General features: G+C 70.6%; 55 protein-coding genes (2 of these 55 only partly in view). 14 read left to right on the forward strand and 41 right to left on the reverse strand.

The features are described 5' to 3' along the window. On the reverse strand, positions 1–313 hold the beginning of the coding sequence (gene lipA, locus ACE3Q8_RS12215) for a lipoyl synthase (protein ID WP_374470543.1). Its footprint begins 650 nt before the window's first position; only the first 313 of its 963 coding nucleotides appear in the window; it begins with the start codon at positions 311–313; its stop codon lies beyond the left edge, outside the window. A gap of 144 nt (positions 314–457) precedes the next feature. Here lipA and ACE3Q8_RS12220 point away from each other — a divergent pair, with 144 nt between their 5' ends. Continuing rightward, entirely contained in the window at positions 458–2,014 is a 1,557-nt protein-coding gene (locus ACE3Q8_RS12220; protein WP_374470544.1) for an AMP-binding protein, read from the forward strand. A 125-nt stretch (positions 2,015–2,139) separates the two neighbouring features. Here the strand turns inward: ACE3Q8_RS12220 and lpdA are convergent, their stop codons facing one another. Genes lpdA through ACE3Q8_RS12260 form a run of 8 tightly spaced genes read right to left on the reverse strand, consistent with a single transcriptional unit; the run spans position 2,140 to position 9,106 of the window. Next, on the reverse strand, positions 2,140–3,546 hold the full coding sequence (gene lpdA, locus ACE3Q8_RS12225; protein WP_374470613.1) for a dihydrolipoyl dehydrogenase: 1,407 nt from the start codon (positions 3,544–3,546) through the stop codon (positions 2,140–2,142). Further along, on the reverse strand, positions 3,543–4,022 hold the full coding sequence (locus ACE3Q8_RS12230; protein ID WP_374470545.1) for a glutathione peroxidase: 480 nt from the start codon (positions 4,020–4,022) through the stop codon (positions 3,543–3,545). The genes lpdA and ACE3Q8_RS12230 overlap by 4 nt, the downstream gene beginning before the upstream one ends. 6 nt (positions 4,023–4,028) lie before the next feature. Continuing rightward, positions 4,029–5,390, reverse strand: coding sequence for a pyruvate dehydrogenase complex dihydrolipoamide acetyltransferase (locus tag ACE3Q8_RS12235; protein ID WP_374470546.1), 1,362 nt, complete (start codon positions 5,388–5,390; stop codon positions 4,029–4,031). Positions 5,391–5,398: 8 nt separating this feature from the next. Continuing rightward, entirely contained in the window at positions 5,399–5,833 is a 435-nt protein-coding gene (locus ACE3Q8_RS12240; RefSeq protein WP_374470547.1) for a GFA family protein, read from the reverse strand. Continuing rightward, complete coding sequence (locus tag ACE3Q8_RS12245; RefSeq protein WP_374470548.1) at positions 5,830–6,237, reverse strand: GFA family protein; 408 nt, start codon at positions 6,235–6,237, stop codon at positions 5,830–5,832. Before ACE3Q8_RS12245 ends, ACE3Q8_RS12240 begins: the two co-directional genes overlap by 4 nt. 34 nt (positions 6,238–6,271) lie before the next feature. Further along, positions 6,272–7,714: a pyruvate dehydrogenase complex E1 component subunit beta gene (locus ACE3Q8_RS12250; protein ID WP_374470549.1), complete on the reverse strand. Its 1,443-nt coding sequence runs from the start codon at positions 7,712–7,714 to the stop codon at positions 6,272–6,274. Further along, a complete protein-coding gene (pdhA, locus tag ACE3Q8_RS12255; RefSeq protein ID WP_374470550.1) occupies positions 7,711–8,754 on the reverse strand; it encodes a pyruvate dehydrogenase (acetyl-transferring) E1 component subunit alpha in 1,044 nt (347 codons plus the stop codon). Before pdhA ends, ACE3Q8_RS12250 begins: the two co-directional genes overlap by 4 nt. Positions 8,755–8,809: 55 nt before the next feature. After that, on the reverse strand, positions 8,810–9,106 hold the full coding sequence (locus ACE3Q8_RS12260; protein ID WP_374470551.1) for a septum formation initiator family protein: 297 nt from the start codon (positions 9,104–9,106) through the stop codon (positions 8,810–8,812). 246 nt (positions 9,107–9,352) lie between these two features. Between ACE3Q8_RS12260 and ACE3Q8_RS12265 the strand changes: the two genes are divergently transcribed. Further along, on the forward strand, positions 9,353–9,724 hold the full coding sequence (locus tag ACE3Q8_RS12265) for a hypothetical protein (protein ID WP_374470552.1): 372 nt from the start codon (positions 9,353–9,355) through the stop codon (positions 9,722–9,724). On the opposite strand, the gene ACE3Q8_RS12270 is transcribed toward ACE3Q8_RS12265, so the two are convergent. Together ACE3Q8_RS12270 and eno are read right to left on the reverse strand one after the other, a co-directional pair. After that, positions 9,725–10,600 (reverse strand): aminoglycoside phosphotransferase family protein, encoded by an 876-nt coding sequence (locus tag ACE3Q8_RS12270; RefSeq protein WP_374470553.1) that lies wholly within the window; start codon positions 10,598–10,600, stop codon positions 9,725–9,727. A 1-nt stretch (position 10,601) separates the two neighbouring features. Beyond that, positions 10,602–11,882 (reverse strand): phosphopyruvate hydratase, encoded by a 1,281-nt coding sequence (gene eno / locus ACE3Q8_RS12275; protein WP_374470554.1) that lies wholly within the window; start codon positions 11,880–11,882, stop codon positions 10,602–10,604. 114 nt (positions 11,883–11,996) lie between these two features. Here eno and ACE3Q8_RS12280 point away from each other — a divergent pair, with 114 nt between their 5' ends. Further along, on the forward strand, positions 11,997–12,767 hold the full coding sequence (locus tag ACE3Q8_RS12280; RefSeq protein ID WP_374470555.1) for an enoyl-CoA hydratase: 771 nt from the start codon (positions 11,997–11,999) through the stop codon (positions 12,765–12,767). 90 nt (positions 12,768–12,857) lie between these two features. Here ACE3Q8_RS12280 and rpmF read toward each other — a convergent pair whose 3' ends face one another. The 4 genes from rpmF to secG form a co-directional block, all read right to left on the reverse strand. Continuing rightward, positions 12,858–13,040: a 50S ribosomal protein L32 gene (gene rpmF / locus ACE3Q8_RS12285; RefSeq protein WP_374470556.1), complete on the reverse strand. Its 183-nt coding sequence runs from the start codon at positions 13,038–13,040 to the stop codon at positions 12,858–12,860. A 91-nt stretch (positions 13,041–13,131) separates the two neighbouring features. Continuing rightward, positions 13,132–13,467 (reverse strand): MmcQ/YjbR family DNA-binding protein, encoded by a 336-nt coding sequence (locus tag ACE3Q8_RS12290; RefSeq protein WP_374470557.1) that lies wholly within the window; start codon positions 13,465–13,467, stop codon positions 13,132–13,134. A 23-nt stretch (positions 13,468–13,490) separates the two neighbouring features. Next, positions 13,491–15,131, reverse strand: a complete 1,641-nt coding sequence (locus tag ACE3Q8_RS12295) for a CTP synthase (RefSeq protein ID WP_374470558.1) — start codon at positions 15,129–15,131, stop codon at positions 13,491–13,493. A gap of 62 nt (positions 15,132–15,193) precedes the next feature. Then, on the reverse strand, positions 15,194–15,649 hold the full coding sequence (secG, locus tag ACE3Q8_RS12300; protein ID WP_374470559.1) for a preprotein translocase subunit SecG: 456 nt from the start codon (positions 15,647–15,649) through the stop codon (positions 15,194–15,196). Between the two features lie 118 nt (positions 15,650–15,767). Between secG and ACE3Q8_RS12305 the strand changes: the two genes are divergently transcribed. Then, positions 15,768–16,307, forward strand: a complete 540-nt coding sequence (locus ACE3Q8_RS12305) for a GNAT family N-acetyltransferase (protein WP_374470560.1) — start codon at positions 15,768–15,770, stop codon at positions 16,305–16,307. Here the strand turns inward: ACE3Q8_RS12305 and ACE3Q8_RS12310 are convergent. Then, positions 16,304–17,011: an isoprenylcysteine carboxylmethyltransferase family protein gene (locus ACE3Q8_RS12310; protein ID WP_374470561.1), complete on the reverse strand. Its 708-nt coding sequence runs from the start codon at positions 17,009–17,011 to the stop codon at positions 16,304–16,306. The genes ACE3Q8_RS12305 and ACE3Q8_RS12310 overlap by 4 nt on opposite strands. 62 nt (positions 17,012–17,073) lie before the next feature. Continuing rightward, entirely contained in the window at positions 17,074–17,817 is a 744-nt protein-coding gene (gene tpiA, locus ACE3Q8_RS12315; RefSeq protein WP_374470562.1) for a triose-phosphate isomerase, read from the reverse strand. Positions 17,818–17,942: 125 nt separating this feature from the next. On the opposite strand from tpiA, the gene ACE3Q8_RS12320 reads away from it, so the two are divergent. The 3 genes from ACE3Q8_RS12320 (at position 17,943) to ACE3Q8_RS12330 (ending at position 22,092) form a co-directional block, all read left to right on the forward strand. Further along, the gene (locus ACE3Q8_RS12320) at positions 17,943–19,868 is read left to right on the forward strand and encodes a SurA N-terminal domain-containing protein (protein WP_374470563.1); all 1,926 of its coding nucleotides are present in this window, start codon (positions 17,943–17,945) and stop codon (positions 19,866–19,868) included. Beyond that, positions 19,865–21,397, forward strand: a complete 1,533-nt coding sequence (gene trpE, locus ACE3Q8_RS12325; protein ID WP_374470564.1) for an anthranilate synthase component I — start codon at positions 19,865–19,867, stop codon at positions 21,395–21,397. The genes ACE3Q8_RS12320 and trpE overlap by 4 nt, the downstream gene beginning before the upstream one ends. An 83-nt stretch (positions 21,398–21,480) precedes the next feature. Further along, entirely contained in the window at positions 21,481–22,092 is a 612-nt protein-coding gene (locus ACE3Q8_RS12330) for a hypothetical protein (RefSeq protein ID WP_374470565.1), read from the forward strand. Positions 22,093–22,224: 132 nt separating this feature from the next. Here ACE3Q8_RS12330 and ACE3Q8_RS12335 read toward each other — a convergent pair whose 3' ends face one another. Next, positions 22,225–22,410 carry a hypothetical protein gene (locus tag ACE3Q8_RS12335; RefSeq protein ID WP_374470566.1) on the reverse strand — a complete coding sequence of 62 codons (186 nt, stop codon included), beginning with the start codon at positions 22,408–22,410 and terminating at the stop codon, positions 22,225–22,227. A gap of 81 nt (positions 22,411–22,491) precedes the next feature. On the opposite strand from ACE3Q8_RS12335, the gene ACE3Q8_RS12340 reads away from it, so the two are divergent. From ACE3Q8_RS12340 to lexA, 4 genes are all read left to right on the forward strand, one after another. Next, positions 22,492–23,082 carry an aminodeoxychorismate/anthranilate synthase component II gene (locus ACE3Q8_RS12340; protein WP_374470567.1) on the forward strand — a complete coding sequence of 197 codons (591 nt, stop codon included), beginning with the start codon at positions 22,492–22,494 and terminating at the stop codon, positions 23,080–23,082. 11 nt (positions 23,083–23,093) lie between these two features. Further along, positions 23,094–24,113 (forward strand): anthranilate phosphoribosyltransferase, encoded by a 1,020-nt coding sequence (gene trpD, locus ACE3Q8_RS12345; protein WP_374470568.1) that lies wholly within the window; start codon positions 23,094–23,096, stop codon positions 24,111–24,113. Continuing rightward, entirely contained in the window at positions 24,110–24,901 is a 792-nt protein-coding gene (gene trpC, locus ACE3Q8_RS12350; RefSeq protein WP_374470569.1) for an indole-3-glycerol phosphate synthase TrpC, read from the forward strand. The genes trpD and trpC overlap by 4 nt, the downstream gene beginning before the upstream one ends. A 124-nt stretch (positions 24,902–25,025) precedes the next feature. Beyond that, positions 25,026–25,715: a transcriptional repressor LexA gene (gene lexA / locus ACE3Q8_RS12355; RefSeq protein WP_374470570.1), complete on the forward strand. Its 690-nt coding sequence runs from the start codon at positions 25,026–25,028 to the stop codon at positions 25,713–25,715. Here the strand turns inward: lexA and ACE3Q8_RS12360 are convergent. Then, complete coding sequence (locus ACE3Q8_RS12360; RefSeq protein WP_374470571.1) at positions 25,709–27,745, reverse strand: ComEC/Rec2 family competence protein; 2,037 nt, start codon at positions 27,743–27,745, stop codon at positions 25,709–25,711. The two genes, lexA and ACE3Q8_RS12360, sit on opposite strands and share 7 nt — an antisense overlap. A gap of 154 nt (positions 27,746–27,899) precedes the next feature. Between ACE3Q8_RS12360 and gltX the strand changes: the two genes are divergently transcribed. Together gltX and gltA are read left to right on the forward strand one after the other, a co-directional pair. Continuing rightward, entirely contained in the window at positions 27,900–29,306 is a 1,407-nt protein-coding gene (gltX, locus tag ACE3Q8_RS12365) for a glutamate--tRNA ligase (RefSeq protein WP_374470572.1), read from the forward strand. 57 nt (positions 29,307–29,363) lie between these two features. Then, positions 29,364–30,647, forward strand: coding sequence for a citrate synthase (gene gltA / locus ACE3Q8_RS12370; RefSeq protein ID WP_374470573.1), 1,284 nt, complete (start codon positions 29,364–29,366; stop codon positions 30,645–30,647). On the opposite strand, the gene lpxB is transcribed toward gltA, so the two are convergent. The 18 genes from lpxB to sidA form a co-directional block, all read right to left on the reverse strand. Further along, positions 30,644–31,819 (reverse strand): lipid-A-disaccharide synthase, encoded by a 1,176-nt coding sequence (gene lpxB / locus ACE3Q8_RS12375; RefSeq protein WP_374470574.1) that lies wholly within the window; start codon positions 31,817–31,819, stop codon positions 30,644–30,646. The two genes, gltA and lpxB, sit on opposite strands and share 4 nt — an antisense overlap. A 2-nt stretch (positions 31,820–31,821) precedes the next feature. Beyond that, positions 31,822–32,655 carry an LpxI family protein gene (locus ACE3Q8_RS12380; RefSeq protein WP_374470575.1) on the reverse strand — a complete coding sequence of 278 codons (834 nt, stop codon included), beginning with the start codon at positions 32,653–32,655 and terminating at the stop codon, positions 31,822–31,824. Next, positions 32,655–33,452: an acyl-ACP--UDP-N-acetylglucosamine O-acyltransferase gene (gene lpxA, locus ACE3Q8_RS12385; protein WP_374470576.1), complete on the reverse strand. Its 798-nt coding sequence runs from the start codon at positions 33,450–33,452 to the stop codon at positions 32,655–32,657. Before lpxA ends, ACE3Q8_RS12380 begins: the two co-directional genes overlap by 1 nt. Then, complete coding sequence (fabZ, locus tag ACE3Q8_RS12390; protein ID WP_374470577.1) at positions 33,449–33,922, reverse strand: 3-hydroxyacyl-ACP dehydratase FabZ; 474 nt, start codon at positions 33,920–33,922, stop codon at positions 33,449–33,451. The genes lpxA and fabZ overlap by 4 nt, the downstream gene beginning before the upstream one ends. Then, positions 33,912–34,937: a UDP-3-O-(3-hydroxymyristoyl)glucosamine N-acyltransferase gene (gene lpxD / locus ACE3Q8_RS12395; protein ID WP_374470578.1), complete on the reverse strand. Its 1,026-nt coding sequence runs from the start codon at positions 34,935–34,937 to the stop codon at positions 33,912–33,914. Before lpxD ends, fabZ begins: the two co-directional genes overlap by 11 nt. A gap of 40 nt (positions 34,938–34,977) precedes the next feature. Beyond that, positions 34,978–35,667, reverse strand: coding sequence for an OmpH family outer membrane protein (locus ACE3Q8_RS12400; protein WP_374470579.1), 690 nt, complete (start codon positions 35,665–35,667; stop codon positions 34,978–34,980). A 7-nt stretch (positions 35,668–35,674) separates the two neighbouring features. Further along, positions 35,675–38,080 carry an outer membrane protein assembly factor BamA gene (gene bamA, locus ACE3Q8_RS12405; protein WP_374470580.1) on the reverse strand — a complete coding sequence of 802 codons (2,406 nt, stop codon included), beginning with the start codon at positions 38,078–38,080 and terminating at the stop codon, positions 35,675–35,677. Positions 38,081–38,109: 29 nt separating this feature from the next. Beyond that, positions 38,110–39,321, reverse strand: coding sequence for an RIP metalloprotease (locus ACE3Q8_RS12410; protein ID WP_374470581.1), 1,212 nt, complete (start codon positions 39,319–39,321; stop codon positions 38,110–38,112). 10 nt (positions 39,322–39,331) lie between these two features. Continuing rightward, positions 39,332–40,528: a 1-deoxy-D-xylulose-5-phosphate reductoisomerase gene (locus ACE3Q8_RS12415; RefSeq protein WP_374470582.1), complete on the reverse strand. Its 1,197-nt coding sequence runs from the start codon at positions 40,526–40,528 to the stop codon at positions 39,332–39,334. Further along, positions 40,516–41,358 carry a phosphatidate cytidylyltransferase gene (locus ACE3Q8_RS12420; protein WP_374470583.1) on the reverse strand — a complete coding sequence of 281 codons (843 nt, stop codon included), beginning with the start codon at positions 41,356–41,358 and terminating at the stop codon, positions 40,516–40,518. Before ACE3Q8_RS12420 ends, ACE3Q8_RS12415 begins: the two co-directional genes overlap by 13 nt. After that, positions 41,336–42,109, reverse strand: a complete 774-nt coding sequence (gene uppS / locus ACE3Q8_RS12425; RefSeq protein ID WP_374470584.1) for a polyprenyl diphosphate synthase — start codon at positions 42,107–42,109, stop codon at positions 41,336–41,338. The genes ACE3Q8_RS12420 and uppS overlap by 23 nt, the downstream gene beginning before the upstream one ends. A 41-nt stretch (positions 42,110–42,150) precedes the next feature. After that, the gene (gene frr / locus ACE3Q8_RS12430) at positions 42,151–42,717 is read right to left on the reverse strand and encodes a ribosome recycling factor (RefSeq protein WP_374470585.1); all 567 of its coding nucleotides are present in this window, start codon (positions 42,715–42,717) and stop codon (positions 42,151–42,153) included. 42 nt (positions 42,718–42,759) lie between these two features. Further along, on the reverse strand, positions 42,760–43,479 hold the full coding sequence (gene pyrH, locus ACE3Q8_RS12435) for a UMP kinase (protein ID WP_374470586.1): 720 nt from the start codon (positions 43,477–43,479) through the stop codon (positions 42,760–42,762). An 89-nt stretch (positions 43,480–43,568) separates the two neighbouring features. Next, positions 43,569–44,507 carry a translation elongation factor Ts gene (gene tsf / locus ACE3Q8_RS12440; RefSeq protein WP_374470587.1) on the reverse strand — a complete coding sequence of 313 codons (939 nt, stop codon included), beginning with the start codon at positions 44,505–44,507 and terminating at the stop codon, positions 43,569–43,571. A 102-nt stretch (positions 44,508–44,609) separates the two neighbouring features. Beyond that, positions 44,610–45,431: a 30S ribosomal protein S2 gene (gene rpsB, locus ACE3Q8_RS12445; RefSeq protein ID WP_374470588.1), complete on the reverse strand. Its 822-nt coding sequence runs from the start codon at positions 45,429–45,431 to the stop codon at positions 44,610–44,612. Between the two features lie 188 nt (positions 45,432–45,619). Then, positions 45,620–45,916: a hypothetical protein gene (locus ACE3Q8_RS12450; RefSeq protein ID WP_374470589.1), complete on the reverse strand. Its 297-nt coding sequence runs from the start codon at positions 45,914–45,916 to the stop codon at positions 45,620–45,622. Positions 45,917–45,927: 11 nt separating this feature from the next. Next, positions 45,928–49,374: a DNA polymerase III subunit alpha gene (dnaE, locus tag ACE3Q8_RS12455; RefSeq protein ID WP_374470590.1), complete on the reverse strand. Its 3,447-nt coding sequence runs from the start codon at positions 49,372–49,374 to the stop codon at positions 45,928–45,930. A 31-nt stretch (positions 49,375–49,405) separates the two neighbouring features. Beyond that, positions 49,406–49,495 (reverse strand): cell division inhibitor SidA, encoded by a 90-nt coding sequence (sidA, locus tag ACE3Q8_RS12460; RefSeq protein ID WP_257818091.1) that lies wholly within the window; start codon positions 49,493–49,495, stop codon positions 49,406–49,408. A 125-nt stretch (positions 49,496–49,620) separates the two neighbouring features. Between sidA and ACE3Q8_RS12465 the strand changes: the two genes are divergently transcribed. Further along, positions 49,621–50,844 carry a hypothetical protein gene (locus ACE3Q8_RS12465; protein WP_374470591.1) on the forward strand — a complete coding sequence of 408 codons (1,224 nt, stop codon included), beginning with the start codon at positions 49,621–49,623 and terminating at the stop codon, positions 50,842–50,844. Positions 50,845–50,865: 21 nt separating this feature from the next. On the opposite strand, the gene ACE3Q8_RS12470 is transcribed toward ACE3Q8_RS12465, so the two are convergent. The 4 genes in view from ACE3Q8_RS12470 to proS are tightly spaced (at most 58 nt apart) and all read right to left on the reverse strand, a layout consistent with a single transcriptional unit that may run on beyond the window. Continuing rightward, complete coding sequence (locus ACE3Q8_RS12470; RefSeq protein ID WP_374470592.1) at positions 50,866–52,221, reverse strand: amidohydrolase family protein; 1,356 nt, start codon at positions 52,219–52,221, stop codon at positions 50,866–50,868. Between the two features lie 58 nt (positions 52,222–52,279). Further along, a complete protein-coding gene (locus tag ACE3Q8_RS12475; protein ID WP_374470593.1) occupies positions 52,280–52,963 on the reverse strand; it encodes an ABC transporter ATP-binding protein in 684 nt (227 codons plus the stop codon). After that, the gene (locus tag ACE3Q8_RS12480; protein ID WP_374470594.1) at positions 52,956–54,248 is read right to left on the reverse strand and encodes a lipoprotein-releasing ABC transporter permease subunit; all 1,293 of its coding nucleotides are present in this window, start codon (positions 54,246–54,248) and stop codon (positions 52,956–52,958) included. The genes ACE3Q8_RS12475 and ACE3Q8_RS12480 overlap by 8 nt, the downstream gene beginning before the upstream one ends. After that, positions 54,248–54,911: the 3' portion of a proline--tRNA ligase gene (gene proS / locus ACE3Q8_RS12485; protein WP_374470595.1), read on the reverse strand. The gene runs 656 nt beyond the window's last position; the window shows 664 of its 1,320 coding nt (coding positions 657–1,320); its start codon lies off the right edge, out of view; its stop codon occupies positions 54,248–54,250. The genes ACE3Q8_RS12480 and proS overlap by 1 nt, the downstream gene beginning before the upstream one ends.

Below are 54,911 nucleotides of genomic sequence, written 5' to 3' on the forward strand. Positions count from 1 at the left end.
TGGGATCCAGCGGGTTCGGCTTGCCGGTCGTGACGTTGCAGAAGGCGCACGCCCGGGTGCAGACCTCGCCCATGATCATCATGGTGGCGTGGTTCTTGGACCAGCACTCCCCGATGTTCGGGCAGGCCGCCTCCTCGCAGACGGTGACGAGGCCGTTGTCCTTCACGATCGAGCGCGTTGCGTTGTAGCCGGCCGAGCCCGGCGCGCGCACGCGCAGCCATTCCGGCTTTCGCAGGATCGGCGTCTCCGGACGGTTCTGCTTCTCGGGGTGACGCGGACGCTTGCCGTCCAGGGTGTCGATGACCACGGCCATAGACCCTAGATCGGCCGTTAGGGGCTCCGGATCAAGCGTGCGATGCGCCGCGGCGGAACTCACGGATTGTTGCCGACCTTTTCAGAGTCACGGCCCGGCTATAGTTTGCGCGCCAACGAGAACAGTTCGGGAGACGTACGCCCCTTGTCGCGTACCTTCGATGCCAACCGCATCCGCACCTCGCTTTTCGACGCCCTGATCGACGCGAGCCAGACCCACGGCGCCAAGAAGCCGATCCTGGAGGACCAGGAGCGGAACCCCCTCACCTACCGCGACCTGATCCGCGCCTCCTTTGCGCTCGGCCGCAAGCTCGCCGCCATGACCCGGTCGGGCGAGCGGGTCGGCGTCATGCTGCCGGCCAGCGCCGGCGGCGTGGTCACCTTCTTCGCCCTGCACGCCTTCGGCCGCACGCCGACCATGCTGAACTTCACGGCCGGCATCCGGAACCTGAAGGCGGCCTGCGAGCTGGCCGGCGTGAAGACCGTGCTGACCTCCCACCGTTTCGTGGAACAGGGGAAGCTGCACGACCTGATCGACGCCCTCGAGGGCCTGACCAAGGTCGTCTATCTGGAGGAGGTCCGCGAGACGATCGGGCTTCAGGACAAGCTGTTCGCCGCCGCGGCCGGCGCCCTGCCCCGGCAGTTCCGCGCCGCCACCCGGCCGGACGATCCCGGCGTGATCCTGTTCACCTCGGGCAGCTTCGGCGCGCCGCGCGGCGTGGTGCTCACCCAGGCCAACCTGGTCGCCAACTGCCACCAGATCGCCGCCCACATCGAGCTCGATCCCGACTGGGTGTTCTTCAACCCGCTGCCGATCTTCCACGTCTTCGGCCTGACCGGCGGGGTGCTGCTGCCGCTGCTTACCGGGATGAAGGCGTTCGAGTACCCCTCGCCCCTGCACACCAAGCAGATCCCGCCGCTGGTGAAGGACTCCAAGGCGGCGGTGCTGCTGGCCACGGACACCTTCATCAACCAGTACGCCCGCGCCGCCGAGCCGGGCGACCTGTCGGGGCTGAAGTTCGTGGTCTGCGGCGCCGAGAAGGTGCGCGAGGAGACCCACAACCTGATCACCGAGCGCTTCGGCCCCATCCCGCTGCTGGAGGGCTACGGGGCCACGGAGGCCTCGCCGGTGATCGCGGTGAACAAGCCCACCGACAACCGCCGCGGCACCGTCGGCGGCCTGCTGCCCGGCATCGAGACCAAGCTCGAGCCGGTGGAGGGCATCCCGGGCGGCGGCAAGCTCTACGTCCGCGGGCCCAACGTCATGGCCGGCTACCTGCAGCCCGGCGGCGGGATCGAGCCGCCGCACGGCGGCTGGCACGACACGGGGGACGTGGTCTCCGTCTCCGACGACAACTGGATCAAGATCCTCGGCCGGGTGAAGCGCTTCGCCAAGGTGGGCGGCGAGATGGTCTCGCTGACGGCCGCCGAGGACCTCGCCGCCGCTGTGTGGCCCGAGTGCCGGCACGCCGTCGTCGCCCTGCCCGACCCGAAGAAGGGCGAGCGCCTGATCCTGGTCACCGACAAGCGCGACGCCGAGTCCGCGCCCCTCCTGGCCCACGCCCAGACCGTCGGCGCGCCCGAGATCGCCGTGCCGCGCAAGATCATCCGCGTCCCGGAGATTCCCGTGCTGGGCACCGGCAAGACCGACTACGTCGCCCTCCAGCGTATCGTCGACGCCGAAATCCGCCGCGCGGCCTAGGTAGGTTCTTCGTTCCTCCCCCGTCGGGGCAGGGGCCCGAAGGGGCGGAGGGGGTCAGGACCGACGTCAGCGGCGGACCCCCTCACCCGCTTCGCGGGAGCTCCCCCGAAGGGGAGCGACGTCACTCAGATGTGCAGGACCTGGCCGAAGGCGTCGAGGGCCGACTCGTGCATGGCCTCGCTCATGGTCGGGTGCGGGTAGACCGTGGCGTGGAGCTCCGCCTCGGTCGCCTCCAGCGTCATGGCCAGCACATAGCCCTGGATCATCTCGGTGACCTCGGCGCCGATCATGTGCGCCCCGATCAGAGCGCCGGTCTTGGCGTCGAACACCGTCTTCACGAAGCCCTCGGTCTCGCCCGAGGCGATCGCCTTGCCGTTCACCCGGAACGGGAAGCGGCCGACCTTGACCTCCAGGCCCTGCTCCTTGGCCTGGGCCTCGGTCAGCCCCACCGAGGCGACCTGCGGGTTGGAGTAGGTGCAGCCCGGAATCGGCGAGGTCAGGTTGGAAGGCTTGAGGCCGGCGATGTGCTCGATGCAATGCACGCCCTCGTGGCTGGCCTTGTGGGCGAGCCAGGGCGGCCCGGCCACGTCGCCGATGGCATAGAGCCCCGGCACGCCCGTGCCGCCATGCTGGTCGGTGACCACGTGGGTCCGGTCCACCTTCACGCCCAGCGCCTCGATCCCCAGGTCCTCGACGTTGCCGACGATGCCGATGGCGACGATGGCCACGTCGCCCGTCAGGGTCTCGGGCTTGCCGCCCGCCTCGATGTCGATGGAGACGCCGGAGGCCGTCTTGGTCAGCTTCTTCACGCTGGCGCCGACGCGGAACTTGATGCCCCGCTTCTCGAACGCCTTGTGGGCGGCCTTGGAGACCTCCTCGTCCTCGACGGGCAGGATGCGCGGCAGGGCCTCGATCACCGTCACCTCCGAGCCCAGGGCTCGGAAGAAGCTGGCGAACTCGATGCCGATGGCGCCCGAGCCGATGACGATCAGGTTCTTGGGCGCGGCCTTCGGGACGAGCGCCTCGCGATAGGTCCACACGCGCTCGCCGTCCGGCTCCAGGCCGATGGCCGGGATGGTGCGGGCCCGCGCGCCGGTCGCCAGGATCACGTGCTTGGCCTGCACCGTGCGCGAGCCGCCGCCGTTCAGCGCCACCACCACCTTGGGCGCCGGATCGCCCTTCTCGAGCTTCGCCGTGCCGGCGATCACCTCGATCTTGTGCTTCTTCATCAGGAAGGCGACGCCCTGGTTGAGCTGGGCCGACACCTTCCGGGACCGCTGCACCACCTTGTCGAAATCGAAGCCGCGCTTCTCCACCGACAGGCCGTAGTCGGCCAGGTGGTCCAGGGTCTCGTAGACCTCGCCGGACTTCAGCAGCGCCTTGGTGGGGATGCAGCCCCAGTTCAGGCAGATCCCGCCAAGCTCCGCCCGCTCCACGATGGCGGTCTTCATGCCGAGCTGCGAGGCCCGGATCGCGGTCACGTAGCCGCCCGGGCCCGAGCCGATCACCACAACGTCGAAATCAGCCATCAGAGCAAAGCCTCGATCGCGCCTTCCAGCGCCTTCGGTTCAACGGTCGGCGCGAAGCGCCCGACGACCTGGCCGTCGCGGTCGACCAGGAACTTGGTGAAGTTCCACTTCACCGCCTCGGTGCCGAGCACGCCCTTCTTCGCCTTCTTGAGGTAGGCGTAGAGCGGGTGCGCCTTGGGCCCGTTCACGTCGATCTTCCGCATCATCGGGAAGTCCACGTCGTAGGTCAGGGCGCAGAAGCTGGCGATCTCCGCGGCGTCCCCGGGCTCCTGCTGGCCGAACTGGTTGCAGGGGAAGCCCAGGACCACCAGGCCGCGGTCGCGGTATCTCCGGTGCAGCGCCTCCAGCCCCTCGTACTGCCGCGTGAAGCCGCACTTGCTGGCGGTGTTCACGATCAGCACCACCTGGCCCTTGTAGGCCGAGAGCGGCGCGGGGCGGCCGTCGAGCGTCTCGGCCTCGAAGTCGTAGATGCTGGCCATGCCGCCTCAGACGATCATGGTGATCGGGTCTTCGATCAGCGCCTTGAAGGCCGCGAGCCAGCGGGCGCCGACCGCGCCGTCCACCACCCGGTGGTCGCAGGTCAACGTCACCGACATCACCGTGGCCACCGCGAGCTGGTCCCCGCGCACGACGGGCCGCTTCTCGCCCGCGCCCACCGACAGGATGCAGCCCTGCGGCTCGTTGATGATCGAGGCGAACGACTTGATGCCGAACATGCCGAGGTTGGAGACCGAGAAGGTGCCGCCCTGGAATTCCTCGGGCTTCAGCTTCTTGTTCCGCGCCCGCTCGGCCAGGTCCTTGGCCTCGGTGGCGATCTGCGCCAGCCCCTTCAGCTCGGCCTGGCGGATGATCGGGGTGATCAGGCCGCCGGGGATGGCCACCGCCATGGCCACGTCGGCGTGGTGGTGCATGGCGATGCCTTCCGGCGTGTAGGAGGCGTTGGCCTCCGGCACCCGCTTCAGCGCGATGGCCGCCGCCTTGATCACCAGGTCGTTGACGCTGACCTTCACGCCCTCCTTCTCGAGCAGGCCGTTGACCTTGGCCCGCGCGGCCAGCAGCGCGTCGATCTCCAGGTCGATGTTCAGCGGGAAGTGCGGCACGTCGCGGAAGCTGTCGGTCATCCGCCGGGCGACCGTCTTGCGCATGCCGTCGAGCGGCACGAGGTCGTAGCTGCCGGGCGCTATGCCCATCTGCTCCAGCGACTGGGCCTGCCTGGGCGCAGCCGCCGCGGCGGCCGCGGGGGCTGGCCCCTTGGCCTGCGGGGGCTGGGCGGCGGGCGCCTGGCCGGGCTTGGCGTTCTCCACGTCTGCCTTGACGATCCGGCCGTGCGGGCCCGAGCCCTGGATCGCGGCGAGATCCACGCCCTTCTGCTCGGCGATCCGGCGGGCCAGCGGCGAGGCGAAGATGCGCGGGCCCCGCGGCGCCTGGAAGGCGGCGGCCTTCTGCGGCTCGGGGGCGGCCGTCGGCGCGGCCTGGGCCGGCGCGCCCTTCTGCACCGGGTCGGTCTTCTGCTCGCGAGAGGCCCGCGCCGAGTCCGTCCCGGCGTCCGGGGCCGGCGCGGCGGCGGCCTTGGGGGCCTCGGCGGGGGCCGGTGCGGCGGTCTCGCCCTCGCCCGACAGCCGGGCGATCGGGGTGTTCACCTTCACGCCCTCGGCGCCCTCGGCGACAAGGATCTCCTCCACCACGCCTTCGTCGACGGCCTCCACCTCCATGGTGGCCTTGTCGGTCTCGATCTCGGCGATCACATCGCCGGAGCGGACCTGGTCGCCCTTCTTCACGTGCCACTTGGCGAGCGTGCCCTCCTCCATGGTGGGCGACAGGGCGGGCATGAGGACGTCGATGGGCATCGGCTCTCTCAGACGGTGGATTGGGCTTCGACGAGGACCGCGGGCGTCCAGCGGGCCGCGCGTCGCGCCGCCCGCTCGGCCGGAGCCTCGTCGTCATAGGTCATGGGCTCGGCGGTCCGGCCGGCGAAGCCGGCCAGGTCCACGCCCGGTGCGTTGATCACGGCCAGCAGGCCGTCCGCGCCGGGCGCGACGGCGCCGACGTAGACGCCGCACTCGGCGCAGAACAGGAAGTCGCTCCCCTCCTGGCCGAAGCGGTAGCGGCTCACCGACCCTGGCGCGGCCTCGATGTGGGCGTGGCCGGCGGGGTCGCTGACGTACTGGGCGTTGTGCCGCCGGCAGAAGGTGCAGGTGCAGGCCCGGAGCGGCAGCTCGGCGGCCGCGTGCGGGGTGTCCAGGATCACCCGGATCGACCCGCAGTGGCACTGTCCGGCGAGCTGGGTCATGCCGGCTCCTTCGACAAGTGCGAGAGCTCGTGGGCGTTGGCTTCCCAGTTCTGGCCGTCGAAGGCGGTCAGGTCGAGGTTCACGCCCTCCAGGCTGTCCAGGCAGCGCGCGTTGACGCTCCACCCGTCCGGGTTCGACCGCGGACGATAGAAGCTCTTCACCCCGCATTCGGCGCAGAACAGGTGCTTCGCCACGCGCGTGTTGAAGGTGTACTCGGCCAGCCGCTCGGCGCCCCGGGTGATCCGGAACCGGCTCTCCGGCACGATCACGTGCACGAAGCCCGTCTTGGCGCACATGGAGCAGTTGCAGGTCTGCGCCTCCACCACTTCCGGCAGGGCCACCTCGAACCGCACCCCGCCGCAGTGGCACCCCCCGGCCCGCCATTCGAACGGGGCGCGGCTCATCCCCGCCCCCCGCTCATCCGGGTCCGGCGAGCCGTCACTTGTAGCTGACGGCCTTGGCCGCCTTCACGATCCGCTCCACCGACGGCAGCGACAGCGCCTCCAGGTTGGCGGCGTAGGGCAGCGGCACGTCTTCCTGGCAGACCCGGGCCGGCGGGGCGTCGAGGTAGTCGAACGCTTCCTCCAGCACCCGCGCGCAGACCTCGGCGCCGACGCCCATGGGGCCCCAGCCCTCCTCGACGGTGACCAGGCGGTTGGTCTTCTTCACGCTCTCGACCACGGTGGGGATGTCCATCGGCCGGATGGTGCGCAGGTCCACGACCTCCGCCTCGATCCCTTCGGCGGCCAGCTCCTCGGCGGCCTTCAGCGCCAGGCCGACCATGCGGCTGTAGGCGACGATGGTGACGCCCGAGCCCTCGCGGCGGACCTTGGCCTTGCCGATCGGCACGACCCAGTCGATCCCCTCGGGCACGTCGAACTCCTGGCCGTAGAGCATCTCGTGCTCCAGGAAGACCACCGGGTTCGGGTCGCGGATGGCCGCCTTCAGCAGGCCCTTGGCGTCGGCCGCGTCATAGGGCGCGATCACCTTCAGGCCCGGCACGTGGCCGTACCAGGCGGCGTAGTCTTGGCTGTGCTGGGCCGCCACGCGCGCCGCCGCCCCGTTGGGCCCGCGGAACACGATGGAGGTCCGGAGCTGCCCGCCGGACATGTAGAGCGTCTTGGCCGCCGAGTTGATGATGTGGTCGATGGCCTGCATCGCGAAGTTGAAGGTCATGAACTCGACGATGGGCTTCAGGCCCGCCATCGCCGCGCCCACGCCCACGCCCGCGAAGCCGTATTCGGTGATCGGGGTGTCGATCACCCGGCGGTCGCCGAACTCCTGCAGCAGGTCGCGGGAGACCTTGTAGGCCCCCTGGTACTGCGCGACCTCCTCGCCCATCAGGAAGACGTTCGGGTCGCGGCGCATCTCCTCGGCCATGGCGTCGCGCAGGGCGTCGCGCACGGTGGTCTTCACCAGGTTCACGCCGGGCGGCAGCTCGGGATCCTTCAGCGGCTCGGCCGGGGTCACCGCCGCCGGGCCTTCGCCCTCGGGACGGCCCTTGGCCTCGGAGGGGCCCTTCTTCTCCTCGTCGCCGGAGGGCTCCTTCTGGAACGGCTTGTCCGACACCGTGTCCGTCTGGCTGGCGCCACCGGTGTCATTCGCCGAAGCGCCGGCGTTCGCGCCAGGTTGCGCGGCCCCGCCCTCGCCCGCCAGCCGGGCGATCGGCGTGTTCACCTTCACCTCTTCCGAGCCTTCCGGCACGAGGATGGCCTCGACCACGCCTTCGTCGACGGCTTCCACCTCCATGGTCGCCTTGTCGGTCTCGATCTCGGCGATCACGTCGCCCGAGCGGACGGTGTCGCCCACCTTCACGTGCCACTTGGCGAGGGTGCCCTCTTCCATCGTGGGCGACAGGGCCGGCATCAGGACGTCGGTCACGCGCGCGCCTCCGTATAGACGTCGGTGTAGAGTTCGGACGGTTCGGGCTCGGGCGAGGTGCGGGCGAACTCGGCGGCGTCGGCGACGATGCGCTTCACTTCGGCGTCGATCGCCTTCAGAGCCGCCTCGTCGGCGAAGCCCTGCTTCTCCAGCAGTTCCTCCACGTGGTCGATCGGGTCACGCGTCTTGCGGATCTCGTCGACCTCCTCGCGGGTCCGGTACTTGGCCGGGTCGCTCATGGAGTGGCCGCGGTAGCGGTAGGTCTTCATCTCCAGGATGTAAGGGCCTTCGCCGGACGCGGCGTGCTCACGGGCCTTGGCGGCCGCGGCGCGGACCGCCAGCACGTCCATGCCGTCGACCTCCTCGCCGGGGATCCGGAACGAGGCGCCGCGCTTGAAGAGGTGGGTCTCGGACGAGGAGCGCTCGATCGAGGTGCCCATGGCGTACTGATTGTTCTCGATCACATAGACCACGGGGAGCTTCCACAGCTCAGCCATGTTGAAGCTCTCGTAGACCTGGCCCTGGTTGGCGGCGCCGTCGCCGAAGTAGGTCCAGCTCACCTTGCCGTTGTCGCGGTAGCGGTTGGCGAGCGCCAGGCCGGTGCCGAGGCTCACCTGGGCGCCGACGATGCCGTGGCCGCCGTAGAAATCGGCCTCGGTCGAGAACATGTGCATGGAGCCGCCCTTGCCCTTGGACGAGCCGCCGGCCCGGCCGGTCAGCTCGGCCATGACCTCCCTCGGGTCCATGCCGCAGGCCAGCATGTGCCCGTGATCGCGGTAGCCGGTGATCACCGGATCGCCTGGCTGCTTCACCGCCTGCACGCCGACCGCGATGGCTTCCTGCCCGATGTAGAGGTGGCAGAACCCGCCGATCAGGCCCATGCCGTAGAGCTGACCCGCCCTCTCCTCGAAGCGGCGGATGAGCAGCATGTCGCGGTAAAACCCGAGCAGCTCTTCCTTCGTGGCCCCTACCCCGCCGTCCTGCGGATGGGAGCCATTGGCCTTTTGCCGGCCGGCCGCGCCAGCCTGCGCACGCGCCATGCGTCTCTCCGTGATCTCTGTCTGCGCCCTTTTTATCCGGACCGCCGAAGCAGCCCTAGGGCTTCATTCGGATCACATAGTCCCTTGGATCGGCGAAGCCTAGAAGGGAGCGCGCCCTTTCCTCCAGCAGATCGCGGGAAAGGCTGGTGTCGCGCATCAGCTGAGCGCGCATCTCCAGATCCTGCCGCTGGGCCCGCAGCTCGGCGAGCTCGCGGCTCTTCGCGACCAGGGCCGCGTCGCGCTTGTCCGACTGCAGCAGGCCGCCCTCGCCGGTGAAGGCGTGGAATCCGAAATAGAAGATCAGGAAGGCCAGGGCCGCGGTGGGCAGGTACGGGCGGAGGCGGGCGAACACGGCGAATCCCTAGGGCGGTGCGGAGCAGATTCGCGCACCATGCTTAATAGGCCGCTAACCATCGGCTCCGCCTTCGAGGCTCGTCATCCCGCGGCGCGGTCCGGGGATCGATGGCCGTGCGCTCGCCGACGGTGGCCGCCGGTGCGCCGCGCCCCTGCCGCAGCGCCGACGGACGCCCTCTTGATGGGGCGCAAGGCGCACGGCCGAGTGCGCCGCCACCCTCCACCGGCAACTGACGGAGCGTTCATGGACAGATCCCGCTTCATCGCCAGGGTCCTGGGCCCCGTCCTGTTCGTGGTCGCGGTGACCGAGGCGAAGAACCTCGACGTCTTTCACGCCGTGCCCCCGGCGCACGTCTTCCTGAACGGCATGATGCTGTTCGCGGCGGGCCTGGGTCTGATCGTGGCCCATGGCGGCTGGACGCGCGACTGGCGCAGCCTGGTCACCTTGTGCGGATGGGCCCTGCTGCTCGCCGGGCTCTTCCGGCTCTGGGCGCCCGCCGCGCCGCAGGCCGGTCCGGGACCGGCGACCTATGGCGGGCTCGCCCTCCTGGGCCTGCTCGGCGCGGTGATCGGGCTGTGCGGTTGGCTCGCTCCCCGTCGCGGATGGGGCTCCTGATCAGTCCGCCAGCACCTCGGCCAGCGCCCGGCGCCAGAGCGGCGTCTGCCGGTCGTTCACACCGGCCTGGCCGGTGACCACGATCAGCGCCTTCCAGAGGGTCCAGCCCTTGGCCCGCGCCCAGGTTTCCGGATCGGGGTCGAGGCGGGCGCGGAAGGCCGCGCGGGCCGGCGTGTCCAGGAAGGTCCACGCGATTCCGTAGTCGCAGGCCGGATCGCCGACGCTGAGCTGGCCGAAGTCGATCACCGCCGCGAGCCGCCCGCCCCGCACCAGCAGGTTCGAGGGCGCGAGGTCGCCGTGCACCCACACCGGCGGCTCCGCCCAGCGGCTCGCCAGCGCCGCGTCCCAGAGGGCCCGCGCCGCCCCGGCGTCGCCGTCGAACCGGGCGAGCGCCGCCTCCGTCTCCTCCGCATAGACCGCCAGGTCGCCGCCGCGGTGGAAGCTGTGTGCGCCGGCCGGCGGCCCGTCCGTAGCGTCCGCCGCCTGGAAGGCCCTCAGGAGGTCCGCCAGGTCCTCAGCGAAGGCGATGAGGTCGCCGGGCGGCGCCTGCTCCGCCGTCTCCCCCTGCAGCCAGCGGAACACCGACCAGGGATGTGGGTAGCCTTCGCCCGGCTCTCCCAGCCCCACCGGCTCGGGGATCGGCAGCGGGAGGTGCGGCGCGAGCCTCGGCAGCCAGCGCTGCTCCTTCTCCACCGCCGCGGCGTAGCGGCGCGCGCCCGGCATCCGGACGCCGAGTTCGTCGCCCAGGCGGAAGGTGCGGTTGTCCCAGCCGCCGGGCTCCACCGCGCGCACCGGCAGGTCCGCCCACTGTGGGAATTGCGTGGCGATGAGCCGCCGGACGAGGGCTTCGTCGATCCCCTCGCCCGGCCGGCTCACGTCAGCCGACCTTCAGCGCCTTCCGGCCGAGGTAGATGGCCTGGTCGCCCAGCTCCTCCTCGATGCGCAGCAGCTGGTTGTACTTGGCGGTCCGGTCGGAGCGGGCCAGCGAACCGGTCTTGATCTGACCGCAGTTGGTGGCGACCGCCAGGTCGGCGATGGTGGAGTCCTCGGTCTCGCCCGAGCGGTGGCTCATCACCGCCGTGTAGGAAGCCCGATGCGCCATGTCGACGGCGTCCAGCGTCTCCGACAGGGTGCCGATCTGGTTGACCTTCACCAGGATCGAGTTGGCGAGGCCCTTGTCGATGCCCTGCGACAGGCGCGCGGGATTGGTCACGAAAAGGTCGTCGCCCACCAGTTGCACCTGCTTGCCCAGCCGGTCGGTGAGCAGCTTCCAGCCCTCGAAATCGTCCTCGGCGCAGCCGTCCTCGATGGTGACGATCGGGAACTTCGAGACGAGGCCCGCCAGGTACTCGACCATGCCGGACGGATCGACCGTCTTGCCCTCGCCTTCCATGACGTAGCGGCCATCCTTGAAGAACTCGGTGGAGGCCACGTCCAGGCCGAGCACGAAGTCGTCGCCCACCTTGTAGCCCACGGCCTCGCCCGCCTTGACGATGAACGCCAGCGCGTCCTCGGCGCTCGACAGGTTCGGCGCGAAGCCGCCCTCGTCGCCGACGTTGGTGTTGTGGCCGGCGTCGTGCAGCGCCTTCTTCAGGCCGTGGAAGATCTCCGCGCCCATCCGCAGGCCCTCGGCGAAGGTGTCCGCGCCGGTGGGGAGGATCATGAACTCCTGGATGTCGATCGGATTGTCGGCGTGGGCGCCGCCGTTGATGATGTTCATCATCGGCACCGGCAGGACCCGGGCCGAGACCCCGCCGACGTACTTGTAGAGCGGCAGGGCCGAGCTGCTCGCCGCGGCCTTGGCCGTCGCCAGGCTCACCCCGAGGATCGCATTGGCGCCCAGCCGGCTCTTGTTCGGCGTGCCGTCCAGCTCGATCAGCGTGCGGTCGATCCGCCGCTGGTCCTCGGCGTCCATGCCGGCCAGGGCGTCGTAGATCTCGCCGTTGACGGCTTCCACCGCCTGGCGGACGCCCTTGCCGCCGTAGCGGCCCTTCTCGCCGTCGCGCTTCTCCACGGCCTCGTGCGCGCCGGTGGACGCACCGGACGGCACCGCCGCGCGGCCCATGGAGCCGTCCTCCAGAACCACGTCGACCTCGACCGTCGGGTTGCCGCGGCTGTCCAGGATCTCGCGGGCGTTGATGTCGACGATCTCGGTCATGGTGTCCTCAAGCTCAGGTTTCCGGGGGCGGGGCTGGCTTAGCCACCTTCCCGTGCGAGGGCAACTTGACTTCACCCTGGGTCGGCCTGCTCTGACCGGCTCAGGAGGACGCTCATGCTGCTCGTCGAAAAGGATGGCCCCGTCGCCGTCGTAACGCTCAACCGGCCCGAAGCGATGAACGCGCTGTCCAAGGCGCTGCGCTCGGCGCTGCGGCAGGCCATGGTGGAGCTGGACGGCGACGAGACGGTGAAGGTGATCGTGCTGACCGGGGCCGGCGAGCGGGCCTTCACCGCGGGCCTGGACCTGAAGGAGCTCGGGACCGATCCGCTGGGCATGGGCGCGGCCAACGCCACCGATCCCGCCGAGAACCCGGCCCGCGCCCTGTTGGCGACCCGCAAGCCGGTCATCGGGGCGATCAACGGCGTGGCGATCACCGGCGGCTTCGAGGTGGCGCTCGCCTGCGACGTGCTGCTGGCCTCGACCAACGCCCGCTTCGCCGACACCCACGCCCGCGTCGGCATCACCCCCGGCTGGGGCCTCTCGCAGAAGCTCTCGCGGGTGATCGGTCCCTACCGGGCGAAGGAGTTGTCGCTGACCGGGAACTTTCTGGACGCCCAGACCGCCTGCGAATGGGGCCTGGTGAACCGCGTGGTCCCGCCCGCCGAGCTGATGCCCGCGGCTCTGAAGCTCGCCCACGAGATGGCCAGCATCGAGACCGACATGCTGGTCACCTACAAGGCGATGATCGACGACGGCTACGAGCAGACCCTCGCCGATGGCCTCGCCCTCGAGCACGAGCGCTCGGTGGGACACAACGCCGGCGTCACGCCCGAGATGGTCGAGGCCCGCCGCGCCGCGGTCCAGGCCCGCGGCCGAGGGCAGTAGCGGGAGCCGCACCCGCGCCACACGAGCCGCGAATCAAAAACGCCGGCCTTTCGGCCGGCGTCCGATCAGAGCCAGGCTCTGCAGAAGCGCTTAGTCTTCCTTCGGCGCCAGGACCTGGCGGCCCTTGTACATGCCGGTCTTCAGGTCGACGTGGTGCGGGCGCTTCAGCTCGCCGGTTTCCTTGTCTTCGACGTAGGAATTCGGGCCCAGCGCGTGGTGCGAGCGCCGCATGTTGCGCCGGGACGGCGAGGTTTTTCGCTTGGGAACGGCCATGGGAGAGTCTCGCAGGCGTGGGAAATGGAAGCGGCGGCCGGTGAGGGCCGCCGACGTGAGCGCGGGCTTATGCATGAAACCGGCCCGGGTTTCAAGCGGGGCTTGAGCCCTTCACCAGCCGTTTCGGCGCGACGCTCGCCCAGGCCAGCCGCATCAGCCCCGGAAGGCGCTCGGGCGCGAGCTTCTCGTAGTCCACGAAGGTCGCGCCGTTCCGGCCCCAATGGCCCGGGACGGGCTGGATGGCGTCCCCGTCGGACAGGTTGTGCTGATCCTCCGGATCGAGCTTCAGCATGATCCGCGGCCGGTCGGCGTGGAGCGTGCAGAAGATCTTCTTCGCCACCCGGAACGAGGCCTTCTCGAAGTGCGGCTCCTCGTAGGCCTCCGGCTGGGCCAGCGCTTCGCGGCGGATGTCGTCGGCGGTCAGCATGGCCGTCCTCGCCCCATCGCCGGCTAGACCAGCCGGCTCCGCTCCTTGGCCGCGCCGATGAAGCTGGCGAACAGCGGGTGCGGGTCGAACGGCCGGCTCTTCAGCTCGGGGTGGTACTGCACGCCCACGAACCACGGGTGGTCCGAGCGCTCGCAGATCTCCGGCAGCACGCCGTCCGGCGACAGCCCGGTGAACTTCAGGCCGGTGTTCTCGATCCGCTCGCGGTAGCTGATGTTCACCTCGTAGCGGTGCCGGTGGCGCTCGGCGATGGTCTGCGAGCCGTAGATCTCCGCCACCTTCGAGCCGGGGGCCAGCACCGCGTCGTAGGCCCCGCAGCGCATGGTGCCGCCGAGTTCGCCGCCCGCCTGGCGGACTTCCTTCTCGTTGCCGCGCACCCACTCGGTCATCAGGCCGACGATCGGCTCCGATGTCGGGCCGAACTCCGTGGACGAGGCCTGCTTGATGCCGGCCAGGTTCCGGGCCGCCTCGATCATCGCCATCTGCATGCCGAAGCAGATGCCGAAGTACGGGATCTCGTGCTCGCGGGCGAACTTCACCGCCCGGATCATGCCTTCCGAGCCGCGCTCGCCGAAGGCGCCGGGCACCAGCACGCCGTGCACCCCGGTCAGCCGCTCGCCGATCAGGTCCTCGTCCTTCTCGAAGGCCTCGCCCTCGATCCAGTCGAACCTCACCCGCACGTTGTTGGCCACGCCGCCGTGGATCAGAGCCTCGACCAGCGACTTGTAGGCGTCCGTCAGCCCCGTGTACTTGCCGACGATGGCGATGTTCACCTCGCCGTCGGGGTGGCTCAGAGTGTGCGAGATCTGCTGCCAGCGGCTCAGGTCGGGGGCCGGCGCCGTGTCGCGGATGCCGAAGACGTCCAGCACCTCGGTGTCCAGCCCCTGGGCGTGGTAGTCCAGCGGCACGGCGTAGATGTTGGCGCTGTCCATCGCCTGGATGACCGCGCTCGGGCGCACGTTGCAGAACTGGGCGATCTTGCGCCGCTCGCCTTCCGGGATCGGCTGCTCGCAGCGGCAGAGCAGGATGTCCGGCTGGATGCCGATCGACCGCAGCTCCTTCACCGAGTGCTGGGTCGGCTTGGTCTTCATCTCGCCGGCCGTCTTGATGAACGGCAGCAGCGTCAGGTGAATGTAGCAGGCGTGGCCGCGCGGCAGCTCCTGGCCGAGCTGGCGGATCGCCTCGAAGAACGGCAGGCCCTCGATGTCGCCCACCGTGCCGCCCACCTCGATCAGAACGAAGTCGACGCCCTCGCCCGGGTCCGACAGGACGAAGTCCTTGATCTCCCCGGTGACGTGCGGGATCACCTGGACCGTGGCGCCGAGGTAGTCCCCGCGCCGCTCCTTCTCGATGATCGTCTTGTAGATCTGCCCGGTGGTGATGTTGTCCGCCCGGGTGGCGTTGACGCCCGTGAACCGCTCGTAGTGGCCGAGGTCGAGGTCGGTCTCAGCGCCGTCGTCGGTCACGAAGACCTCGCCGTGCTGGTAGGGCGACATCGTCCCCGGATCGACGTTCAGATACGGGTCGAGCTTGCGGAGGCGGACCTTGTAGCCACGTGCCTGGAGGAGCGCGCCGAGGGCGGCGGACGCGAGACCTTTACCAAGGGAAGAGACCACGCCGCCGGTGATGAAAATGTACCGGGCCATGGGCGTTCAGATTAGCCGTGATTCGCCTGGGCGACTCAGTCGGCCGTTCGATTCATCCACCGTTACTGTTGGGGCGCGGGCGCGGCGGGCTGGCCGGCGGCGGGGGCGGCCGGCTCGCCGGCGACGAAGGGGTTGCGGACGGTCGGCGCCGGCGCGGTGATCGGCGCGGGCTGGCCGGCGCTGGGCGCGCCGGGGGCCGGGGCGCCCGCCGGGGCGTTCTGGGCCGGCAGGTTCAGGCTGTCCGGGTCGATGGCGTTCACCTTCAGCCGGTCGACGACCGAAGAGGCGCCGCGCTCGCGGCCGGCGAGGATCGTCAGCAGCAGGGCGATGACGAAGAAGCTGATGCCGAGGATCCAGGTGGTGCGGGTCAGCAGGTCGCCCGCGCCGCGCGCCGTCATGAAGCCCGAGGGGCCGCCGCCCATGCCCAGCGCGCCGCCCTCGGAGCGCTGCAGCAGCACCACGCCCACGAGGGCCAGGCTGACGAGGATCTCGATGACCAGGAGGATGGTGAGCAGCATGCGAGCTTCTGAGCGTCCGGTGCGTCCGGGCGGTGACACCGCCCTGAAATGAAGGGCGCGCTCTATCACCGAGCTTACGCCAAGGCCATACCTAGGACGTCGCAGCCACGTGGCAAGAATGATTCTCGACCTGCAGCGCCTCCCGATCCTGGAGACCGAACGCCTTCGCCTCGAGCCGCTCAGCCCGGACGACGCCACGGACGTCTTCACCATCGTCGACGATCCCGAGGTGATGGCCGAGCTCGACTTCCCCGAGATCGACGATCCCGACCTGGTGGCCGAGGTGGTCCGCAGCCAGGTGGAGGCCATGCACGCCGGCCGCGCGGTGCACTGGGCCATGCGCCGCCTGGGCGACGGGGCCTTCGTCGGCGCCTGCGACCTGCGGGACATCGACCGCCGCCGCCGCCGGGCCGAGGTGGTCTTCATGCTGGGCCGCGGGGCCTGGGCGGAGGGCTTCGCCGCCGAGGCCCTGGGCGCCGTCACCGCCTATGCGGCGACCAGCGGCCTGCGCAAGCTCTCGGCCCGCACCCACCTGGGCAACCGCCGCTCCGAGGACCTGCTGCACGCCCTCGGCTTCAAGGAGGAAGGCCTGGTCCGCGGCCCGATCCTCAAGGACGGCGACCGCCGCGACTGCCGCCTCTTCGGCCTGACTCTCTAGATCACGAACGGGACCAGCCGGGCGCGGACCCGCCGGGCATAGTCCTCGTAGCCCGGCAGGTTGGACCGCAGCCACGCTTCCTCGATGTGCATCCGGGCCAGGGTGAAGCCGACCATCACCAGCACGCCGGCCAGAGCCGCCGTGCTCCCGAGCCACAGCGCCGCGCCCGCGAACGACAGCAGGTTGCCCGCATACAGCGGATGCCGGACGACGCCGTAGAGGCCGCTGTCGACCACACGCTGCCCGTCGGCGAGCTGGTCCTGCACGGTCGGCGCCGCGAACCGGTTCTGCGCCACCGCCAGCAGCGCCACCGCCGAGCCGACGGCCACCGCCGTCAGCCCGACGAGCCTCAGCGGCCATGCCGGCTCCGGCAGCAGGCGTAGCCAGAACACGTCCAGCGGGATGAACACCGCCCAGCCGGCCAGGTAGACCGCGTAGATGAGCGAGCCCACTGCATCGAGCCGCGGCTGCTTGCGGCCCTTCTCGGCGATCACGCCCTGCTGGCGGACGTCGAAGCTGGCCGGCCGGTAAACGGCGATCAGCACATAGCCGACCGCGGCCAGGCCGCCGTACGCCGCCAGGAACAGCCAGCCCGCCGGCCACCGCCAGCTCCCGCCCGGCGCGAGCCCGGCCGGCACGAGCAGCAGCCCCGCCAGGATCGCCACATAGATCACCGACGCCACGAGGCTCTTGATCACCCGCATCGCCGCCTCCCCTGAAGCCTGGCCTCAGGGAACGACGTTCTGAGCGGCCTGGCAACCGGCGCTCAGACGGCCCGCACGATGGCCAGGAAGTCGGCGGCCTTCAGCGAGGCCCCGCCCACCAGCGCCCCGCCCACCTCGTCGGCGTGCAGGATCTCGGCCGCGTTGCCCGGCTTCACCGAGCCGCCGTAGAGGATCGGCGCGGACTTGCCGTGCTCGCCGAACAGCTCGACCAGGGTCGCGCGGATCGCCCGGTGGACCTCCTCGATCTCGGGCGTGGTGGGCGTCAGCCCCGTGCCGATGGCCCACACCGGCTCGTAGGCCACGGAGAAGGTCTGGCCGGCCAGCTCGGCGGGCAGCGATCCCCTCACCTGCCCGGTCACCACCTCCAGCGCCCGGCCGGCCTTGCGCTGCTCCAGCGTCTCGCCGACGCAGACGATGGGCTCCAGCCCGGCCCGCAGCGCCGCGCGCGCCTTGTTGGCCACCACCTCGTCGGTCTCGCGATAGCCCTCGCGCCGCTCGGAGTGGCCGAGGATCACCAGCTTCGCGCCGGCGTCGGCCAGCATCTCCCCGGAGATGTCGCCGGTAAACGCGCCGGCGTCGTCCCAGTGCGCGTCCTGGCCGCCCACCAGCACCTTGCCGCCGGCCAGCGCCTGCGCCATCCGGTGGATCAGGATCGACGGCGGGCAGATCGCCACCCGCGCGGGGCAGTCGCCCACCCCCTCGGCGATCGCCTGCGCCTCGGCCAGCGAGGCGGAGGTTCCGTTCATCTTCCAGTTCCCGGCGATCAGGGGCGTCGGAGCGGTCATTTGGCCTCACTTTTGTCCACTGGCGCGGGCGGTTAAGCCAAGCCGCCGCCGCTGTCACCTGCTTGCGGGGACGAAGCGGCCTCCACTATACCCGCGACCAAGTCTGCGCCCGGGAAAGGGATTTGATGCTCGCCGCCATTCGCAACTTCGCGAAATCCTGGGTCGCCGCCGTCCTCATCGGCCTGCTGATCGTCAGCTTCGCCATCTTCGGCATCAACGACGTGTTCCGCGGCAACTTCCAGGACTCGGTGGTCCAGGCCGGCGACCGGCACGTCACCTCCGCCGACTTCCGCCGCGAGTTCGACGCCCAGCGCCGCCGCCTCGAGCAGCAGTCGGGCCAGCCGATCCCGCTGGACTTCGCCGTCGAGCGGGGGCTCGACCGCCAGGTCCTGCAGGTGGTCGCCGATCGCGAGGCCTTCGCGGCCCTGCTGGCCAAGATGAACCTCAAGCCGTCGGACAAGCTGGTGGTGGACGAGATCGCCAAGATCCCGGCCTTCTTCGACCCGGTCTCCGGCCGCTTCGACAAGACCGCCTACCAGCGCCAGCTCGCCCAGAACAACTTCACCGTCGAGCAGTTCGAGCAGATGGCGCGCGACGACATCGCCGCCCAGATGGCGCTCACCGGCATCGTCGCCGGGGCCCGGGCGCCGCGCGCCATGTCGGCGCTGAACGCCCTCTACGGCCTGGAGCAGCGCGACGTCGCCTACTTCAGCGTCACGCCGGCCATGATCGGCCAGGTCGCCGCCCCCACCGAGGCGCAGCTCCAGGCCTTCATGCGCGAGAACGCCCAGCAGCTCACCCGCCCCGAGTTCCGCGTGCTCACCGTCGTGCGCTTCACCCCGGCGCTGGCCGGCGCCCTGCCGCCGATCCCGGACGAGGAGCTGCGCAAGCGCTACGAGTTCCGCAAGGACACCTTCTCGACGCCCGAAACCCGAACCGTCGTCCAGGTCCCGGCCCGCGACCAGGCCACCGCCCAGCAGGTGGCCGCCCGCCTCCAGCGCGGCGAGGATCCGCAGGCCGTGGCCGGTTCGTTGAAGGTCGACGCGATCACCTACGACAACCGCCCAAAGACCGCGATCCCCGACCGCCAGGTGGCCGACACGGCGTTCCGCCTGCCGGCCGGCCAGGTCGCGCCGGTGCAGAGCAGCCTCGGCTGGCAGGTGGTGAAGGTGCTCTCCGTCACCCCGGGCCGCGAGGTCAGCCTCGAGGAGGCCCGGCCGGTGCTCGAGGCCGAGATCCGCAAGGACCAGGCGACCGAGAAGGTGCTGGCCCTGACCCAGGTCTACGAAGAGGCCCACACCGCCGGCGGCAACCTCGCCGAAGCCGCCCGTAAGGCCGGCGTGCCGACCATGACCGTGGGCCCCGTCTCCCAAGGCGGCCGCGACGAGCAGAACCAGCCCGTGGCCGGCCTGTCGCAGAAGCTGGTGGAGACCGCCTTCGGCCTGCCGTCCGGCGGCGAGAGCGACCTCGTCGAGGACGGCGACGGCCAGTACTTCGCCGTCCGCGTGGAGCGGATCATCCCGCCGGCCCTGCCGCCGCTCGATGCGGCGCTGCGCGCCGAGCTGACCCGCGTCTGGACCGGCCGCGAAACGCTGCGCCGGATGCAGGCCCGGGCCGACGAACTGGCCGCCCGCGTCCGCAAGGGCGAGGTGATCGACGCCGTGGCCGGCTCGGTGGGCGCCCGCGTCAGCCGTGTCGCCGGCCTCACCCGCCAGTCGGCCGCCCAGAACCAGCAGCTCTCGCAGGACGTCATGGGCCAGGCCTTCACCGTGAAGCCGGGCGAGGCCTTCACCGCCCGGGACGTGCAGTTCGCCATGGCGGTCGGCCGGCTCGAGGCCGTGCGGCCCGGCGACGCGGCGCTCGCCGCCCAGATCACCGAGTTCGCCCGCGACCAGATGAGCATGGGCCTGTTCCGCGAGCTGGAGGAATCCGCCCGCGCCGGCGCCCGCCGCGCCATGAAGGTCAAGGTCGACGAGGCCCGCGCCCGCACCGCGCTCGGCCTCGAGGCCCCCGAGGCGCCGGCCGGCAAGGCCGCGGGGAAGGCGAAGTGAAGGCGGAGCCCGAGTTCGCCGCCTTCCAGGCGCGCTACGACTCCGGCGCGCCCCAGCTCGTCTGGACCCGGCTGATCGACGACCTCGAGACGCCGGTCTCGGCCTATCTGAAGATCGGCCACGGCCGCCCTTACGCCTTCTTGTTCGAGAGCGTCGAGGGCGGCGCCTTCCGCGCTCGCTACTCGATCATCACCCTCAACCCCGACCTCGTCTGGCGCTGCCGCGGCGACCAGGCCGAGGTCGCCGAGGGCGAGGACATCGCCGCCGGCCGATTCACCGCCCAGCCGGGCGGCGCCCTCGACAGCCTGCGCGACCTGGTCGCCGCCTCCCGGATCGAGCTTCCGGCCGGCCTGCCGCCTCCGTCGGCCGGCGTGTTCGGCGCGATCGGCTACGACATGATCCGGCTGGTGGAACACCTGCCCGACGTTCCGCCCGACACGCTCGGCCTGCCGGACGGCGTGCTCACCCGCCCCTCGATCGTCGCCATCTTCGACGCCATCGCCCAGGAGATCCTGCTGGTGACGCCGGTGCGCCCGAACGGCGCCTCGGCCGAGCAGGCCTACGCCGCCGCCGAGCAGCGCCTGGCCGGTGTCATGGCCGACCTGCGCAAGCCCACGCCGCCCCTGACCGGCGACGGCGTGCCCGAGCCGGACCGCTTCACCACCCCGGTCAGCCGCGAGCGCTACCGGGAGTTCGTCGGCCGGGCCAAGGACTACATCCGCGCCGGCGACATCTTCCAGGTCGTCCCCAGCCACCGCTTCCGCAGCCCGTTCGACCGCGACCCGTTCGCCCTCTACCGCTCGCTGCGGCGCATGAATCCCTCGCCGTTCCTGTTCTATCTGAACTTCGGGGACTTCCAGCTCGCCGGCTCCAGCCCGGAGATCCTGGTCCGGTTGCGCGACGGGAAGATCACCATCCGCCCGATCGCCGGCACCCGTCCCCGCGGCGCGACGCCTGCCGAGGACGCCGCCCTCGAACAGGAGCTGGTCAACGATCCCAAGGAGCGCGCCGAGCACCTCATGCTGCTCGACCTCGGCCGCAACGACGTCGGCCGGGTCGCCATGCTGAAGCAGGCCGGCGCGAACGAGCCCCAGGCCCGGCCCCGCGGTCCCCGCGTGCGGGTCACCGACAGCTTCTTCGTCGAGCGCTACAGCCACGTCATGCACCTGGTGTCCAACGTCGAGGGCGACGCCCCCGAGGGTCTGGATCCGGTCGACGTGGTCATGGCCGCCCTGCCCGCCGGCACGCTCTCTGGCGCGCCCAAGGTCCGCGCCATGGAGATCATCGACGAGCTGGAGGTCGAGAAGCGCGGAATTGGTTACGCGGGTGGCGTTGGGTATTTCGGCGCCGACGGCTCGGTGGACACCTGCATCGTGCTCCGCACTGCGCTCTTCAAGGACGGGACGATGTACGTCCAGGCCGGCGGCGGCGTGGTCGCCGACTCCGACGCCGACGCCGAATACGACGAGACGCTCCACAAAGCCCGCGCGCTCCGCCGCGCCGCCGAGGAAAGCTGGCGCTTCGTCTGAGCGCCTCGTGGGAAAGGGGCGCACTTCAACAGATCCCACCCAAAAACTTGCCTTGCGGCGATTTTCATGTTCTCCTTTCGTTCATGTCGTCGCCCACACCCCTTCCGGAGGATCGGCACTCGGCCGTGCTGGCCGAGCTGGCGGCGATGAGCCTCACCCTGGCCCGCGACCTGCAGAACCGCGCTCTGGAGGCCGAGAGCGTCGCCGACGCCACCCGCCTCGCCGCAGCCTTCCAGCAGGTCTCCCGGGGGCTGCGCCAGACGCTCGCCCTCGAACTGAAGGTGATCCGCTACCGCGACGAGCTCGCCCGCGAAGCCGCCGCGGCCGATGAGGAGTGCGCCGCCGTCGAGCGGATGCTCGCGGAAAACCACGCCGAGGCGGTCCGCCGCCGAGGCGAGCAGATCCGCAGCCGGGTCAGCCACGCCATCTGGTTCGAGGAGGAGGACCTGTCCTCCGACGAGCTGCCCGAGGGCTTCGAGCCTCCCGAGGATCCGGAGGCCCTGGCCGAGGCGCTCGACCGCTGGGTGGAGGCGGCCATGCGACGCGGCGATTTCCTGCGTACCGATTACGTCGACCTCGTCTTCGAGGCCTGCGAAGCCATCGGCGCCGACGTTCGCGTGCTCTATGAGACCCGCGAGCCCACCCGCGCCGCGCCGGCGGCCCGGCCCCCGCCCGGCCCCGCCGACTCCAGCTAGGCCAAACGCCCCTCCTCTCACCCCGCGAAGCGGAGAGGGATGGGGCCAGCGGCGTCGGCGTTCATTCAGATCCACCGCCAGGCGGGCCGGCTCACCGGCCGCGCCTCGCGCGCCGTGCGCGCTTCGCGCCCCCTACTCCACCCCCTCGACGGAATGGCTCACGACCGGCGGGGCGAGGATCATGGCGGTGGCGAAGCTGAGCGCGGTGAACGCCGCGAGGGCCGCGGCGGCGACGACCGGCCAAAGGCGCTCCTTCCGCGCGGGCGGCGCGGTCAGCTTGCGGGCGCGCTTCAGGGCCTCGATATCCAGGGCGGACATGGCCGCGCAGGATCGACGGAGTCGCGCTTCCGGCCAATCGGCGCGCTTGGCGTCCGCGCCCTCAGACCGTAGAGAGTTCGCATGATCCTGGTGATCGATAACTACGACAGCTTCACCTACAACCTCGTCCACTACCTGAACGAGCTGGGGGCGGAGACGGTCGTCCACCGCAACGACGCGCTGAGCGTCGCCGAGGCCCTGGGGCTGAAGCCGCAGGGCGTGCTGCTGTCGCCGGGCCCCTGCACCCCGAACGAGGCCGGCATCTGCCTCGACATCCTGAAGGCCGCGCCGGACGACCTGCCGATCTTCGGCGTCTGCCTCGGGCACCAGGCCATCGGTCAGGCGTTCGGCGGCGAGGTGATCCGCGCCAAGGCGCTGATGCACGGCAAGACCAGCCAGATCCACCACACCGGCCAGGGCGTGTTCGCCGGCCTGAAGAACCCCTTCACCGCCACCCGCTACCACTCGCTCTCGGTGGAGCGGCAGGTGCTGCCGGACGTCCTCGAGGTCACCGCCTGGACCGAGGACGGCGAGATCATGGGCGTGCAGCACAGGACGCGGCCGATCCACGGCGTCCAGTTCCACCCCGAATCGATCGCCACCGAGTGCGGCCACGAGCTGCTCGCCAACTTCCTCGACATCGCCGGCGTGAAGCGCCTGGCCACCGCCTGATCGCCTGACGGATGTCCGACCTCTTCAAGCCGCTGCTGCAGCGCCTGGCCGACGGCGCGACCCTGTCCGATGAGGACGCGGACGACTTCTTCGCCGCCTGCCTGCGCGGCGAGCCGACGCCGGCGCAGGTCGGCGCGGCGCTCACCGCCATGCGGATGCGCGGTGAGACCATGGGCGAGATCGCCGCCTGCGCGCGCGCCATGCGCCGGGCCGCCATCCACATCGAGCCGGGCTTCCCGACCATCGACGTGTGCGGCACCGGCGGCGACGGCCTGCACACCCTCAACATCTCCACCGCTGCGGCCTTCGTGGCGGCGGGCGGCGGGCTGAAGGTCGCCAAGCACGGCAACCGCGCGCTCTCCTCCAAGTCCGGCGGGGCCGACGTCCTCTCGGAGCTGGGCGTGAACCTCGCCGCCCCGGCCGAGACCCACCTCAAGGCGCTGGAGGAGGCGAACATCTGCTTCCTGTTCGCCCCGGCCCACCACGGCGCCATGCGCCACGTCTCGCCGATCCGCACCGAGCTCGGCTTCCGGACCATCTTCAACCTGCTGGGCCCGCTGACCAACCCGGCCGGCGCAAAGCGGCAGGTGGTCGGCGTCTTCGCCGAGCGCTGGGTCTCGCCGCTCGCCCAGGTGCTGGGCGCGCTGGGCGCCGAACGGGCCTGGGTCGTCCACGGCGGCGGCATGGACGAGATGACCACCACGGGCGAGACCAGCGTGGCCGAGTACCGCGAGGGCCAGGTTCGCCTCTTCACCATCACGCCGGAGGCGGTGGGCCTGCCGCGCGCCGCGCTGGCCGACCTCACCGGCGGCACGCCGGCCGAGAACGCCCGTGCGCTTCGCGGCCTGCTGGCGGGCGAGACCGGTCCCTACCGCGACGTGGTGCTGCTGAACGCGGCCGCGGCCTTCCTGGTGGACGAGAAGGTCGAGACCCTGCGCCAGGGCGTCGAGTACGCCGCCCAGGTGGTGGACGACGGGCGCGCGCTCGGCGCCCTCGACCGGCTGGTCGAGATCACCAAGACCTACGCATGAGCGACATCCTCGACCGCATCGCCGCCTACAAGCGCGACGAGGTCGCCGCCCGCAAGGCCGAGCGCACCCTCGACATGGTGGAGGCAGCCGCCAGGGCCGCGCCGGCCCCGCGGGGCTTCAAGGCCGCCCTGAAGCGCGCCCACGGCCCCGGCCGCCTGGCCCTGATCGCCGAGATCAAGAGGGCCTCCCCCTCGAAGGGCCTGATCCGCGAGGACTTCGACCCGCCGGCGCTGGCCCGCGCCTACGAGGCCGGCGGCGCGGCCTGCCTGTCCGTCCTCACCGACGGCCCGAGCTTCCAGGGCGCCGACGCCTTCCTCGCCGCCGCGCGTCAGGCTTCCGCCCTGCCCTGCATCCGCAAGGAGTTCCTGGTCGATCCCTGGCAGGTGGCCGAAAGCCGGGCGCTCGAGGCCGACGCCATACTGGTGATCCTCGCCATGGTCGACGACGCGCTCGCCGCCGAGCTGATGGCCGAGGCGCGCCGGCTCGGCATGGACGTCCTGGTCGAGACCCACGACGAGGCCGAGATGGACCGCGCCGGCCGCCTCGGCGCCGACCTCGTGGGGGTCAACAACCGCGACCTGCGGACCTTCACCGTCGACCTCGCCATCACCGAGCGGCTCGCCGCCCGTGCGCCCGACGGCGCCCTGCTGGTCACCGAGAGCGGCATCTTCACCGCCGCCGACGCCGCCCGCCTGGAACGCTCCGGCGCCCGGGCCATGCTGGTCGGCGAGAGCCTGATGCGCCAGGCCGACGTCGCCGCCGCCACCCGCGCGCTGCTCGCCGCCTGAGTCGGCCCGGCGCCTGCTGGAAAAGCGCTGCAGTTTCAGCAGGCTGCGGGGTAACTTGACATTAACGAAGAACACCTAGAGAACATCGATCAGGTTTTCGCTTTGTTCTTCAAGGGCCGGCGCCATGCTCACCCGCAAGCAGCACGAACTGCTCATGTTCATCCACGAACGCATCAAGGAGACCGGCGTGTCTCCCTCGTTCGACGAGATGAAGGAGGCCCTGGACCTTGCGTCGAAGTCGGGCATCCACCGGCTGATCACGGCGCTCGAGGAGCGCGGCTTCCTCCGCCGCCTGCCCCACCGGGCCCGGGCGCTGGAGGTGGTGAAGCTGCCGCAGCAGGCGACGACGGCCGCCCCGCCCAAGGGCCGCGCGCCCTTCAAGCCGCAGCTCGTCGAGGCCGGCGCGGTCATGCCGACCGCCGCCAACGACACCCGCGAGCTGCCGATCCTCGGCAAGATCGCCGCCGGCACGCCCATCGAGGCGATCCAGCAGGAGCGTGACCGCCTGCCGGTGCCCGAGGCGATCCTCGGCGCGGGCGAGCACTTCGTCCTCGAGATCTCGGGTGACTCGATGATCAACGCCGGCATTCTCGACGGCGACTTCGTGGTCATCCGGCGCACCGACAGCGCCCAGTCCGGCGACATCGTCGTGGCGTTGGTGAACGGCGAGGAAGCCACCCTCAAGCGCCTCCGCAAGAAGGGCGCCTCCATCGCCCTGGAAGCCGCCAACCCGGCCTACGAGACCCGCATCTTCGGGCCCGACCAGGTGTCGGTGCAGGGCCGCCTCGTGGGCCTGATCCGCCGCTATCACTGACGGCGCGGGTCGGGTCCCCAGGTCCAGGGCCGGCGTCCGCGCAGGTCCTGCGCCCAGACGACCCGCCAGGAGCCGTCGGCCTGCCGGTAGAGTTCGGCCGCGCCGCCCTTCCGGAAGTCCTCGCCTGAGAGGACCAGCGACGCCCGGCAGGCCGCCGGGCGTTCGTCGTTGCGGATGACCAGCACCTCGGCGCTGGCGCACATCGCCTCGATGCGCCCCGGCTTCAGCGGCCGCTTCAGGTTCCAGGCGTTGGCCAGCCGGACCGGCCCATGGGCGCCCGGCAGGCAGCTCCAGCGGTCGCAGGCGTAGGCCTGGGCCGGCGCCGGCTCCGGCGTCAGCCCGCGCCGCCTCGCCCACAGCCCGGCGCCGAACAGCTTCGCGTCGGGCCGCAGCAGCAGGGCCGTCTGCCCCTGCCGCACCGCCGCCGTCGAGCCGTCCGCGGCGATCCAGGCGTCCGGCGCCACAGGCTTTGGGACCAGCAGCACGGCGAGCGCGAACGGCGCTCCCGCCCATCGGAGCGGCCCCTTCCACAGGCAGAGCCACAGGATCCCAAGGAACGCCGCCACCAGGGTCCAGGCCGCCCCGCTCGGGACCACGAGCTGAGCGTTGGGCGCCGCCGCCGCCGTGGCCGCCACCCGGTTCATCAGCTCGATGGCGAACCCCGCCGCCGCCAGCGGCGCGTCGCCCAGGCCGATTGGCGAGAGGGTGGCGCCGAGCGCCAGCGCCGGCATCATCAGGAAGGACGAGATCGGCGCCACCGCCAGGTTGGCCGCCAGTCCCCAGGTGGAGACCCGGTTGAAGTGCTGCATGGCGAAGGGGCCGGTGGCGAGGCCTGCCACCAGGCTGGCGGCCAGGCTGATCGCCACCCACGCGCCGATGGCCTGCACCGCCCGGATCGGCCAGGGCGCATTGATCTCCTTCACGGGCCTGGGCCACCGCTCGGCCAGCGCCACCAGCGCGGCGGTGGCGGCGAAGGACATCTGAAATCCCGGCTCGGTGACCGCCTCCGGGTGCATCAGCATCACCGCCATGGCCGCCAGCGCGAGCGCATGCAGGCTGATGGCCTGCCGGTCCACGAGGATCGCCAGGAACGCCACGCCGGCGGTCACCGCCGCCCGCTCCGCCGGCGGCGGCGCGCCGGAAAGCACCAGATAGCCGCCCACCGCCGCCAGGCCGACCACGGCGGCCACCTTCTTGCCGCTGACCCTGAGCGCCAGCCACGGCCAGGTCGCGATCGCCAGCCGTGCGGCGGCGAAGGCGAAGCCGCCGACGATGGCCATGTGCAGGCCGGAGATGGAGACGATGTGCGCCAGTCCCGCCGCCCGCAGGTTCTCGGCCTGCTCGCGCGGGATGAAGGCCTCGTGGCCCGTCGTCATCGCGGCCGCCAGCCCGCCGGTCTCGGCTCCCAGCTCGTCGACGATCCGCCGCGACAGGGCCCAGCGCACCGCGTTCACCTGCATCTGCAGGCGCAGTCGCCACGGCGGCTCCCGCCCCGCCTCCCAGGTGGCCGGCGGGGTGAGGGCCAGGCCGACGGCGCCCACGCTTTCGAAGAAGGCGTCGCGGGCGAAGTCGTAGGCCCCGGGGCTCGCCGGCGGCGGCGGCGGGTTGACGATGGCCAGCAGCCGCACCGGCGCCCCTGGCGATGGGATCGGCGTCCCGGGCCGCAGCGTCACCCGGATGCGGATGGGCGTGGCGCCGGGCGCCCAGTCGCCGATCCGCGACGGCGCAATGAGCAGCCGCTGGCCGCCCTCGCCCGGGCTCGCCACGTCCACCACCCATCCCTCGACCCGCTGCGGCACCGCCTGAGCCGGCGCGATCGGCGCCCAGACCCGCTCCGTGCGCACCTTGCCCATGCCGAACCCGCCCAGGCCGCAGGCGGCCAGCACCAATGCCGCGGTCAGCAGCCGCCTGTTCGAGCGGCCGGCCGCCGCCAGCAGGATCGCGGCGCCCGCCAGGGCGGCCCAGGCGACGCCGGGCAGCGGCTCCCGCAGCAGGGCGAAATAGAGGGCTGCGCCGAGGCCGAACGCCACGGGCGTCCACAGCGTCCAGCGGTCCGCCTGCGCGCCGGCCTGGGCGAGAAGCCAGGCTCCGGCTGCGGCAAGGCTAGGACCGCGGCGAATCCGCGTGCTAAGAGGCGCCGCCCAGGCGCCCCGCGCCGCAGCCTCCCCAGTCTCGCTGATCCCGATGTCCGACCGTCCCGTCGTCACCCGTATCGCCCCGTCCCCCACCGGCATGATGCACATTGGCACGGCCCGGACGGCGCTTTTCAACTGGCTTTATGCCCGCCACACCGGCGGCAAGTTCCTGCTGCGCATCGAGGACACCGACCGCGAGCGCTCCACGGCCGAGGCCGTGCAGGTGATCTTCGACGGGCTGAAGTGGCTCGGGCTCGAGGCCGACGAGACGCCGGTGTTCCAGTTCGCCCGCGCCGACCGCCACCGCGAGGCCGTCGAGGAGCTGCTGGCCAGCGGCGCCGCCTACAAGGACTACATGACGCCCGAGGAGCTCGAGGCCGAGCGCGAGGCGGCCCGCGCCGCCGGCCGCGTCGTGCGCTCGCCCTGGCGCGACCTCAGCCCCAACGACGCTCCCGACCGCCCCTTCGTGGTCCGGCTGAAGGCGCCGCAGGACGGCGAGACCATCGTCCACGACCAGGTGAAGGGCGACGTCCGCTTTCAGAACCAGAACCTCGACGACCTGATCCTGCTGCGCACCGACGGCACGCCGACCTACAACCTGGCCGTCGTGGTCGACGACCACGACATGGGCGTCACCCACGTGATCCGCGGCGACGATCACCTGAACAACGCGGCCCGCCAGACCCTGATCTACCAGGGCCTCGGCTGGGATGTGCCGGTGTGGGCGCACCTGCCGCTGATCCACGGGCCGGACGGGGCCAAGCTGTCGAAGCGCCACGGGGCCCAGGCGGTGAGCGAGTTCGACGCCATGGGCTACCTGCCGGAGGCCATGCGCAACTACCTGGCCAAGCTCGGCTGGGGCCACGGCGACGACGAGATCTTCTCGGACGACGAGGCCATCGCCTGGTTCGACATCAAGGACGTGGTGAGCGCGCCGGCCCGCCTGGACTGGGACAAGCTCAACCACCTCAACAACCACTACATCCGTCAGGCCGAGCCCGCCCGGCTCGCCGGGCTGGTGGCGGAGATCCACAAGAGCCGCGACTGGAAGATCCGCGAGGCCGACCTGCCGGTGCTCGAGCAGGCCATTCCGCTCGTCCGCGACGGCGCCAAGACCCTGCTCGACCTCGCCGACGCCACCGTCTTCGTGCTGAAGCAGCGTCCGCTCGAGCTGCCCGAGAAAGTGCAGGGCCTGCTCAGCGACGAGACCCGCGGCCGCCTTTCGCGCCTGCGGGAGAAACTCGGGGCCGAGGCCGACTGGTCGGTCGCCACCCTCGAGCAGGCGATCCGCAGCTTCGCGGAGTCCGAGGGCGTGGGCATCGGCAAGTTCGGCCCGGCGCTGCGCGGCGTCCTGTCGGGCGGCTCGCCTGCGCCGGACCTTGCCGGAACGCTGGTATCGCTTGGAAAAGACGAAAGTCTTGGCCGGCTTGACGATGCGCTTTCACCGGGCGCGTAAACCGCTATAAGGCCGCTCGAACGAGCGTTTCATCTCGCAATGGCGAAAGGGGTTCGCATGGGCGACACGGCGAAGATCGGCATCGGCGGCAAGACGGTCGAGCTACCGGTCCTGAAGGGCACGACGGGGCCTGACGTCGTAGACATCCGCAAGCTCTACGCCGAGACCGACACCTTCACCTACGACCCCGGCTTCACGTCGACGGCATCTTGCGAGAGCAAGATCACCTTCATCGACGGCGACAGGGGCGTGCTGCTGCACCGCGGCTACCCGATCGACCAGCTGGCCGAGCAGTCGAGCTTCCTGGAAGTCTGCTACCTGCTGCTGCACGGCGAGCTGCCGACGGCGACCGAGTTCGCCGAGTTCGAGCACAACATCACCTACCACACGATGGTGCACGAGCAGTTCGACCGCTTCTTCATGGGCTTCCGGCGCGACGCGCACCCCATGGCGATCATGGTTGGCGCCGTGGGCGCCCTGTCGGCCTTCTACCACGACAGCACCAACATCGACGATCCGGAGCAGCGGACGATCTCGGCCCATCGCCTGATCGCCAAGATGCCGACGATCGCGGCCCGGGCCTTCAAGTACTCCAAGGGCCAGCCGTTCGTTTACCCGCGCAACGACCTCTCCTACGCCGAGAACTTCCTGCGCATGTGCTTCTCGGTGCCGGCCGAGGACTGGAAGCCAAACCCGGTGCTGACCCGCGCCATGGACCGGATCTTCATCCTCCATGCCGACCACGAGCAGAACGCCTCGACCTCGACCGTCCGTCTCGCGGGGTCGTCGGGCGCCAATCCGTTCGCCTGCATCGCCGCCGGCATCGCCTGCCTCTGGGGGCCGAGCCACGGCGGGGCGAACGAAGAAGCCCTGAACATGCTGGCCGAGATCGGCTCGGTGGACCGCATCCCCGAGTACGTCCAGGGCGTGAAGGACCGCCGTTATCGCCTGATGGGCTTCGGCCACCGGGTTTACAAGAACTACGACCCGCGCGCGAAGGTGATGCAGCAGACCTGCCATGAGGTGCTGGCCGAAGTCGGTCACGCCGACGACCCGCTGCTGAAGGTGGCCATGGAGCTCGAGAAGATCGCGCTCAACGACCCCTACTTCGTGGAGCGGAAGCTCTATCCGAACGTCGACTTCTACTCGGGCATCACCCTGCGCGCCCTCGGCTTCCCGCCGGAGATGTTCACGGTGCTCTTCGCGCTCGCGCGGACCGTCGGCTGGATCGCCCAGTGGAAGGAAATGATCGAGGATCCGTCGCAGAAGATCGGCCGCCCGCGCCAGCTCTACACGGGCTCGCCGCAGCGCGACTACGTCGCGGTCGACAAGCGGGGCTAAGCGCCCCGCCTCTGGCGGACAATCTGCAGAACGGCTTCAGCGGCGGCCTCCGAGGGATCGGGGCCGCCGCGTCCCATTTGATCGAGCGCTTGGAACTGGCGCGCCACCTGCAGGCGGCGCAACTCCGGGTCGTCGAGGCGCCGCGCCACTTCCGCCGCAAGCCGCGGTCCGTCGCATTCGTCCTGGATCAGCTCTGGGGCCACGAAATCCTGGGCGGCGATGTTGAACAGCGTGACCCAGCGCGTGCGGATCAGCCGCTTCAGGATCGCATAGGTCACCGGGCCCAGCTTGTAGCCGACCACCATCGGGGCGCCGGCCAGCGCCAGCTCTGTGGTGACGGTGCCCGAGCAGGCGAGCGCCACGGTTGCGGCCTTCATGGCGTCGAGCTTGGCCCCCTCGCCTTCCAGCACATGCGCCCGATGCGGCCATCCGGCCACCCGCGCCTTGACCATCTCGGCCACCGTCGGGGCGGCGGGCACGACCACGTGCAGGCCGGGTCGCTCGGCCTTCAGGCGGTGCACGGCGTCCTCGAACGGCGGCAGGACCCGCTCGATCTCGCTTGGCCGGCTGCCAGGCAGGACGAGGAGGATCGGATCCTCGGGACCGGCGCCGATCTGCCGGCGCAGCCGGTCGGGGTCCGACCCGGAGAAGTCCATGTGCAGGGCGGAATTGCCGACGAAGGTGACGGGCAGGCCCTCGGCCTCGAAATAGGGCGCATCGAAGACGTGGATCGACAGCAGGTGGTCGACAGCGCGGGCCAGGGTCCGCGCGCGGCCCGGCCGCGACGCCCAGACCTGAGGCGCCACGTACTTCACGAGCGGCAGGTTCGGCTCCGCCTTCCGCAGCCGGTGGGCGACCCTCAGGGTGAAGCCCCAGGAGTCGATCAGCACCGCCACGTCGGGCGTCTCGCGGGCGGCGATGGCCGCGGTCTCCTGCGCCCGGCGAACGACGCGCCGCCAGGCCAGCAGCCCCTCGAGCAGGCCGAAGATCGACAGCTCGGTGATGTCGAACGGGCTCTGCACCCCCTCGGCCGCCATGTTGCGGCCGCCGACGCCCACGAACCGCACGCCGTCGCCCAGCCGTCGCCTCAGCGCGCGAGCCAGCCCGGCGCCGCGGTCATCACCGGAGGCCTCGGCGGCCACAAGCATAACGGTCAGCGGACGCTCCGCCATCGTCAGGCGGGCTCCACGCCCACGATGAAGACCCCGAGTTCGTCAGCGAGCTGGATCACCGCCTCGCGGTCGAGGACCAGCAGCCGGCCCGCCTCTCCCACGATGCCCGCAAGCCCGGCCCGGGCGACGCCCTCGACGGTGGCGAGGCCGATGGTCGGCAGGTCCACCCGCGTCTCCTGGATGGGCTTCGGCGCCTTGGCCAGCACGCCGCGCGGCGCTTCGGGACTGCCGCGAAGGGCGTGCGGCAGGTCGGCGACGCGCGAGAGCATGGCGTCGGTCCCCTCCTGGGCCTCCACCGCCAGCACCAGGCCGTCGCAGACCACGGCCCCCTGCCCCACGTCCAGTCGTCCGATGGCGCGCGCCACCTCCAGCGCCCGGGCCACATCGCCGCCGGCTTCCGGCGGCGGCGCATGCCGGCCCAGCGGCCCGGCAGGCAGGCCGAGGTCGTCCATCACCTCGTGCGCCCCTTCGACCGTGAAGCCTTCCTTCTCGAATTCGCCCACCAGGAAACGCAGCAGCGCGTCGTCGCCGCGACGGGCCGCGGCGATCGCACCCGGCAGCGCGGCCAGGCCGCGCATGTCGGGTACGAGCGAGCTGAAGTCCGGCCGGCTCACGTTCCCGGCCAGGCAGACCGCCTCGCAGCCGGCCCGCTTCAGCGCCTTGAAGCACTTGCCGAGTTCCGCCAGCCCCACCTCGGCGCCCGCATAGGGCGCGAGCCCGTCGCCCGCGAAGCCTTTCAGCCGGATGAGGAAGAGCGGCCGACCGGCGCGCTCGCAATGCCGGGCGATCTCCACGGGCAGGCTCCCGCCGCCGGCGATCAGCCCGAGCTTCTTCATCAGACCTCGCGGTCGGGCAGGCAGAGCGGTCGGCTGGCGTCGGCGCGGATGAAGTCGATGATCTCCATCACCTCCGGCGAGGCCGCATAGGTCTCGGCGGTATCCTCCAGCCGCTCCTGGAAGGTGCCTTCGTCGGCGAACAGCAGGCGGTAGGCGGCGCGGAGCGTGTTGATGCTCTCGCGGCTGAAGCCGCGGCGCTTCAGCCCCACCAGGTTCAGGCCCTCGAGGTGGGCGTGATTGCCCCACACCGAGCCATAAGGGATCACGTCCTTCACCACGGCCGCCAGGCCGCCGATCATGGCGTGCCGGCCGACCCGGGTGAACTGGTGAACGGCCGCGAGCCCGCCGACGATCACGTAGTCGCCGATCTGGCAGTGGCCGCCCAGCGTCGCTTGCTTGGTGAGGATCACGTGGTCGCCGACCACGCAGTCGTGCCCCACATGGCTCTCGATCATGTAGAAGCCGTTCGACCCGATGCGGGTGACCCCGCCGCCGTTCACGGTGCCCAGGTTCAGCGTCGCGTGCTCGCGGATCAGGTTATTGTCCCCGATCACCAGGCGGGTGTCCTCGCCCTTGTAGGCGGTGTGCTGCGGCGGACCGCCGAGCACAGCGAAGGGATAGACCTGGTTGTTCTCCCCGAGCTCGGTGGAGCCCTCGACCACAACGTGGCTATGCAGCTTGGTGCCCGCCCCGATGCGGACCTTCTCGCCCACCACGCAGAACGGGCCGACGGAGACGCCGTCGGCGAGCTCCGCGCCTTGGGCCACGAGGGCCGTCGGATGGATCTGGACGCTCACTGGGTGTTGACCACCATGGCGGCGAACTCGCACTCGGCGGCGACCTTGTCGCCCACCAGCGCTTGGCCGGCGAACTTGAACACGTCGCCCCGGTGGCGGATCACGCGCACCGGCATGCGGACCACGTCGCCCGGCCGTACCGGCGAACGGAAGCGGCAGTTGTCCGCCGACATGAAGAAGATTGCCTTGCCGGTCGTGTCCACCTCGAGCGACTTCGACATCAGCACGGCGCCCGTCTGCGCCATGGCCTCGATGAGCAGCACGCCCGGCATCACCGGGTAGCCCGGGAAGTGGCCCTGGAAGAACGGCTCGTTCACGGTCACGCACTTGATGCCGACGATGGACTCGTTCGGCCTGTACTCTTCCGCCCGGTCGACGAGCAGGAACGGGTAACGGTGCGGGATCCGGTCGAGGATCTCGGTGATGTCGATCTCGCCGGTTCCGTCGTTGACCGGGGCCTTACGGCTCATTCTCGGATCCCTCCTTGCGGGCCGCCATCTTGGCCAGCCACGCGGTCTCGCGCATCCACTTGCGGATCGACCTGGCGGGCATGCCGCCCCAGGTCTCGCCGGCAGGAATGTCCTTCATGACGCCGGCCGCCGCGCCCACGCGGGCGCCGTCGCCGATGGTCACATGGTCGGCGACCCCCGCCCGCCCGCCGAACTGGGCGCCGTCGCCGATCACGACGCTGCCGGAGATCCCGGTGTGCGCCGCCATCACGCAGTTGCGCCCGATGCGGACGTTGTGGGCGATCTGCACCAGGTTGTCGATCTTGGTGTTCTCGCCGATCACGGTGTCGTCGAAGGCGCCCCGGTCGACGCAGGTGTTGGCGCCGATGGTGACCCCGTCCTGCAGGATCACCCGCCCGAGCTGAGGCACGTCGATCAGGCCGCCGGCCCCGAGCGTTGCGCCGAAGCCCGGTTCCCCGATCACCGCGCCGCCCAGGATGCGCACCCGGTCTCCCAGCAGCGCGAAGCCGATGGTCACATTGGCCCCGATCTGACAGTCGCGGCCGATGGCCACGCCCGGCCCGATCACCGTGTTCGGGCCGATCACCGTGCCGTGGCCGATCTGGGCGCCCTCGCCCACCACGACTCCCGGGCCGAGCACAACTCCCTCCTCAAGCCGGGCGTCCGGCGAGATCGCCTCCGCGCCCGCGGCCACCCGTGGCCGGTGCAGCCGCTGGGCGCTCAGCGCATAAGCTGCCTGCGGGGCGGGCGTCACCAGCACCACGCAATCCTCAGGCGCGGCGGCCGCCTGGCTGGCCGGCAGGAAGCAGGCGCCGGCGCGCGACGCCCTTAGCGCGGCCGCGTGCCGGCGGTCTGAGAGGAAGGTGACGGTGTCGGCCTGGGCCTGGGCCAGGACGGCGACCGACCGCACGGGCCGATCGGCGGCGGTCGGGTCGCGAAGCTCGGCGCCGGTGAGCGCCGCCAGCTCCCCGAGGGCGACGGGACCGAGGTCTTCGAAGAAGCGCGGGTCGGGCATGGCGTCCTTATGGGCGAGCGCGACCCGCGCCCCGTCGTGTCTAGCGGCGGGTGGCCGGCGCCGGCGTCGTCGTCGCCGGGCGCGCGGCGCCGGCCTGACCGCCCGCCGCCGGGGTCGCCGGCTGCTGGTCGAGGCGCTCGCGTTCGATGGTGAACTGGGTGATCTTGGCGTTCAGCGCCTGGACCACACCCGGGGTGATGTCCATGGCCGGGTTGGCGATGACCACCGCTTCGCGGTTCAGCAGCACGGTGCACTGGCGCTGCTGGTAGACCTGCCGGATCAGCGGCTCCATCTCCTGCCCGACGCGGCCCATGGCGCGCTGCTCGGTGGCGGCCACTTCCCGCTCGCGCTGGGCGGCCCGGCGCTGCAAGGCGTTGGCCCGGACCTGGAGGCCCGACGCGCGCTGCTCGAAGGCGGTGCGGTCGAGGGTCGCGCGCTGGCCTTCCAGGGCGCGGGTCTCGTTCTCGATGGCGGTGCGCTCGCCGTTCAGCTCGGCGTTCACCTGCTGGACGATCTGGTCCATGCGGGTGGCGACGTGGCGGCCGACGGTGGAGCCGGCGATGGCGCCCTGGACAGACAGGATGCACATGCCCGCGATCGGCGCGCCATGGCTCACGGCCGGGGCCTGGGTGGTCTGGGCCGGGGCGGCGGCCTGCTGCGCGAACGCGGAGGAGCCCGCGCCCAGCGCGACGGCGGCGCACGCGACCGCGGCGAGAGTCTTGGAAGTCATGATGATGCTAGAACCTGGTTGAGGTGGAGAACCGGAAGGTTTCGGTCTTGTCGTAGTCTTCTTTGGCCAAAATCTGACTGAAGTCGAAGCGGATCGGCCCCATGGGCGAGCGCCAGAAGATGCTCAGGCCCGCGGCGGCGCGCAGCGACAGATCGTCCCGGATGGCCGGATTCCGCGTCCCGACCGGGCAGGTCGCCCCGTCGTCCCGGGTGCACAGCTTCTGCTCCTTGTCGAGCAGGCCGACCGTCCCGAACTCGGTGAACACCGCGGCCTTGATGCCGTACTGCTCGGGCAGGAAGGTCGGAACGGTCAGTTCCACGGTGCCGATGGCGTAGGCCTTGCCGCCCAGGGCGTCCTGGCGGCCCAGCGAGGTGTCGCGCGGACCGACGCCGGCGGTCTCAAAGCCGCGGAAGTTGGTGCCGCCCTTGAAGAAGCGGTCGTTGATCCGCACCTCGTCTCCGCTCCACCCGTCGATGTAGCCGGCCGAGCCGGTCACACTCAGGATGAAGTCGCGGTTGAAGCCATAGTACCAGCCGCCGTCCACCTCGGTGCGCAGGTAGTTCACGTCGCCGCCGACGCCCGCCAGGTCCTGGTTGGCCGCCACGTAGAAGCCGCGGGTCGGGTTCAGGTAGTCGTTCCGGCGATCGAGCCGGTAGCCGTAGCTGACCAGCGAGGTCAGGTACGAGCCGCGCTGGTCGCAGATCACAGACGAGATCAGGTTCTGGTTGCAGAGCTCGTCGTCGATCGAGACATCGTCGGTGCGCAGGGTGTAGCCCAGGCTGCCACGCGAGTTCAGGCTGAGCGGGAAGCTCAGGCGCACGCCCGTGCCCAGCGACTCGCTCTTGTAGGCCGAGTACTCGGTCAGGTCGTACATGTAGTAGTAGGCGTCCAGGCCGGCGGCGAGGTCGCGGCCAAGGAAGCGCGGCTCGGTGAAAGAGAAGTCCGCCTGCTGGCGCAGCGAGCCCAGGGACACCCGGGCGCGCACGTTCTGCCCGCGGCCGCGGAAGTTCCGCTGGGTGACGCCCAGGTCGATGACGAGCTGGTCGACCGACGAGTAGCCGGCGCTGAACGAGAGTTCGCCCGTGGGCTGCTCCTCCACCTGCACGCGCAGGCCGGTGCGGTCCGGCGCAGAGCCCGGCACCTCGGTGATCTCGACTTCCTTGAAGAAGCCGAGACCGCGGATCTGATTGCGCGAGCGGTCGACCAGCGCGCGGTTGTAGGCGTCGCCTTCCGAGACGTTCATCTCGCGGCGGATCACGTAATCGAGGGTCGCGGTGTTGCCGACGATGTCGATCCGGTCGACATAGACCCGCGGGCCTTCGTTCACCTGGAAGACCACGTCCACCAGCCCGGTCTCGCGGTTCGGCGTATAGCGCGGCCGGACGTCCACGAAGGCGAAGCCGGCGGCGCCGGCGGCGAAGGTGAGCGCGTCGGTGGCCTGCTCGATGGCCTCGTCCTGATAGGTCTGGCCCGACCGGATCGGCACGAGCGCGGTCAGCACCTGCTTGTCGAGCTTCTGCAGCTCGGTCTCGACGCTGATCTTGCCGAACTTGTACTCGCGGCCCTCCTCGAGGGTGTAGGTGACCACGAAGCCGTTCTTGTCGGTGGCGAGCTCGGCGACCGCGGATCCGACACGGAAGTCGTAGAAGCCGCGGTTCCGGTAGTGCTTCCGGAGCTGCTCCTTGTCGTATTCAAGCCGATCGGGGTCGTAGTTCGCGTTGTTCGAGAAGAAGCGGTACCAGCGCGACTGCTCGGTGACGACCACGTCGCGGAGGTCGTTGTCTGAGAACTCCCGGTTGCCCAGGAAGTTGACCCGCAGCACGCCGCTCTTCGGGCCCTCGTCGATCTTGAAGATGAGGTCGACGCGGCGCTGCGGCAGCTCGACGATCTGCGGCGTGACGTTCGCCGAGATCCGGCCGGAGCGGCGGTAGAGCTCGACGATCCGCTGGACGTCGGACTGCACCTTGGCCCGGGTGAAGATCCCGCGCGGGCGGACGCTCACCTCGTCGCGGAGCTTGTCTTCCTTGAGGCCCGAGTTCCCCTCGAAGATCACCCGGTTGATGATCGGGTTCTCGACCACGGTGATGACCAGGTCGCCGGCCTGGAAGTCGATCTTCACGTCGGCGAACAGGTCCGTCTGGAACAGCGTCTTCAGCGCCAGGTCCAGGCGTTCGGCGTTCACCGCCTCGCCCGGCTGAATCGGCAGGTAGGAGACGACGGTCGCCTGCTCGATGCGCTCATTGCCGCGCACGATGATCCGCTGCACGACGCCCGAGGCTTCGGCGGGGAGAACGGCCGGAGGCGCCGCTGGCTGTTGGGCGAGGGCCAAGCCGGGGGCGACCAGGGCGGTCGAGCCCAGAAGCAAGGCAAGGCCTGTGGCAAGCGCAGCGCGACGGGCGCAGTGTTGGTGCATCGAATCAGCCGTTTGGGAAAACCGGAGGGCTAGGAGAATAGCCCGCCGAAGAGATTGAACACACGCAGGCGCTGCAGATCGTTCCAGGTCGCGAACAACATCAATCCTAGCACCAGTGCAAGGCCCACCCGGTACCCTGCCGCCTGAACCTTGGCAGCAAGTGGGCGGCGGGCGGCCGCCTCGTAGGCATAGAAGAGCAGGTGTCCCCCGTCGAGCACGGGGATCGGCATCAGGTTGAGGAATCCGATGCCCACGGAGATGTTGGCGACCAGCAGCAGGATGGTGAGGAAGCCGTTGCGGGCGAAGCTGCCCACGTCGTGCGACACCTCGACGTTCTGCTTGGTGAGCTCGCCCGAGATCTGCGCCATGCCGAGCGGCCCGGAGAGCTGCTCCGCCGTCTCCCGGCCGGACAGCATGCGGCCGATGTAGAAGACGGTCGTGGTGACCACCTCCTGGGTGCGCTCGAGGCCGCCCGCCACCGCCGCCACCGGGCCCAGCCGGTCGAACCGGATCTCGGCGTTCTCGAAGGCGATGCCGATTCGGCCCAGCCGCTGCGTCCGGCCGAGGCTGTCCACCACGGCTCCGCGCTCCGGCGTCACCACCAGGTGCAGCACCCGGCCGCCGCGCTCCACCGTGAAGTCGGTGGGCATGCCGCTGCGCAGGACGATGAGCTGTTTGACCGCATCCGGAGTCTTGATCTGTCGACCCTCGGCCTCGACGATCAGGTCGCCCGGCCGCAGGCCGGCGCGCTCGGCCGGCGTGCCCGGCTCCACACGGGCGACCCGGGCGGACTGGATCGGTTCGCCCAGGACCATCAGCAGGCCCGCGAAGATCACGATCGCCAGGAGGAAGTTGGCCACCGGCCCCGCGGCGGTGATCACCGCCCGCTGCCAGAGCGGCTTGAAGTGGAAGTACTGGGAGAGCGCCGCCTCCCCTTCCCGCGCCACCAGGTCCCGGCGCAGGGCGTCGAGGTCGTCGCGGTCCGGCACGCTCGCGGCGTTGTCGTCCCCCGCGAACCGGACGTAGCCGCCGAGCGGCAGCCAGCCGACGCGCCACTGCACGCCGTGACGGTCCCGCCACTGGGCCACCGCCTTGCCGAAGCCGATGGAGAACTGGTCGATCTTGGTGCCCAGCCAGCGCGCCGCCAGGAAGTGGCCGAGCTCGTGCACCGTGACCACCACGCCCAGCACAATGAGGAACGGGACGATGTAGATCAGGGCGCTTTGCAGGAAGCCGATCATCGGGACTCCATCAGGCCTGGGCCATTAGACCGGACACCACCTCGTCCGCCACCCGTCGCGCCGCCGCATCCGTCGCGCGCGCGTCCTCCAGCGCGTCGCCGGAGCCCGCTCCCAGATCCTCGCGCGCCATGCGCTCGAGGGTCTCGGAAACCACCTCGGCAATATCGAGAAAGCGGATTTTCCGGTCAAGGAAGGCGGCCACGGCAATCTCGTCGGCGGCGTTCATCACCGCCGGCGCACGGCCGCCGGCTGCCAGCGCCTCCTTGGCGATCCGCAGCGCCGGGAAGCGCTCCAGGTCGGGATCCTCGAAGGTGAGCTGGCCGGCCCTGGCGAGGTCCAGCCGCTGGGCCGGCCATGGCAGCCGGTCGGGCCAGGCGTAGGCGCAGGCGATCGGCGCGCGCATGTCGGGCGGGCCGAGCTGCGCCAGGGTCGAGCCGTCCCGGTACTCCACCAGGCTGTGGACGATCGATTGCGGGTGAATCAAGACCTCGACGCGCTCCGCGGGCATGGAGAACAGGTAGGCGGCCTCGATGACCTCAAGGCCCTTGTTCATCATGGTCGCGGAATCGACCGAAATCTTGGCGCCCATGTTCCAATTCGGATGGGCGAGCGCCTGCTCCGGCGTCGCATGGGCCATCTGCTCGCGGCTCCAGCCGCGGAACGGCCCGCCGGAGGCGGTCAGGATCAGGCGGTCGACATTGTGGGCGTTGCCGGGGTCGAAGACCTGGAAGATGGCCGAATGCTCGGAGTCCACGGGGATCACCACGCCACCCGCCAGCTTGGCGGTGCGCAGCAGCGACGGCCCGGCGCAGATCAGGCTCTCCTTGTTGGCGAGCGCGACCACGGCGCCGGCCTTCGCGGCCGCGAGGGTCGGCTCCAGCCCCGCGAAGCCGACGATGGCCGACATCACCCACTGAGCGTCGGCGGCGGCCGCGTCGGCCACCGCGGCCGCGCCGGCCGCGGTCTCGATGCCCGAGCCCGCCAGCCGCTCGCGCAGTTCCGGCAGCTTGCCCTCGTCCTGGATGACCACCAGCTTCGGCCGCCACCGGCGGGCCTGCTCGGCCAACCGCTCGGCGTTGCGCCCGGCGGCAAGCGCGGTGACCTCCACCTCCACCCCGGCCTTCTCGAACAGGTCGAGCGTCGAGACGCCGATCGAGCCGGTGGAGCCCAGGACGGAGACCTTGCGCGGCAGGCTCAATGTCCCCACCCCCAATGATTGACGAGACGGGCGGCCGACATCACCACCACGGCGAACATCAGCCCGTCCACCCGATCGAGCAAGCCGCCGTGGCCGGGGATCAGGTCGCCGGAATCCTTCACGCCGAAGCGTCGCTTGATCGCCGACTCCCACAGGTCGCCGGCCATGGTGGCGAGGCCCACGAGCAGACCGATCAGGGCCGCAGCGGCGAGATTGAGCTGGAAGACCGACCAGGCCGACATCAGCGTGCCGGTGGCCATGGCCGCCGCGAGGCCGCCGATGAAGCCGGACCAGGTCTTGTTGGGCGAGAACCGGGGCCAGAGCTTCGGGCCCTTCAGCGTGCTGCCGACTGCGAAGGCGCCGATGTCGGCGGCCCAGGTGACCGCGAACAGCATCAGCGTCCACCAGTGGCCCTGGGCGGACATGGTGTGGTCGGTATCCCGGAGCCAGACGAGGCAGATGCAGGCGGGTGCGATGTAGAGCACGCCGAACGCCGCGTCCGCCGGCCGCTCGGCGACGCCGCGGGCCACGAGGGCGGCGGCCGCCGCCCCCACCACCATGGCCAGCCAGGCGAGGCCGAAATGGTCCTGGTGCGCCAGGAAGACGGCCGACAGCACCGCGACGGTCACGGCCAGCGACACCCGCACAGGTGCGTAGGGGGCGCTCATCCCGCCCCATTCGATGGACAGCAGCGCCACCGCCACGGCGATGACCACGAGGAAGACCCAGCCGCCGATCCAGGTGGCGAACAGCGCGCCCGGCACGAGCACCACGGCCGAGGCGATGCGCAGGCCGAGGTTGGACCAGTCGAAGCGTCTAGCCGGCGGCAAGGACGTCATCGGCCGCGAGGGCCCCATAGCGCCGGTCGCGGGCGCCGAAGGCGGCCAGCGCCGCCTTCAGGTGCTCGTGGCCGTAGTCCGGCCACAGCACGTCCTGGAAGACCAGTTCGGCGTAGGCGGCCTCCCACAGGAGGAAGTTCGACAGCCGCTGCTCGCCGGAGGGGCGGATGATCAGGTCGGGCGGCGGCGAGCCGGCCGTGGCCAGGTGTCCGGCGAACACCTGCTCCGTCAGGTCCGACGGGCGGGCGCGGCCCGCGGCCACCTCTTCGGCGAAGCGCCGGGCCGCCTCGGTGATGTCGGCCTGGCCGCCGTAGTTGAACGCGATGTTGAGGAAGAAGCGGTCGTTGTGGGCGGTCCGCGCCTGGGCGTCCTCGATGATCCGGACCAGCTCGGCCGACAATCCCTCGCGCCGGCCGATCACCCGCACCCGCACGCCCTCGCGCTCGAGCCTCGCGATGTCGCTCTCGAAGTAGCGCTTCGGCAGGGCCATCAGCTCGGAGACTTCCGAGGCCGGCCGGCTCCAGTTCTCGGTGGAGAAGCCGAACACGGTCAGCCAGCGCACGTTCAGTTCGGCCGCGGCCGAAACCGTGCGCTTCAGCGCGTCGACCCCGGCGCGGTGGCCCAGCGTGCGCGGCAGGCCGCGCTTCTTCGCCCACCGGCCGTTGCCGTCCATGACGATCGCCACGTGCAGCGGGGCCGCCGCGCCCTCGTCGGGCGCGCCCTCGGAGCGGGGCTTCTTCTGGGCGGCCATGCGGCTGGGTTCCTGGACGGCGGGAACGGACGGGCAGGTCCTTAGACCTGCATGATCTCTTGTTCCTTGGTCTTCAAGGCCTCGTCGATGCGCTTGATGGCCTCGTCGGTCATCTTCTGCACCTCGCCTTCCATGCGCTTCTGCTCGTCCTGGTTGATCGCCCCGTCCTTCTCGGCCTTCTTCAGGTCGTCGTTGGCGTCGCGGCGCACGTTGCGGACGGCGATCTTCTGCTGTTCGGCGTACTTGCCGGCCACCTTGGCGAGTTCCTTGCGGCGCTCCTCGGTCAGCGGCGGGATCGGGATGCGCAGGTTCTGACCGTCGACCACGGGGTTCAGGCCCAACCCGGCGGAGCGGATCGCCTTCTCCACGGACACGACCATGCCGCGGTCCCAGACGTTCACCGACAGCATGCGGGCTTCCGGGACGCTCACGGCGGCGACCTGGTTGAGCGGCATCGAGGAGCCGTAGGCCTCCACGTGCACCGTATCCAGCAGGCTGGCCGAGGCGCGCCCGGTGCGCAGGCCGCCGAACTCCTCCTTCAGGGCCGCGACGGCCTTGTCCATCCGATCCCTGTACTTGGACAGAACCGGCTTTTCCGTGGTGGCCATGGACGTGTCTCCCGTCTCTCGAACCTGTGACTCAAGCGGCGCTCAGGCGATGGTCGTATAGACCCCCTCGCCCTTCAGCACCTTCAGGAAATTTCCCCGTTCGCGGATGGAGAACACCACGATCGGGATCTGGTTGTCGCGCATGAGGCTGGTGGCCGAAGCGTCCATGACGCGCAGATCCTTCGCCAGCACCTCCTGGTAGTCCAGGGTCTCGTAGCGCTGGGCGGTGGCGTCCTTCTTCGGATCGGCCGTGTAGACGCCGTCGACGCTCGTGCCCTTGAACAGCGCGTCGCAGCCCATCTCGGCCGCGCGCAGCGCCGCGCCCGTATCCGTGGTGAAGAACGGCGCACCGACGCCAGCGGCGAAGATCACCACCCGGCCCTTCTCCAGATGCCGGAGCGCGCGTCGGCGGATGTAGGGCTCGCAGATCGCCTCCATGGGAATGGCCGACTGGACCCGCGTGTAGACCCCGATCTTCTCCAGCGCGCCCTGCATGGCCAGCGCGTTCATCACCGTCGCCAGCATGCCCATGTAGTCGGCGCTCGCCCGCTCCATGCCCCGGCCGGCGAGCGAGACGCCGCGGAAGATGTTGCCCCCGCCGATCACCAGGCAGAGCTCGACGCCGGACTTCACCACCTCGGCGATGTCCTCCGCCGTGCGGTCCAGCACGCCCGTGTCGATGCCGAAGGGCTGGTCGCCCATCAGGGCCTCGCCCGAAACCTTGAGCAGGACACGTTTGTAGCGCGGCTGGACGTCGGGCATGGGCGATCCGGTACGAAAGCGGGGAAGTAGATATACCAAGGGCGCGAACCGCGTCGACGCGGCCGCGCCCTTGTTTTGTCGTAAGGCTGTTAGGCCTGGCCGGTCATCGAGGCGACTTCGGCGGCGAAGTCGGCTTCCGGAGCCTTCTCCACGCCTTCGCCCAGGGCGAAGCGCACGAAGCCCTTCACCGTCACCGGCGCGCCGACTTCCTTGGCGGTCTCGGCGACCAGTTGCTCGATGGTCTGGTCGGGGTTCATCACGAAGGGTTGCTTCAGGAGGACGACTTCCTCCTGCCACTTGCGGATGCGGCCCTCGACCATCTTCTCGGCGATCTCGCGCGGCTTGCCCGATTCCATCGCCGTCTGGGTCTGGATCTCGCGCTCCTTCGCCACGACCGCCGGATCGAGCTCGTCGGAGTTCAGCGCCAGCGGCGGGGTCGGCGTGCCGGCCACGTGCATGGCGATGCGACGGCCCACTTCCTTCAGCTTGTCGGCGTCGCCGGTGCTTTCCAGAGCCACGAGCACGCCCAGGCGCGCCACCCCTTCGCCCTGCACATTGTGCAGGTACATGGCGACGGCGCCCTGCTCGACCTCGAGCTTGGCGGTGCGGCGCAGGCGCATGTTCTCGCCGATGGTCGCGATCAGGTTCGTGATCATGTCGCTGATGACTTCGCCGTCGGCGGTCTTCGCGTCATGGATCTGGTCGAGCGTGTTCAGCGCGATCGCGGTGGCCGCGATGTTGCGGGCCGCGGCCTGGAACTTGTCGTTCTTGGCCACGAAATCGGTCTCGGCGTTCAGCTCGATGAGCACGCCCTTGCGGCCGTGATCGCTGACCAGGCCGGCCACGAGGCCCTCGGCCGCGGCGCGGTCGGACTTCTTGGCGGCCTTCGAGAGGCCCTTGGTGCGCAGCCAGTCCATGGACGCTTCGAGGTCGCCGCCGTTCTCCTGCAGCGCCTTCTTGCAGTCCATCATGCCCGCGCCGGACTTTTCGCGCAGGTCCTTGACCAGCGCAGCGGTGATCTCCGCCATGGTCAGCTCCTTCAGGTTGAAATCCGACGGGCCCCCAGAATGGAGGCCCGCCATCAAGGTCTTGTGTCGGTCGGGCGCAGGGACTGCGCCCGGGCGACGTTCTTACTGCTGCTCGGGCGCGGCTTCGGCGCCGGCCTCGGCGGCCGGAGCTTCAGCGGCTTCCGGAGCCAGCTCACGAGCCAGGGCCGGCTCGACGGGGGCTTCGGAGGCGCCGAGATCGACGCCCGAGGCGGCCTGGCCGGCCGCCAGGCCGTCGAGGATCGCGTCGGCCATCAGGTCGCAGTAGAGCTGGATGGCGCGGGCCGCGTCGTCGTTGCCCGGGATCGGATAGGTGATGCCGTCCGGATTGCAGTTGGTGTCGAGGATGGCGATCACCGGGATGTTCAGCTTCCGGGCTTCCTGGATCGCGATCGCTTCCTTGTTGGTGTCGATCACGAACATCAGGTCGGGGATGCCGCCCATGTCCTTGATGCCGCCCAGGCTCAGCTCGAGCTTGTCCTTCTCGCGGGTGAGCGTCAGCAGCTCCTTCTTGGAGCGGCCCTGGCCTTCGCCCTCGACGAGGCCTTCCAGCTCACGCAGGCGCTGGATCGAGCCCGAGACGGTGCGCCAGTTGGTGAGCGTGCCGCCCAGCCAGCGGTGGTTCACGTAGTACTGGGCGCAGCGCCGCGCGGCCGTGGCGATCGGGTCCGACGCCTGGCGCTTGGTGCCGACGAACAGGATCCGGCCGCCGGACGCGGCGACTTCGCGGACCTTCACCAGGGCCTGGTGCAGCAGCGGGATGGTCTGCGACAGGTCGATGATGTGGATGTTGGAGCGGCTGCCGAAGATGTAGCGCTCCATCTTCGGGTTCCAGCGGTGCGTCTGGTGGCCGAAGTGCGCGCCCGACTCGAGCAGTTGGCGCATGGAAAATTCAGGCAGAGCCATCGTCTGTGTCTTCTCTTTCTTCCGGTTGGACCGCCGCAGGCAAACCCTCCGAAGAGGACCGGAACGGACAGGACGGGATGTCTCCCCGACCGGGCCGCACACCTGCGTGTGGATTGGAGCGGCGCATGTAGGGTGAAAGCGCCGGAAAATCAAGACGGGGCGGCGCGCGGCACCCGGCGGCTCGCCGTCTACTTCTTCTTGGGCTTGCCGTCCGGACCGAAAAGGCTGGTCGGGGCGTCGGACTTCCAGGGTTCGTGAGGCTTGAACGCCGGGGAAGACGGCGCGGTCGTGGGGGCCTTGGCCGCGGAGGTCGGCGGCGCCGGCGGCCTGGGCAGGCCGAAGTCGGCTTTCGGCGCCGTCCTCGGGCCGCCGGGCGAGAAGGTCCCGTAACCGCCGGGCTTCCGGCCCGGGTTGAAGCCGCCCTGCGCGAGGGCGGGCCCGGCGACGGCGATCGCCAGGTCGACGGCGAGATGCGCGAGACGCATGGCTCCCTCCTCTACAGATCCTCCACGAACACCACGCCGGGCGCGGTCTTGAGCGCCCCGCGCACCGCCCCGTTCAGAGTGAAGCGGCCGGGAAGCTTCAGCTCCACCTCGCGACCCTGGCCGAGGCCGGCCACCAGCAGGATCTCGCCACCGCGGGGATCGGTGACCCCCTCCAGGCGCTTCTTCAGGGCCTCGATCTCGGCGCTGCGGGGCGCCACGTGGACGCGCAGGCCGGCGACGGCGTTCTCGATCGCCTTCTCCACGGGAACGGCGTCGTCGCCGAAGAAGCGGACCTCGCCCTCGCTCGCCTTGGCGCGGACACGGATCGACACCGCCTTGCCAGGCTCCAGGAAATCGCGGCAGCGGCGCAGCGTCTCGGGCGGGAAAAGCACCTCGTATTCGCCGGTGGGATCGGAGAGCGTCACGAAGGCGAACTTCTCGCCCGTGCGCCCGGGCTTCTCCAGCTTGCGGCGGACGATGCCGGCCATCCGCAGGGCCTCGGCCCCGCCCAGCGCCTTGGCCACGGCCTCGGTGTAGAGGTCGGTGCGCTTGCGGCGGAGGGCCTCGACCATGTCTTCCAGCGGGTGGCCGGAGAGATAGAAGCCGATGGCCGCCAGCTCCTCGTCCAGGCGCTCGGTCGGCGTCCAGGGCTCGCGCTTCGGCATCTTCTTCTTCTGGGCGGCGGCCAGGTGGTCGGTGGCGTCGCCGAACAGCACGGCCTGGTCCGAGGCGCGCTGGCTGGCCACGCTCTGGGAGAAGCCGATCAGCAGGTCCGCCGCCTCCACGAGCTGGGCGCGGTTCGGATGGATGCTGTCGAACGCGCCAGCTCGGGCCATGGTCTCGAAGGTGCGCTTGTTGACCAGCTTCGGGTCCACCCGCTCGACGAAGTCGAAGATGTCGCGGAACGGGCCGCCCTCGCGGCGGATCTCCACCACGTGCTGCATGGCCTGGAGGCCGACGTTGCGGATGGCGCCGAGGGCGTAGAGCACCTCCCCGTCCTCCACCTCGAAGTCCGCCGCCGAGCGGTTGATGTCCGGAGGGCAGATCTTCACGCCGAACCGCTTGGCGTCCTGGTAGAACACCGACAGCTTGTCGGTGTTGGCGATGTCGAGGCTCATCGAGGCGGCGAAGAACTCGACGGGCGCGTTCGCCTTGAGCCAGGCGGTCTGGTAGCTGATGAAGGCGTAGGCGGCCGCGTGGGACTTGTTGAAGCCGTAGCCGGCGAACTTGTCCACCAGGTCGAAGATGGCGCCGGACTGGGCCGGCGGGATGCCGTTCTTCTCGGCCCCGTCGACGAAGCGCGCCCGCTGCGCGTCCATCTCCTCCTTCTTCTTCTTGCCCATGGCGCGGCGCAGGAGGTCGGCTTCGCCAAGGCTGTAGCCCGCCAGGATCTGGGCGATCTGCATCACCTGTTCCTGGTAGACGATGATGCCGTAGGTCTCGTTCAGCACCGGCGCCAGCGTCGGGTGCAGGGTGTCGATCGGCTTGCGGCCGAACTTGCAGTCCACGAAGGCCGGGATGTTGTCCATCGGCCCCGGGCGGTACAGCGCGCCGATGGCGGTCACGTCCTCGATGGAGTTCGGACGGAGCTGGCGAAGGGTGTCGCGCATCCCCTGCCCTTCGAGCTGGAAGACCCCCACCGTCTGGGCGTTGCTCATCAGCTCGTAGGTCTTGGCGTCGTCGAGCGGCAGGGCGGCCATGTCCACGCGCGCCCCGCGCTTCTCCATGTACTTCAGCGCCCGGTCGATGACGGTGAGCGTCTTCAGGCCCAGGAAGTCGAACTTCACCAGGCCCGCGCTTTCCACCCACTTCATGTTGAACTGTGTGGCCGGCAGTTCGGAACGCGGATCGCGGTAGAGCGGGGTCAGCTCGGTGAGCGGCCGGTCGCCGATCACCACGCCGGCGGCGTGGGTCGAGGCGTTGCGGTAGAGGCCCTCGAGCTGGAGGGCGATGTCGAGCAGGCGGGCCACGCCCTCGTCGTCCCGGCGCGCCTCCTTCAGCCTGGGCTCGATGTCGATGGCCTGCGCCAGCGTCACCGGGTTGGCCGGGTTGGCCGGCACCATCTTGGCCAGCCGGTCGACCTGGCCGAGGGGGAGCTGCAGCACCCGGCCGACATCGCGCAGCACGGCGCGGGCCTGCAGGGTGCCGAAGGTGATGATCTGGGCCACCCGGTCACGGCCGTAGCGCTGCTGGACGTAGTTGATCACCTCCTCCCGCCGCTCCTGGCAGAAGTCGATGTCGAAGTCGGGCATCGAGACCCGCTCCGGGTTCAGGAAGCGCTCGAACAGAAGGCCGTAGCGCAGCGGGTCGAGGTTGGTGATGGTGAGCGCATAGGCGACCAGGGAGCCGGCCCCCGAGCCCCGCCCCGGCCCCACGGGGATCTCGTGCGCCTTCGCCCACTTGATGAAGTCCGACACGATCAGGAAGTAGCCGGGGAACCCCATCTGGGTGATGACCCCGATCTCCCGCTCGAGCCTCGCCTCGTACTCCTCCGCCGGGGCGGAGTTGGCTTCGCCGCGCGACATGCGAAGCTTCAGCCCCTCGCGGGCCTGGTGGGCCAGTTCCTCGGCTTCGGAGCGGCCGCCCTCGGTCGGGAAGCGCGGCAGCAGCGGATCGCGCTTGTGCACCATGAAGGCGCAGCGCCGGGCGATGTCGAGGGTGTTGTCGCAAGCCTCCGGCAGATCGGCGAACAGGGTCCGCATCTCGGCCGCCGGCTTGAACCAGTGCTCGGGCGTGATCCGCCGCCGCTCGTCCTGGCCGATGAAGCTGCCGTCGGCGATGCAGAGCAGCGCATCGTGCGCCGTGTACATGGCCGCCTTGCCAAAATAGCAGTCGTTGGTGGCGACGAGCGGCACGTCCTCGTCATAGGCGAAGGCGACCAGTTCACCCTCCGCCGCGGCCTCGCCCGGCGTGCCGTGGCGCTGCAGTTCCACATAGAAGCGGTCGCCGAAGACCCGCTTCATCTCGCGGAGCGCCGCGCGCCCCTCCGCGACCTTCTTGCCGGAGGCCATCAGGTGGTCGACCGGCCCGTCCGGGCCGCCGGAGAGCAGCAGCAGTCCCTCGGAATGCTCCGCGACGCGCGACCAGGGCACGTGCGGCTCCTCGGTCCCATCGTTCTCCACGTAGGCGATGGAAGAGAGCTCGCAGAGGTTCAGGTACCCCTTCTCGCTTTGGGCGATCAGCACGACGGTGGGCGTCTTGGCCCAGCGCTCCGGCGGGCGTTCGCCGATCCCGGAGACCGGCAGGGCGCACGCGATGATCGGCTGGACGCCGGCGCCCTTGGTGGCCACCGAGAACTCCAGGGCCCCAAACAGGTTGGCCCGGTCGCAGAGCGCCACGGCGGGCATGCCGTGGTCCTTGGCCATCGCGCCGATCTTGTCGGCCTTGATGGCCCCTTCGAGCAGCGAATAGGCGGAGCGGACCCGCAGGTGGACGAAGCCTAGACCCTCTTCGCTCAACCCGGCCCTCTCCCCCATCCGGCTCATGGCGTCACCCCACGTGAGCCGCCACAGCGCACATCATCCAGACAAAGCTGGCGACAGAGGCAAAAGCCAGTGATTCCCGGGCCAGACGAACCATGTGCGACGTTCCTGCTGTGGGCGTCCTGTGGACAGCCGGTTGATCGTTCCGGGTTCGTTCTTATTCCGGTTTTGTTCTCCCCGTCAAGCGTGCTACGGCTGAGCTTCGGAATCGGAGCTCTTCGCATGCTGACGCGCGCCCTCCTCGCCGCATTCGCCATGACGTTCGCCGCCGCACCGCCGGCGACGGCCCAGAGCGGGCGCATGTTCCAGGCGCTTCCGCCAGCCAATTGCGGGACGCCGCTCGCCGCCACGGGCAAGGCCCTGGCGTTCAAGGCGCCGCTCGATGCGGCGAGCCGCTCGGGCCTGATGGCGGGCCTGTTCCTCGCCCTCCGCGATCCCACTGGCCAGGGCTGGTCCGAGACCGACCTGAAGACGGCCGGCCGCTGCCCGGTGGCGCGGTTCGCCGCCGGTGACGCGGTCTGGACGCTGGTCTCCGGCGCAGGCAGCGCGCCGCCGCGGATGGCCGTCGCCGCTGGACGGCGCGACGGCTGGTTCCTCGTCCGGGGCCCATCGCCGTCCGATGCTGAAGCCTGGAGCCGGACACGCCGGGGCCTGCCGGAGGCCACGACGCCCCACGCCTACTATCTGGTGAGCCAGACAGGCCACGACCCGATGTTCCTGTACAAGGTCTACGACGGCCCGCCCGCCGCCGCGCTGCTCGCCGACGACATCGCCGCCGCCCTGGAAGGCGACGCCGAGGCCATCGCCGCCTACACCGAGGAGGGCGGGGCCGTGTCCCTGCTGCTGGACACGGCGGCGGGCGCGCGCGCCGAACTGTTCCGACCGGCCAGCATCACCGTGTCTGCGCCCGCCAGCCTCTTCGCACCCGATGGCCGGCTGGTGACGGAAACCGGCGGCGGTGACTGGGTGTTGCGCGGCTCAGGGTTCGCCTGCCGTAGCGCCCATGGGGCCTTCCAGCGCATCCGCGTCCAGGTTCTGGACGTCCGGGACGAGGCGCTGGACCTGGCCTGCGCCTGGTCGACGGACGAGAGCTGGACCGTGCTGGACGTGACCTTCATGCCCGACAAGGCCAAGGACAAGGCCTATGTCGCCGAGCGGATCCGGCAGGAGGAGGAGGCGTTCGGCGTAACCCGCAGGTTCTCCAAGCTGCCCACGGGACGGGACAGCCCGGTGATCGCCGGGCGGTGGTGGGTCGACAAGGAGGACGTGCTGCAGACCATGTACGTCATGCGCCGCGGCGACTACCTCTTCGAACTGCGCCAGGGGCTCCCGAACCGGAACGAAATCGAGTCCGCCAACGAGATCGGCCTCGCCCTCATTGATCAGGTCGCCGCCCCGGGTGAGGCCGGCCAGCCCAGCATCGACGCCTGGCGCTCGAAACGCTGACCCCGCCGGCCGCGCCTCCGGCTAAGGTCGTCCTTCCGGCGGGAACGGCTGGCGCTGGCCCGCCAGCTTGTGGACGACGCCACGGCGCATGACGAAGGTCGGGCGCTCGAGCTCGGTCACGTCGGCCAGCGGGCTCTTCGCCACGGCGATCAGGTCGGCGTCCTTGCCGGCCTCCAGGCTGCCCAGGGTCTCGGACCGGCCGAGCAGCTCTGCGGCGTCGACGGTGGCGGCCTTGATCGCCTGGGCCGGCGTCATGCCCACCTGGACCATCAGGGCGAACTCCTTGGCGTTCTCCCCATGGGTGGAGACGCCCGTGTCCGTGCCGAACGCGATCTTCACCCCGGCGGCCACCGCGCGCCGGTGATTGTCCATGGCCGCCTTGGCGGCGATCTCGGCCTTCTCGAGCGTGTTGCGGGAGCGGGCGCCGGCGCGGGCCTGGGCGAGCGCCGCCTGCGGCGCGACCATGGTCGGCACGAACCAGGCGCCGGTCCTCTTGAACAGCGCGTCGGTGTCCTTCGTGCCGAAGGTGCCGTGCTCGATGGAATCCACGCCGGCGGCCAGCGCGGCGGCGATGCCGTCCGTGCCGTGCGCGTGGGCGGCCACCTTGCGGCCGAACATGTGGGCCGTGTCGACGATCGCCTTCATCTCGTCGTCGAACATCTGCCGGCCAAGCCCGCCGGCGACGTTGGAATTCACCCCGCCGGTGGCGGTGAACTTGATCACTTCGGCGCCCTGGCTGATCTGGCTGCGCACGGCGCGGCGGCAGTCCTCGGGTCCGTTGCAGACGTTCTCGGCCTGCGACCGGGCGACCGCGGCCAGGTCGCGGTTGAGGTTGTTGGCGGGGTCGGCGTGGCCGGAGGTGATGGCGATGGCGCGGCCGGCCGGAACGATGGTCGGGCCGGAGATCAGCCCGTTGTTGATGCCGTCGCGGAGGGCCGTCACGCTGCGGATGTCGCTGCCGAGGTCGCGGACCGTGGTGAAGCCGGCCTCCAGGGTGCGGCGAGCGTTGTCGATCCCGATGACCAAGTTGTCCTCGATGTCCCGGTTCGGGCCCTCGATCCGCGCGCGCATCTTGTCGTCGTCGTTGAAGATGTGGACGTGCATGTCGATCAGCCCGGGCAGGACGAACTGGTCGCGCAGGTCGACGACGCGTGCGCCCGCCGCGCCGACCGCAGCCGGGTCGAGATGGCCGTCGCGCACCGCCTCCACCTTGCCGCCGCGGATCACCAGCGTGGAGGGCCCGCGTGGCGGCTGGCCCGGACGCGCGAGCAACTGGCCCGCGTGCACCACCACGACGCCCTGCGGCGCCTGGGCGGCAGCGGGCTGGGCGGCGACGAGAGCGATGGCCGCCGCGGCGGCGGCGAGAACGGTGCGCATGGATGCTTCCCCCCTGGAACGGGCGGCACTCTAGCCGCCCGCCGCGGGAGGTCCAGCGTCAGGCCTGCGGTTCCAGGTGGCCGTCGCGCAGCGCGAAGACCCGGTCCATGTGCCGGGCGAGTTCGAGGTTGTGGGTGGCGACCAGAGCCGCCACGCCCTCGCGGCGCGCCAGGTCGTAGAGGTTGTCGAACACCGCCGTCGAGGTGTGCGGGTCGAGGTTGCCGGTGGGCTCGTCGGCCAGCAGCAGCCGCGGCCGGTTGGCCAGCGCCCGGGCGATGGCCACCCGCTGCTGCTCCCCGCCCGAGAGCTGGGCCGGCTGGTGGTTCACCCGGTCCTTCAGGCCGAGCTGCTCAAGGAGCTCCCGCGCCCGGGCCTGAGCGGCCTTGCGCGGCCGCCCGGCGATCATCTGCGGCAGGGCCACGTTGTCGAGCGCCGTGAACTCCGGCAGCAGGTGGTGAAACTGGTAGACGAACCCGACCGTCGCCAGCCGGACGCGGCTGCGCTGGGCGTCGGAGAGGTCGGTGCAGTCCTGGCCAAGCACAGTGATGCGGCCGCCGTTCGGGTGCTCCAGCAGGCCTGCGGCATGCAGCAGCGACGACTTGCCGGACCCGGAGGGCCCGATCAGGCCAACGATCTCGCCGGCCTGCAGGTCGAGGTCGACGCCCTTGAGTACGGTCAGCCCGCCGGCCGCCGTGTCGTAGGTGCGCTCCAGCCCGCGGATGGAGAGGACCGTCTCACTCATAGCGGAGCGCCTCCACCGGATCGAGCCGCGAGGCCCGCCAAGCCGGAGGCAGGGTCGCGAGGAAGCTCATGCCGAGCGCCCAGGAGGTGATGATCGCCACCTCCGCCCAATCCACCTTCGCCGGGATGCGCTCGAGGAAATAGACGTCGGACGAGAACACGGCCTGGCCGGTCGCCCATTCCACGAACTGCTGGATCGGGCCGATGTAGGTGCAGAAGACCACGCCGATCAGCAGGCCGACGATGGTGCCCAGCACGCCGATGGACGCGCCCGACATGAAGAAGATCCGCAGAATGGACCCCTGCCCGGCTCCCATCGTCCGCAGGATGGCGATGTCTCGGCCCTTGTTCTTCACCAGCATGACCAGGCCCGAGATGATGTTCATGGCGGCGATGGCCACGAGCAGCATGAGGATCAGCCGCATGACGTTGCGCTCGACCTTCAGCGCGCCCCAGAACGAGCTGTCCCGCTGGGTCCAGTCGGTGACCATGGCCATGGGGCCGGCGGCGCGATTGACGGCGGCCTTCATGCGCGGCGCCTGGTCCGGATCGGCGACCTTCACCTCGATAACGTCCGCTGTGCCCTCGCGGCCGAAGAAGAGCTGGGCTTGGGCGAGCGGCATGTAGATGTAGGCCTGGTCGTACTGGCTCATGCCGACGGCGAAGGTGCCGCCCACGGTGTAGGCCTTCTGCAGCGGCGTGCCGCCGAAGGCCGTGGCGCCCCCGCTGGGCGAGATCAGGGTGAGGACGTCGCCCGGGGCCACGCCGAGCGCCTGCGCCAGCCGCTCGCCCACCAGGATCACATCGCCGCCGTACTCGCCGGACCCGAAGCCGCGCATGGAGCCGCGGGTGATGTTACCCGCCACGATGGTGGTGGCGGCGAGGTCCTTTGGCGCGACGCCGCGGACGATGGCCCCGGAGATCTGGGTCGGCCCCATGGCGATGGCCTGGGCCTCGATGATCGGCGCCGCCTGAAGCACGCCGGGCACCTTCACGATCCGTTGGACAGCCTCGTCGCGCAGGGGCCCCTCCAGCACCGGACCGGCCACGAACAGGTGGCCGTTGAAGCCGAGGATCCGGCCCAGCAGCTCGGAGCGGAAGCCGTTCATCACGCTCATGACGATGATCAGCGTGGCCACAGCCAGCATGATGCCGATGAAGGAGATGACCGAGATCAGCGCCACGCCGCCCTGGCTGCGCTTGGCGCGCAGGTAGCGGCCGGCGAGCATCCGCTCCCACAGGCCGAACGGCGGGGCCCGCCCGCCGATGGGTCCGGCGTCGGCCATCAGGCGCAGATCGCCTTCAGCGCCTGGTCGAGCGGCAGGGTCTGGCGCTCGCCGGTGGCGCGGCGCTTGATCTCCACCGTGCCCTCGGCGACGCCCTTCGGCCCGACAATGAGCTGCCAGGGCACGCCCACGAGGTCGAGCGAGGCGAACTTCGCCCCCGGGCGGTCGTCGCGGTCGTCCAGGCAGGGTTCCTTCCCCCGGTCGGCGAGCGCGCGGTAGGCCTGCTCGGCCACCTCGTCGACGGCCGACTCGCCCGGCCTCAGATTGACGACCGCCGCGCCGAACGGGGCGACGCTCTCCGGCCAGATGATGCCGCCGTCGTCGTGGCTGGCCTCGATGATCGCGCCCACCAGGCGCGAGACGCCGACGCCGTAGGAGCCCATGTGCACCGGGACCTCCTTGCCATCGGGGCCCGCCACCTTGGCGCCCATCGGCTTGGAGTACTTCTCGCCGAAGTAGAAAATGTGGCCGACCTCGATGCCGCGGGCCGTCATCCGGTCCCCTTCGGCGGCTTCCGCCTCGAAGCGGGCCTGGTCGTGCATCTCGTCGGAGGCGGCGTAGAGGCGAGTGCGCTGCTCGACGAGCGGCTGCAGGTCGCCGTCCCAGTCGATGTCGGGCCCCGGCGCGCCCATCTCCACCAGGTCGCGGTGGGCGAACACCTGG

The sequence above is a fragment of the Phenylobacterium sp. genome (assembly GCF_041913825.1).
Taxonomy (GTDB): domain Bacteria; phylum Pseudomonadota; class Alphaproteobacteria; order Caulobacterales; family Caulobacteraceae; genus Phenylobacterium.

Coding starts and splice junctions, on each gene's coding strand:
- ACE3Q8_RS12230 (WP_374470545.1), bottom strand. CDS start 4,022: ATGGCCAGCATCTACGACTTCGAGGCCGAGACGCTCGACGGCCGCCCC.
- ACE3Q8_RS12235 (WP_374470546.1), bottom strand. CDS start 5,390: ATGCCCATCGACGTCCTCATGCCCGCCCTGTCGCCCACCATGGAGGAG.
- ACE3Q8_RS12240 (WP_374470547.1), bottom strand. CDS start 5,833: ATGACCCAGCTCGCCGGACAGTGCCACTGCGGGTCGATCCGGGTGATC.
- ACE3Q8_RS12245 (WP_374470548.1), bottom strand. CDS start 6,237: ATGAGCCGCGCCCCGTTCGAATGGCGGGCCGGGGGGTGCCACTGCGGC.
- pdhA (WP_374470550.1), bottom strand. CDS start 8,754: ATGGCGCGTGCGCAGGCTGGCGCGGCCGGCCGGCAAAAGGCCAATGGC.
- ACE3Q8_RS12265 (WP_374470552.1), top strand. CDS start 9,353: ATGGACAGATCCCGCTTCATCGCCAGGGTCCTGGGCCCCGTCCTGTTC.
- eno (WP_374470554.1), bottom strand. CDS start 11,882: ATGACCGAGATCGTCGACATCAACGCCCGCGAGATCCTGGACAGCCGC.
- ACE3Q8_RS12280 (WP_374470555.1), top strand. CDS start 11,997: ATGCTGCTCGTCGAAAAGGATGGCCCCGTCGCCGTCGTAACGCTCAAC.
- rpmF (WP_374470556.1), bottom strand. CDS start 13,040: ATGGCCGTTCCCAAGCGAAAAACCTCGCCGTCCCGGCGCAACATGCGG.
- ACE3Q8_RS12290 (WP_374470557.1), bottom strand. CDS start 13,467: ATGCTGACCGCCGACGACATCCGCCGCGAAGCGCTGGCCCAGCCGGAG.
- ACE3Q8_RS12295 (WP_374470558.1), bottom strand. CDS start 15,131: ATGGCCCGGTACATTTTCATCACCGGCGGCGTGGTCTCTTCCCTTGGT.
- secG (WP_374470559.1), bottom strand. CDS start 15,649: ATGCTGCTCACCATCCTCCTGGTCATCGAGATCCTCGTCAGCCTGGCC.
- ACE3Q8_RS12305 (WP_374470560.1), top strand. CDS start 15,768: ATGATTCTCGACCTGCAGCGCCTCCCGATCCTGGAGACCGAACGCCTT.
- ACE3Q8_RS12310 (WP_374470561.1), bottom strand. CDS start 17,011: ATGCGGGTGATCAAGAGCCTCGTGGCGTCGGTGATCTATGTGGCGATC.
- tpiA (WP_374470562.1), bottom strand. CDS start 17,817: ATGACCGCTCCGACGCCCCTGATCGCCGGGAACTGGAAGATGAACGGA.
- ACE3Q8_RS12320 (WP_374470563.1), top strand. CDS start 17,943: ATGCTCGCCGCCATTCGCAACTTCGCGAAATCCTGGGTCGCCGCCGTC.
- ACE3Q8_RS12330 (WP_374470565.1), top strand. CDS start 21,481: ATGTCGTCGCCCACACCCCTTCCGGAGGATCGGCACTCGGCCGTGCTG.
- ACE3Q8_RS12335 (WP_374470566.1), bottom strand. CDS start 22,410: ATGTCCGCCCTGGATATCGAGGCCCTGAAGCGCGCCCGCAAGCTGACC.
- ACE3Q8_RS12340 (WP_374470567.1), top strand. CDS start 22,492: ATGATCCTGGTGATCGATAACTACGACAGCTTCACCTACAACCTCGTC.
- trpD (WP_374470568.1), top strand. CDS start 23,094: ATGTCCGACCTCTTCAAGCCGCTGCTGCAGCGCCTGGCCGACGGCGCG.
- trpC (WP_374470569.1), top strand. CDS start 24,110: ATGAGCGACATCCTCGACCGCATCGCCGCCTACAAGCGCGACGAGGTC.
- lexA (WP_374470570.1), top strand. CDS start 25,026: ATGCTCACCCGCAAGCAGCACGAACTGCTCATGTTCATCCACGAACGC.
- gltX (WP_374470572.1), top strand. CDS start 27,900: ATGTCCGACCGTCCCGTCGTCACCCGTATCGCCCCGTCCCCCACCGGC.
- gltA (WP_374470573.1), top strand. CDS start 29,364: ATGGGCGACACGGCGAAGATCGGCATCGGCGGCAAGACGGTCGAGCTA.
- lpxB (WP_374470574.1), bottom strand. CDS start 31,819: ATGGCGGAGCGTCCGCTGACCGTTATGCTTGTGGCCGCCGAGGCCTCC.
- ACE3Q8_RS12380 (WP_374470575.1), bottom strand. CDS start 32,655: ATGAAGAAGCTCGGGCTGATCGCCGGCGGCGGGAGCCTGCCCGTGGAG.
- fabZ (WP_374470577.1), bottom strand. CDS start 33,922: ATGAGCCGTAAGGCCCCGGTCAACGACGGAACCGGCGAGATCGACATC.
- lpxD (WP_374470578.1), bottom strand. CDS start 34,937: ATGCCCGACCCGCGCTTCTTCGAAGACCTCGGTCCCGTCGCCCTCGGG.
- ACE3Q8_RS12400 (WP_374470579.1), bottom strand. CDS start 35,667: ATGACTTCCAAGACTCTCGCCGCGGTCGCGTGCGCCGCCGTCGCGCTG.
- bamA (WP_374470580.1), bottom strand. CDS start 38,080: ATGCACCAACACTGCGCCCGTCGCGCTGCGCTTGCCACAGGCCTTGCC.
- ACE3Q8_RS12410 (WP_374470581.1), bottom strand. CDS start 39,321: ATGATCGGCTTCCTGCAAAGCGCCCTGATCTACATCGTCCCGTTCCTC.
- ACE3Q8_RS12420 (WP_374470583.1), bottom strand. CDS start 41,358: ATGACGTCCTTGCCGCCGGCTAGACGCTTCGACTGGTCCAACCTCGGC.
- uppS (WP_374470584.1), bottom strand. CDS start 42,109: ATGGCCGCCCAGAAGAAGCCCCGCTCCGAGGGCGCGCCCGACGAGGGC.
- frr (WP_374470585.1), bottom strand. CDS start 42,717: ATGGCCACCACGGAAAAGCCGGTTCTGTCCAAGTACAGGGATCGGATG.
- pyrH (WP_374470586.1), bottom strand. CDS start 43,479: ATGCCCGACGTCCAGCCGCGCTACAAACGTGTCCTGCTCAAGGTTTCG.
- tsf (WP_374470587.1), bottom strand. CDS start 44,507: ATGGCGGAGATCACCGCTGCGCTGGTCAAGGACCTGCGCGAAAAGTCC.
- rpsB (WP_374470588.1), bottom strand. CDS start 45,431: ATGGCTCTGCCTGAATTTTCCATGCGCCAACTGCTCGAGTCGGGCGCG.
- ACE3Q8_RS12450 (WP_374470589.1), bottom strand. CDS start 45,916: ATGCGTCTCGCGCATCTCGCCGTCGACCTGGCGATCGCCGTCGCCGGG.
- sidA (WP_257818091.1), bottom strand. CDS start 49,495: ATGGTTCGTCTGGCCCGGGAATCACTGGCTTTTGCCTCTGTCGCCAGC.
- ACE3Q8_RS12465 (WP_374470591.1), top strand. CDS start 49,621: ATGCTGACGCGCGCCCTCCTCGCCGCATTCGCCATGACGTTCGCCGCC.
- ACE3Q8_RS12470 (WP_374470592.1), bottom strand. CDS start 52,221: ATGCGCACCGTTCTCGCCGCCGCCGCGGCGGCCATCGCTCTCGTCGCC.
- ACE3Q8_RS12475 (WP_374470593.1), bottom strand. CDS start 52,963: ATGAGTGAGACGGTCCTCTCCATCCGCGGGCTGGAGCGCACCTACGAC.
- ACE3Q8_RS12480 (WP_374470594.1), bottom strand. CDS start 54,248: ATGGCCGACGCCGGACCCATCGGCGGGCGGGCCCCGCCGTTCGGCCTG.